At 44.6% G+C, this 57671-nt stretch carries 51 protein-coding genes (2 of these 51 cut by a window edge); 22 read left to right on the forward strand and 29 right to left on the reverse strand.

Features of this window, described 5'->3' with window-relative positions:
- A protein-coding gene (locus AC27HD_RS16815; RefSeq protein WP_487107270.1) for a putative bifunctional diguanylate cyclase/phosphodiesterase crosses the window boundary here: on the reverse strand, positions 1-526 show its beginning. 2459 nt of this gene lie to the left of the window's left edge; the window shows 526 of its 2985 coding nt (coding positions 1-526); its start codon is at positions 524-526; its stop codon lies beyond the left edge, outside the window.
- Between the two features lie 120 nt (positions 527-646).
- On the opposite strand from AC27HD_RS16815, the gene AC27HD_RS16820 reads away from it, so the two are divergent.
- From AC27HD_RS16820 to AC27HD_RS16835, 4 genes are read left to right on the forward strand one after another with little or no spacing between them, the layout of a single operon-like run.
- The gene (locus AC27HD_RS16820; RefSeq protein WP_487107272.1) at positions 647-1669 is read left to right on the forward strand and encodes a serine/threonine dehydratase; all 1023 of its coding nucleotides are present in this window, start codon (positions 647-649) and stop codon (positions 1667-1669) included.
- Complete coding sequence (locus AC27HD_RS16825) at positions 1666-3354, forward strand: amidohydrolase (protein WP_487107274.1); 1689 nt, start codon at positions 1666-1668, stop codon at positions 3352-3354. The genes AC27HD_RS16820 and AC27HD_RS16825 overlap by 4 nt, the downstream gene beginning before the upstream one ends.
- Positions 3347-4642, forward strand: coding sequence for an APC family permease (locus tag AC27HD_RS16830; RefSeq protein WP_487107276.1), 1296 nt, complete (start codon positions 3347-3349; stop codon positions 4640-4642). Before AC27HD_RS16825 ends, AC27HD_RS16830 begins: the two co-directional genes overlap by 8 nt.
- 26 nt (positions 4643-4668) lie before the next feature.
- Positions 4669-5310: an MBL fold metallo-hydrolase gene (locus tag AC27HD_RS16835; RefSeq protein WP_487107278.1), complete on the forward strand. Its 642-nt coding sequence runs from the start codon at positions 4669-4671 to the stop codon at positions 5308-5310.
- 127 nt (positions 5311-5437) lie between these two features.
- Here AC27HD_RS16835 and AC27HD_RS16840 read toward each other — a convergent pair whose 3' ends face one another.
- The gene (locus AC27HD_RS16840; protein WP_032095540.1) at positions 5438-5953 is read right to left on the reverse strand and encodes a lactoylglutathione lyase family protein; all 516 of its coding nucleotides are present in this window, start codon (positions 5951-5953) and stop codon (positions 5438-5440) included.
- Positions 5954-6115: 162 nt separating this feature from the next.
- On the opposite strand from AC27HD_RS16840, the gene AC27HD_RS16845 reads away from it, so the two are divergent.
- Positions 6116-7063, forward strand: coding sequence for a LysR family transcriptional regulator (locus tag AC27HD_RS16845; RefSeq protein ID WP_032095539.1), 948 nt, complete (start codon positions 6116-6118; stop codon positions 7061-7063).
- 21 nt (positions 7064-7084) lie between these two features.
- Here the strand turns inward: AC27HD_RS16845 and AC27HD_RS16850 are convergent, their stop codons facing one another.
- The 4 genes from AC27HD_RS16850 to AC27HD_RS16865 all read right to left on the reverse strand — a co-directional run bounded on the left by AC27HD_RS16850 (position 7085) and on the right by AC27HD_RS16865 (position 9887).
- On the reverse strand, positions 7085-7945 hold the full coding sequence (locus AC27HD_RS16850; RefSeq protein WP_032095538.1) for a class II glutamine amidotransferase: 861 nt from the start codon (positions 7943-7945) through the stop codon (positions 7085-7087).
- Between the two features lie 218 nt (positions 7946-8163).
- Positions 8164-8655, reverse strand: coding sequence for an inner membrane protein YiaA (gene yiaA, locus AC27HD_RS16855; protein ID WP_032095537.1), 492 nt, complete (start codon positions 8653-8655; stop codon positions 8164-8166).
- Positions 8656-8665: 10 nt separating this feature from the next.
- Positions 8666-9475 (reverse strand): DUF2145 domain-containing protein, encoded by an 810-nt coding sequence (locus AC27HD_RS16860; protein WP_487107280.1) that lies wholly within the window; start codon positions 9473-9475, stop codon positions 8666-8668.
- A 7-nt stretch (positions 9476-9482) separates the two neighbouring features.
- The gene (locus tag AC27HD_RS16865) at positions 9483-9887 is read right to left on the reverse strand and encodes a hypothetical protein (protein ID WP_487107282.1); all 405 of its coding nucleotides are present in this window, start codon (positions 9885-9887) and stop codon (positions 9483-9485) included.
- 131 nt (positions 9888-10018) lie between these two features.
- On the opposite strand from AC27HD_RS16865, the gene AC27HD_RS16870 reads away from it, so the two are divergent.
- The 6 genes from AC27HD_RS16870 to AC27HD_RS16895 all read left to right on the forward strand — a co-directional run bounded on the left by AC27HD_RS16870 (position 10019) and on the right by AC27HD_RS16895 (position 15693).
- A complete protein-coding gene (locus AC27HD_RS16870) occupies positions 10019-10753 on the forward strand; it encodes a helix-turn-helix domain-containing protein (RefSeq protein WP_487107284.1) in 735 nt (244 codons plus the stop codon).
- Between the two features lie 189 nt (positions 10754-10942).
- Positions 10943-11161 carry a VF530 family protein gene (locus AC27HD_RS16875; RefSeq protein ID WP_487107286.1) on the forward strand — a complete coding sequence of 73 codons (219 nt, stop codon included), beginning with the start codon at positions 10943-10945 and terminating at the stop codon, positions 11159-11161.
- A gap of 168 nt (positions 11162-11329) precedes the next feature.
- Positions 11330-12064 carry a methylamine utilization protein gene (locus AC27HD_RS16880; RefSeq protein WP_487107288.1) on the forward strand — a complete coding sequence of 245 codons (735 nt, stop codon included), beginning with the start codon at positions 11330-11332 and terminating at the stop codon, positions 12062-12064.
- Between the two features lie 8 nt (positions 12065-12072).
- Positions 12073-14397 (forward strand): EAL domain-containing protein, encoded by a 2325-nt coding sequence (locus AC27HD_RS16885; RefSeq protein WP_487107290.1) that lies wholly within the window; start codon positions 12073-12075, stop codon positions 14395-14397.
- Between the two features lie 17 nt (positions 14398-14414).
- Positions 14415-15242, forward strand: coding sequence for a DUF3034 family protein (locus tag AC27HD_RS16890; protein ID WP_052010119.1), 828 nt, complete (start codon positions 14415-14417; stop codon positions 15240-15242).
- Between the two features lie 4 nt (positions 15243-15246).
- Entirely contained in the window at positions 15247-15693 is a 447-nt protein-coding gene (locus AC27HD_RS16895; RefSeq protein ID WP_200883135.1) for a group I truncated hemoglobin, read from the forward strand.
- A gap of 194 nt (positions 15694-15887) precedes the next feature.
- Here the strand turns inward: AC27HD_RS16895 and AC27HD_RS16900 are convergent, their stop codons facing one another.
- From AC27HD_RS16900 to bamJ, 14 genes are all read right to left on the reverse strand, one after another.
- Positions 15888-16787 carry an MBL fold metallo-hydrolase gene (locus AC27HD_RS16900; RefSeq protein WP_487107292.1) on the reverse strand — a complete coding sequence of 300 codons (900 nt, stop codon included), beginning with the start codon at positions 16785-16787 and terminating at the stop codon, positions 15888-15890.
- A 247-nt stretch (positions 16788-17034) separates the two neighbouring features.
- Positions 17035-17283 carry a DUF1653 domain-containing protein gene (locus AC27HD_RS16905; RefSeq protein WP_487107294.1) on the reverse strand — a complete coding sequence of 83 codons (249 nt, stop codon included), beginning with the start codon at positions 17281-17283 and terminating at the stop codon, positions 17035-17037.
- Between the two features lie 102 nt (positions 17284-17385).
- The gene (dinB, locus tag AC27HD_RS16910) at positions 17386-18456 is read right to left on the reverse strand and encodes a DNA polymerase IV (RefSeq protein WP_487107296.1); all 1071 of its coding nucleotides are present in this window, start codon (positions 18454-18456) and stop codon (positions 17386-17388) included.
- Positions 18457-18591: 135 nt separating this feature from the next.
- Positions 18592-19062: a type II secretion system protein gene (locus tag AC27HD_RS16915; RefSeq protein WP_487107298.1), complete on the reverse strand. Its 471-nt coding sequence runs from the start codon at positions 19060-19062 to the stop codon at positions 18592-18594.
- A 161-nt stretch (positions 19063-19223) separates the two neighbouring features.
- Positions 19224-19457, reverse strand: a complete 234-nt coding sequence (gene nqrM, locus AC27HD_RS16920; RefSeq protein ID WP_487107300.1) for a (Na+)-NQR maturation NqrM — start codon at positions 19455-19457, stop codon at positions 19224-19226.
- A gap of 21 nt (positions 19458-19478) precedes the next feature.
- Positions 19479-20507 (reverse strand): FAD:protein FMN transferase, encoded by a 1029-nt coding sequence (locus AC27HD_RS16925; protein WP_487107302.1) that lies wholly within the window; start codon positions 20505-20507, stop codon positions 19479-19481.
- A gap of 75 nt (positions 20508-20582) precedes the next feature.
- Positions 20583-21815 carry an NADH:ubiquinone reductase (Na(+)-transporting) subunit F gene (gene nqrF, locus AC27HD_RS16930; protein WP_032095526.1) on the reverse strand — a complete coding sequence of 411 codons (1233 nt, stop codon included), beginning with the start codon at positions 21813-21815 and terminating at the stop codon, positions 20583-20585.
- Positions 21816-21835: 20 nt separating this feature from the next.
- Positions 21836-22444 (reverse strand): NADH:ubiquinone reductase (Na(+)-transporting) subunit E, encoded by a 609-nt coding sequence (gene nqrE, locus AC27HD_RS16935; RefSeq protein WP_032095525.1) that lies wholly within the window; start codon positions 22442-22444, stop codon positions 21836-21838.
- A 3-nt stretch (positions 22445-22447) separates the two neighbouring features.
- A complete protein-coding gene (locus AC27HD_RS16940; RefSeq protein ID WP_032095524.1) occupies positions 22448-23080 on the reverse strand; it encodes an NADH:ubiquinone reductase (Na(+)-transporting) subunit D in 633 nt (210 codons plus the stop codon).
- A 10-nt stretch (positions 23081-23090) separates the two neighbouring features.
- Positions 23091-23855, reverse strand: coding sequence for a Na(+)-translocating NADH-quinone reductase subunit C (locus tag AC27HD_RS16945; protein WP_032095523.1), 765 nt, complete (start codon positions 23853-23855; stop codon positions 23091-23093).
- Positions 23845-25047 carry an NADH:ubiquinone reductase (Na(+)-transporting) subunit B gene (locus tag AC27HD_RS16950; RefSeq protein WP_032095522.1) on the reverse strand — a complete coding sequence of 401 codons (1203 nt, stop codon included), beginning with the start codon at positions 25045-25047 and terminating at the stop codon, positions 23845-23847. Before AC27HD_RS16950 ends, AC27HD_RS16945 begins: the two co-directional genes overlap by 11 nt.
- 3 nt (positions 25048-25050) lie before the next feature.
- Positions 25051-26391, reverse strand: a complete 1341-nt coding sequence (locus tag AC27HD_RS16955) for a Na(+)-translocating NADH-quinone reductase subunit A (protein WP_487107305.1) — start codon at positions 26389-26391, stop codon at positions 25051-25053.
- Positions 26392-26876: 485 nt separating this feature from the next.
- Entirely contained in the window at positions 26877-28055 is a 1179-nt protein-coding gene (gene fabV / locus AC27HD_RS16960; RefSeq protein ID WP_163107323.1) for an enoyl-ACP reductase FabV, read from the reverse strand.
- A gap of 462 nt (positions 28056-28517) precedes the next feature.
- Entirely contained in the window at positions 28518-29138 is a 621-nt protein-coding gene (gene bamJ, locus AC27HD_RS16965; protein ID WP_032095520.1) for a BamJ family beta-barrel-assembly machinery protein, read from the reverse strand.
- A 233-nt stretch (positions 29139-29371) separates the two neighbouring features.
- On the opposite strand from bamJ, the gene ppc reads away from it, so the two are divergent.
- The gene (gene ppc / locus AC27HD_RS16970) at positions 29372-31993 is read left to right on the forward strand and encodes a phosphoenolpyruvate carboxylase (RefSeq protein ID WP_487107308.1); all 2622 of its coding nucleotides are present in this window, start codon (positions 29372-29374) and stop codon (positions 31991-31993) included.
- Positions 31994-33107: 1114 nt separating this feature from the next.
- Here the strand turns inward: ppc and mdh are convergent.
- Positions 33108-34046 carry a malate dehydrogenase gene (mdh, locus tag AC27HD_RS16975; RefSeq protein WP_032095517.1) on the reverse strand — a complete coding sequence of 313 codons (939 nt, stop codon included), beginning with the start codon at positions 34044-34046 and terminating at the stop codon, positions 33108-33110.
- Positions 34047-34307: 261 nt separating this feature from the next.
- Between mdh and argR the strand changes: the two genes are divergently transcribed.
- Entirely contained in the window at positions 34308-34772 is a 465-nt protein-coding gene (gene argR / locus AC27HD_RS16980) for a transcriptional regulator ArgR (RefSeq protein WP_032095516.1), read from the forward strand.
- Between the two features lie 210 nt (positions 34773-34982).
- Here argR and AC27HD_RS16985 read toward each other — a convergent pair whose 3' ends face one another.
- Both AC27HD_RS16985 and AC27HD_RS16990 read right to left on the reverse strand, forming a co-directional pair.
- Positions 34983-35666: a type 1 glutamine amidotransferase domain-containing protein gene (locus AC27HD_RS16985; protein ID WP_487107311.1), complete on the reverse strand. Its 684-nt coding sequence runs from the start codon at positions 35664-35666 to the stop codon at positions 34983-34985.
- 134 nt (positions 35667-35800) lie between these two features.
- Positions 35801-39010, reverse strand: a complete 3210-nt coding sequence (locus AC27HD_RS16990) for a TonB-dependent receptor (RefSeq protein WP_032095514.1) — start codon at positions 39008-39010, stop codon at positions 35801-35803.
- Between the two features lie 381 nt (positions 39011-39391).
- Between AC27HD_RS16990 and AC27HD_RS16995 the strand changes: the two genes are divergently transcribed.
- The 5 genes from AC27HD_RS16995 to AC27HD_RS17015 all read left to right on the forward strand — a co-directional run bounded on the left by AC27HD_RS16995 (position 39392) and on the right by AC27HD_RS17015 (position 44343).
- Entirely contained in the window at positions 39392-40279 is an 888-nt protein-coding gene (locus AC27HD_RS16995; protein ID WP_032095513.1) for a PhnD/SsuA/transferrin family substrate-binding protein, read from the forward strand.
- Positions 40276-41244, forward strand: a complete 969-nt coding sequence (locus tag AC27HD_RS17000) for a hypothetical protein (protein ID WP_032095512.1) — start codon at positions 40276-40278, stop codon at positions 41242-41244. The genes AC27HD_RS16995 and AC27HD_RS17000 overlap by 4 nt, the downstream gene beginning before the upstream one ends.
- A 243-nt stretch (positions 41245-41487) precedes the next feature.
- A complete protein-coding gene (gene udk / locus AC27HD_RS17005) occupies positions 41488-42111 on the forward strand; it encodes a uridine kinase (RefSeq protein WP_032095511.1) in 624 nt (207 codons plus the stop codon).
- 12 nt (positions 42112-42123) lie between these two features.
- Complete coding sequence (locus AC27HD_RS17010; protein ID WP_487107314.1) at positions 42124-43335, forward strand: NupC/NupG family nucleoside CNT transporter; 1212 nt, start codon at positions 42124-42126, stop codon at positions 43333-43335.
- Positions 43336-43503: 168 nt separating this feature from the next.
- Entirely contained in the window at positions 43504-44343 is an 840-nt protein-coding gene (locus tag AC27HD_RS17015) for an isopenicillin N synthase family dioxygenase (protein ID WP_487107316.1), read from the forward strand.
- Positions 44344-44422: 79 nt separating this feature from the next.
- Here the strand turns inward: AC27HD_RS17015 and AC27HD_RS17020 are convergent, their stop codons facing one another.
- A complete protein-coding gene (locus AC27HD_RS17020) occupies positions 44423-45589 on the reverse strand; it encodes a tetratricopeptide repeat protein (protein ID WP_487107318.1) in 1167 nt (388 codons plus the stop codon).
- Positions 45590-45968: 379 nt separating this feature from the next.
- Here AC27HD_RS17020 and AC27HD_RS17025 point away from each other — a divergent pair, with 379 nt between their 5' ends.
- Both AC27HD_RS17025 and AC27HD_RS17030 read left to right on the forward strand, forming a co-directional pair.
- A complete protein-coding gene (locus AC27HD_RS17025; protein WP_487107320.1) occupies positions 45969-46475 on the forward strand; it encodes a fasciclin domain-containing protein in 507 nt (168 codons plus the stop codon).
- Between the two features lie 198 nt (positions 46476-46673).
- Complete coding sequence (locus tag AC27HD_RS17030; RefSeq protein WP_487107322.1) at positions 46674-47657, forward strand: GGDEF domain-containing response regulator; 984 nt, start codon at positions 46674-46676, stop codon at positions 47655-47657.
- A gap of 59 nt (positions 47658-47716) precedes the next feature.
- Here the strand turns inward: AC27HD_RS17030 and AC27HD_RS17035 are convergent, their stop codons facing one another.
- The 4 genes from AC27HD_RS17035 to AC27HD_RS17050 all read right to left on the reverse strand — a co-directional run bounded on the left by AC27HD_RS17035 (position 47717) and on the right by AC27HD_RS17050 (position 52649).
- Positions 47717-48409: a 3'-5' exonuclease gene (locus AC27HD_RS17035; RefSeq protein WP_052010112.1), complete on the reverse strand. Its 693-nt coding sequence runs from the start codon at positions 48407-48409 to the stop codon at positions 47717-47719.
- 118 nt (positions 48410-48527) lie between these two features.
- Complete coding sequence (locus tag AC27HD_RS17040; RefSeq protein ID WP_487107325.1) at positions 48528-50357, reverse strand: putative nucleotidyltransferase substrate binding domain-containing protein; 1830 nt, start codon at positions 50355-50357, stop codon at positions 48528-48530.
- Between the two features lie 314 nt (positions 50358-50671).
- On the reverse strand, positions 50672-52378 hold the full coding sequence (locus tag AC27HD_RS17045; RefSeq protein WP_032095504.1) for a sodium:solute symporter family protein: 1707 nt from the start codon (positions 52376-52378) through the stop codon (positions 50672-50674).
- Positions 52379-52382: 4 nt separating this feature from the next.
- Positions 52383-52649 (reverse strand): DUF4212 domain-containing protein, encoded by a 267-nt coding sequence (locus tag AC27HD_RS17050; RefSeq protein WP_032095503.1) that lies wholly within the window; start codon positions 52647-52649, stop codon positions 52383-52385.
- A 257-nt stretch (positions 52650-52906) separates the two neighbouring features.
- Here AC27HD_RS17050 and AC27HD_RS17055 point away from each other — a divergent pair, with 257 nt between their 5' ends.
- On the forward strand, positions 52907-56359 hold the full coding sequence (locus tag AC27HD_RS17055; RefSeq protein ID WP_487107327.1) for a PAS domain-containing hybrid sensor histidine kinase/response regulator: 3453 nt from the start codon (positions 52907-52909) through the stop codon (positions 56357-56359).
- 18 nt (positions 56360-56377) lie between these two features.
- Here the strand turns inward: AC27HD_RS17055 and AC27HD_RS17060 are convergent, their stop codons facing one another.
- Positions 56378-56998, reverse strand: coding sequence for a mechanosensitive ion channel domain-containing protein (locus tag AC27HD_RS17060; RefSeq protein WP_487107352.1), 621 nt, complete (start codon positions 56996-56998; stop codon positions 56378-56380).
- 274 nt (positions 56999-57272) lie between these two features.
- Here AC27HD_RS17060 and rimK point away from each other — a divergent pair, with 274 nt between their 5' ends.
- Positions 57273-57671, forward strand: the 5' portion of a protein-coding gene (rimK, locus tag AC27HD_RS17065) for a 30S ribosomal protein S6--L-glutamate ligase (RefSeq protein ID WP_032095501.1). 507 nt of this gene lie beyond the right edge of the window; only the first 399 of its 906 coding nucleotides appear in the window; its start codon is at positions 57273-57275; its stop codon lies off the right edge, out of view.

Consider the following 57671-nt stretch of genomic DNA (forward strand, 5'->3'; position numbering starts at 1 on the left):
AACCATGCTCAGGCTCTTGAGGGCTGATTGCTCGTCCTAACAGAATGTGATGGTGTTGTGTGGAGGGAGAATAGAGTATCGCACTATTAAGTGACTCTGATAGCGTTGGAATAGCAAGTCCAAGCGCGTCCATAGGCTCGCCAATAAGGCTATTGTCGATACGAGTTTTAGTACCTGCTTTTGGGGTAGCAATCCACTGAATTGTGCCGGTTTTGTCAACATACGCCAGAGAACTATAGCCTCGCTGCATTCCCATTAACGATAAAGATTGAGTATTAAACCAGTCAACTGGATTTGGCTCAAAGGTTGGCCAATTCTGCATCAGGTTGTAAATTGCTTTTACGCGTTCAGTGGAAAATACTTCTAAGCTGATTTTTACTTGCTCGGCCACCGACTGCGCTTTTGATACCCTTGCGCTTTGTTCATCCTTTTGAATATAAATACCGGTGGACACGAACAATATAGAAAGTAATAAGAACAACACCGTGGGTAATGCATAAACACGATGGTTTATTCTATCGAACATGACTAAATCTCCGGAAACATAGCTCTCAAGCTTAATAAAGATTTATGAAGCAAATATGAATTGTCTTCGGTAGTATTCAATTTAGTGATTTAACTTTTTTATTATTAATGAGTGGTAGTTATGGGCAAAACGCCAGACTTTGACAGTGTTAAAAAAGCAAGCGCGCGTATCAATGACGTAGTAAAACGCACGCCTATTGTTGAATCGACGCTGTTAAACTCGTGGATGGGTCATAGAATTCTTTTTAAAGCTGAGTGCTTACAAACCATCGGCGCTTTCAAAATTCGTGGCGCAATGAACTTTCTAGCCAAATTAAAGCAAGAAGGTCGACTGCCATCACAGGTTGTCGCCAACAGCTCTGGAAATCATGCGCAGGCGGTAGCCTATGCAGCGGCTCACTTTGGTATAAAAGCCACTATTTTCGCCAGTGAAAATATATCCCCAATAAAAGCGGCGGCTACAAAGAGCTACGGCGCAGAATTGAAGCTGTTTGCTACTCGCCCTGAGGCAGACATTGCGGTTAAAGAAGCGGCCAATAGCCCTGATACCGTGTGGATACCGCCTTTCAACCATGAAGATATTATTGCTGGACAAGGCACTGCAGCCTTAGAGGCACTTGAAGACGCAGGAAACGTAGACGCAGTCTTTGCGCCCTGCGGCGGTGGCGGCCTCTTAGCGGGTACGCTACTAGCGACACGAGCATTGCAACCCAACGCACTGGTGATTGGCGCAGAGCCCGCCGAAGCGAATGACGCTTCTCTGTCGCTGCAAGCAGGTGAAATTGTGGCCCTTGAGCACACGCCAGCTACTTTAGCAGACGGTGCAGCCACCCCCAGCGTGGGTGATGTAACGTTTGAGTTACTACAACAACTCGATGATTTTTATGAAGTTGACGAGCTGCAGATTGCATATTGGACCCAATGGCTACACCATCTATTGAAGTTGCATATAGAACCCACCTGCGCAATGACAATGGCGGCAGTGGCATCGTGGGCGGCTAATACCCCTCCGGGCAAAACGGCTTTAGTTATGCTCTCTGGTGGTAATATTAGCCAAGCGTCAATGGCAGCAATTTGGGAGCAAGACTTTTTACTTCAACCCCCTATTATAGATTTCGACGACGGAACAGAAGAAGAATTATGAAAACAAAACCAATGAAAAAGCTAATAACCGGCCTCACGCTCGCGGCATCCTGTATTGCACTTAACTCTGTTATTTCTATTAACTATGCAAACGCGGCAACACTGGTTAAAAACGTAAAAGGCTACACCCTAAACGACAGTGGCACACTTGTTCAATTCACTAATATGGTGATGGACGAAGGCAAAGTACTCGCCCTTGATGCAAAGTCAGAAAACTTTGACATTAGCACAACTATTGATGGCGAAGGAAAAGTCATGCTTCCTGGTCTTATCGATGCTCATGGCCATCTGTTAGGGTTGGGCGCCAACCTGTTGGAAGTGAACTTACGAGAAAGCACGAGTGCAAGCAATGCGGCAAAAATGGTGTCAGATTATGCGTTCGCAAATAAAACGCAAAGCTGGATTACTGGTCGCGGCTGGAACCAAGAATTGTGGAGCGACCGTGCTTTTCCAAGCGCAGGCGACCTAGACAAAGTAGTGTCAGACCGTCCGGTAGTGCTGACGCGGGTTGATGGACATGCTGCGTGGGTAAATACCAAGGCTATGGAAATCGCCGGTATCACCAAAGACACCAAATCTCCCGTTGGTGGCGAAATAATTAAAGATGCCAACGGTAACCCTACTGGCGTATTTATTGATAACGCATCAATGCTTATTGAAAAACACTTACCTTCTGCAAGTAACGCTATTTATCAGCAACAATTAGATGCAGCTGGCGAGCACTTGCTAGCCAATGGAGTCACTTCAATGCACGACGCTGGCATAAGCCGCGATGTGTATGACTTCTATTTAAAAGAGTCGGTAGAAAGTGACTTACCCATTCGTATTTATGCCATGGTGAGTGCTACCGATCCTGAGTTATCCACCATGCTGGGTAACGGGACTATTCGCGATAACGACGACTTTTTGTATATACGCTCTGTAAAAGCCTATGGCGATGGCGCACTCGGCAGTCGTGGCGCGGCGTTGTTAGAGCCGTATTCAGATGCACCTCATCAACACGGCTTATTACTGACTCAGCCAGAAGATATGAGTGAGCTATTCACTACCGTAATAGGCGCAGGATTCCAGCTGAACTACCACGCTATTGGCGACAAAGCGAATCACGTAGCGCTTAATGAGTTTGAAAGTACATTTAAGCAGATAGGCGGAAGCGAACTGCGCAATCGTATTGAGCACGCGCAAGTTATTGCACCAGATGATCTAGCACGCTTTTCTGGCTTGAAAGTGCTTCCATCCATGCAGCCTACCCATGCCACCAGCGATAAAAATATGGCAGAAGATCGCATCGGTAAAGATCGAATGAAAGGCGCCTACGCGTGGAAAACGCTGCTAGATTCAGGCATTGCACTGCCACTTGGCTCCGACTTTCCGGTGGAATTAGCCAACCCGTTTTATGGCCTACACGCTGCGGTGACCCGTCAAGACAGAGACAACCAGCCGGTTAAAGGGTGGTATGCCCACGAAGCTTTGTCTGTTGAGCAAGCTTTCAAAGGCTTTACTCTTGATGCCGCCTATGCAGGACATATGGAAGATACGTTAGGCACACTTACTCCAGGTAAATGGGCTGACTTTATTTTAGTCGACCAAGACATCTTCAGTATTGAGCCTCAGCACATTTGGAAAACTAAAGTCCTTTCGACCTATGTTGCCGGTGAACACGTTTTTAGCCTAAGCAATGACTAGAAACAGCCTGCTCACTAAGGGTATTGGCGGCATTGGTGCCGCCTTACTTGTGCTAAACGGCCTTATCGGCGCAGGTATTTTTGCCTTGCCTGCCAAAATGGCTGCAGAGTTAGGTGCGTTTAGCCCTTATATATTTCTTATTTTTGGCGCCCTTATGCTCACCATTGTGTGGTGTTTTGGGCAGCTTGCTGTTTTTTATCAAGAAACTGGCGGCCCTGTCATTTACGCCCGTAAAGGGTTCGGTAATGCAGCAGCCTTTCAAACGGGGTTTGTGTATTACCTTGCCAGAGCGACTGCCATTGCGGCGAATATGCACGTTCTGCTGCTATACGCCGGCTATTTGTGGCCAGAAATCAACTCAGGAATGGGAAAATCTCTGGCAATAGTAGCGCTCACTAGCCTACTCATATTTGTCAATATTGTGGGACTAAAAGCTGCAATGCGCTCCCTCGATACTATCTCTATTTTGAAGCTATTGCCTTTTGTCGCACTTATTGGCGTAGGATATTGGCAACTTGATTTCTCTTCTGCTTCGCCCGTTGTCACCCCAACATTAGACACAATATCCGCAGGCGCACTTATTACACTGTACGCATTCATTGGTTTTGAAACGGTTGTGGTTACCAGCGGCGAAACCAACTCTCCAAAGAAAACCATCCCAAAAGCACTCATGCTGACGGTGTCTGGCATAGCGTTATTCTATTTCTGCGTTCAGTGGCTTTATTGGCATACGCTTGGCGCTGCAACACCCGATAGTGCCCCGTTAATCGCCCTTGCGAATATTATTTTTGGTGAAACTGGTGCGCTGATAATGACGTTAACCGCCGTTGTGTCAGTAGCTGGAAACCTACTTGCCAATATGATTTCAACATCTCGCCTTACATACTCGATGGCCCGTCAGTCTCTTATTCCGAAAAACCTTGGTAAACATTGGCTTGGTAAAGTACATAGCGAGTTTGCCACACCGTATATTTCGGTACTGGTGCTAGGCATTTTTGCAGGCGTTATGGCGCTTAGCGGCAGTTTTGTGTGGCTTGCTATTTCAAGTGTGTTGGCAAGGCTTGTAGTTTACGCGGTGTGCGTTGTGGTGCTCATGAAAGCGCAACATCAGCTTACCTACACACCCAACATCGTCAAACGTGCAATACCCTTTATAGCCTTGGCTGTGTGTATTTGGTCTATCAGTCAGTCGGCAACCAATGCCTGGTTGTTCCTAGTTGGCGAACTGGTGATAGGCGCAGCACTTTACTGGCTGTTCACGAAAAACGCGAAAGACCAAAAGCGTTAATTTGCAAAGAAGATAAGAGAAATATTGTGGAAATTGTTGTTATACCCGTTACCCCATTCGCTCAAAACTGCTCTCTAATTTGGGATCCAGACTCTATGAAGGGCGCCTTTGTCGACCCCGGTGGCAACGTAGACCAATTGATCAAAGCGGCAAACGATAACCACGTTGATATTGATAAAATAATACTTACCCATGGTCACCTCGACCATGTTGGCGGTACCGTAGAAATAGCGTCACACTTTAATGTGCCCATTATTGGTCCACATAAAGGTGATAAGTTTTGGTTAGATGGCCTCATGCAGCAAAGTCAGATGTTTGGCTTCCCACCTGCTTCGCCCTTTGAGCCTACCCAATGGCTTAATGATAACGACACCATTGCTGTTGGCGGTTTAACGTTAAATGTACTGCATTGCCCTGGGCATACTCCCGGACATGTCGCGCTGGTTGAACGCATTAGTAATAAGGTGATTGTTGGGGATATTATTTTTGCAGGGTCGATTGGACGTACTGACTTCCCACAGGGCGATCAGCAGCAGTTGATAAGCTCAATTAAGCAAAAGATCCTCACGCTTCCAGATTTGATGACCATTTATCCAGGGCATGGACCTACCACCACCATTGCCACAGAGAAGGCAACTAACCCCTATGTGTCTGGCCCGTATGGTTAATTGAATTGGGGTTAATTGCAGTCGGGTTAGTTACACGAGATGCCGCACTCGCTTTCGCCTTATAGCAGTAGTCGTACTTAAAGCGGAAGCGGCGGCGTCAGTTTTAACTTAGGTAGTCAATCAACGTTTACTCGTAAGCGCCGCTAGCATAATGAAGTTCATAGCTGTGGCTGTAAATTTCTAAAATATTGCCGAACGGGTCTTCCATGTAAATCATGCGATATGGCTTTTCACCAGGATAGTAGTAACGCGGCGCCTTCATGCGCTTTTTACCACCAGCCGCGACAATTTTGTCTGCAAGGCCTTCAACATCTGGGTCTTGAACACAGAAGTGAAAGATGCCCGTTTTCCAGTACTCAAAGTTATCTTCTGGGTTTTGCTGATCTTTAAATTCGAATATTTCCACCCCTACTCTGTCTCCAGTGGATAAGTGAGCTATGCGAAATTTTTCCCAGCCAGCACCGAAAACATCGGTACACATCTCACCAATTGCAGAATCATCTTCAAGAATTTCTGTTGGCTTCATGATCAGGTACCAACCTAGTACTTCGGTGTAAAATTTTACGGCCGCGTCTAAATCGGGAACCGATAGCCCAATATGAGAGAACGTACGTGGATACGGTGTTTTTACTGCTTCAGTCATCACTTGCTCCTCTTAACGCATTCTTGCGTTAAACAAATAGTAGAAAGAAACTCAAGCCACCCAATGGAATGCCTGTGAGTCAACGTGAAGTGATGATAGCTAGACAAAAGCAAAACTTGAAATTATCATTAATTCTTACTTTGATAATTTAAAATTATAGCCATGCTTAATCCTATTTGGTTAGACACCTTTATCACGCTGGTAGAAACAGGCCACTTTACCCGCACTGCTGAACAGCGTTTTATGACACAGCCCGGCGTAAGCCAGCACCTAAAAAAGCTTGAAGAAACGTGTGGCTGCGAATTAGTTATTCGCCTAGGTAAAGGCATTCAGCTTACCGAACAGGGGCGGCGGGTGTTCGAATATGCCAAAGCTCAGCAGCAGCAGGAACAAAACTTCATTGCCAGTTTAAAGTTTGATGAGCCTTACGAGGGTAAATGTATCGTCGCTTGCTCAGGTGCTATTGCTCAGCGCATCTACCCTGCTCTTGTCGCATTGCAGGCGCAGCACACAGCACTTAACATCCATCTTGAAGTTGCGCCTAGAAGAACCATTCTTTCCGGTATCACTAACGGGACGTTTGAACTTGGCATAGTGACTAATATGCCCAACACAGAAGACGTGTCCTGTACCTATCTAGGTGAAGAGCCGCTAGGGCTCATTTTGCCTAGCTCGTACCTTACCCAAAAAGGAGAGCGCCAAGGAAAGCGCCAAAGTAAACACAGCGCAAACAATATCGTCGACACGCTCAATGCACTAGGGCTTATTAATCATCCTGATGCCGTACACTATCTTCAGCGCTATATTAAAGATAGCGGCGAGGCAGACTTAGCACTTATTAATCCGAATAAACTTAAGTACTCAGGTTATGTAAACCAACTCTCTCAAATTCTTATTCCGGTGAGTAAAGGGCTTGGTTTTACTGTGTTACCAAGCAGCACACTAGAGTTTGTTAACGTGGCAAATGAGCTTGTGATGTATACACCTAAAAATGATGTGGCCGAACCTCTTTACTGCGTTCAGGCAGCACATGCCGCGCTGCCCGCTCGCTACAATATAGTTAAGAATGTAGTAAAGGACGTGATAAAGGACATGGTAAAAAAGGGATAACGAAGGGACTAAAAGAGAACGTTAGCCTTGGTTCTCATCAGCTGACGGTTCTCTTTCAATATCTGGGTCGGGAGATACCATTTCCGATTCTTTTTTATGTTCGGGCACATCTACTTTGCCAGCAGCAATCACTTCTCCCTCTTGCCACAGTTTCCATTCCCCTCGTTCGTAAACATCCCACTGCTCATCATTGGTAAGGGGCTCTGTGGCAATAATACTCACTACGTCTTTCGGTGTGGTCTCAGCTGCAAAATCGATGGCTACTTCCACATCTTTTAAACACGCTGGCCCAAACGGTGCTCTACGGGTAATACTGGCAAGCTTGGTACTGCAAAACGTAAATAGCCAATCGCCGTTACCCAATAAACAATTAAAGACACCTTGCTTGGCATAAGCTTGAGCTAATGAAACAAGGCAATCGACCAATTGTAGGGGCGATGTATCTCGCGGTAAATGTTGTCGTACGTGGTTCATAATGTCGCAAAACATTTCTTCGCTGTCGGTATCGCCCACAGGCTCATACATACCTTTTGCAGCAGAGAAGCTGGGTATTTGGCCGTTGTGCGCAAACACCCAATATTCCCCCCAGAGTTCACGTGCAAAGGGGTGAGTATTCGCCAACGTGATGTTACCCACATTCGCCTGTCTAATATGGCAGATGGCGGTTTTACTTTTGATGGGTAACGTAGAAACAAAATCTGCAATGGGTGATGTAGCGCTCGGCTCAGGGTCGTGAAACATCCTTACGCCTTTACCTTCGTAAAATGCCACTCCCCACCCATCTTTATGCGGGCCAGTCTCACCGCCACGGCGGGTAAGCCCGGTAAAGCTGAAACATAAATCTGTTGGGGTATTGGCACTCATGCCTAAAAGTTCACACACTGCTTGGCTTTCCCTTTGCTACTAATTCTTCAGCACTGAGAATACGCAAGCAGCGACAATCAATCAATTCAACATTATATTTAATGGGGTCAGAGTCAATTAAAGTTAATGGGGTCAGTAAAAAACGCACACTGACCCCATTTTTTCTTGAATTTAATGGGGTCAGAGTAGGTTATTCTTATATTTAATAACATAAGACACTCTGCCCCCATTTATTTTTATACCGCTTTTGCTTTTGGTGAGTCCTCAGCCTCTAAAGCGCTGTACTCTTGTTCATTATCGGTCTTGCGAGGCTCGATACTTGCCTTACGTGATTCGCCGATAGCATGGCTATCCCGTACGTTTTTCTGCACTGTGATAGCGGCAAACAGGCTTAGGGTGAACGCCATGCCGAAGAAACCTTTTTCACTCAATAAGAGTTCAGCATTTAATAGACCTACAACTAATAATACGATGGCTGATACGGTTGCTACTGCTGATGCTAAAAAGTACGCTTTGGTAGTCGGCACGCCTTCCATTTTATCACGTACCGTCTTTTGCAAACTTACCACTGAAAATAAGCCAAACAACATGATTGTAAGATAGTATCCTTTTTCGTTCAGGGCCATAGGCGCGTTATATAAACCTATGAAATACGCGCCTACTCCTACAACGAGTGCTGCTAGTGACGCAATACGAAAAGCTTTAGTTGGTTTATTAAGGTTTTGCATAGTAAAACTCCTAAATATTCTTTATTTGACCCGTATGGGTAAACGTAACTGCCTTGTTCGTTAAATCGTACTTTTGCATGTAGCGGGCCAGGCTACCAAAGGTGGTGGTCTCTACCTTGCGGCCGTGGTCTGACAGCGTTACGCCATCGCTAAACATACTTGCCAAACCAAGTTTAGCCCGGCTCATATTTACTTTTTGCGGCGTAAAATGCGCTTTCGCATTTACCTTTAGCTGCGCAATATCTGTCGTTGAGTACATTGCCGCGTTCAATACATCAAGGGTGTATTCAGTGCAGTTTTGACGTTCGCTATTAAACGGATTTGCCACCACCGAATACCGAGAATTGTGAAGTAACTTAGCGTTGTCATCTCGGTATAGATTTATCAAAGCCTGTTGCACCTCTACTGAAGGAATAATTATTCCTGCTTCCAGCGCATAGGCACTCCAGAAAAAATCTACTGGATAGTCGGTAATTAAGTGACTTTTTCCCAGCTCTTCAGCGTCTTGATATAAATTGTGCATGGCATAACCTTTAGCTGTATTGCCATCGCTCAGCTGAATACTTGAGTAAATAGCAATTGCGGTATGGGTAAAGCGAATGCCTTTTGGCATATCTTCAATAGGTCTGCCACGCCTTGCGATAATAAACGCCCGCGCGCCTTCACTTGCCGCATACTTTTCCACATCTTTTGAAAAGGTCGCAATCGCTTCTGGCGTAAAGCTGGGCTTACCATGCTGCTGGCTTCCCGCGTGTACGTTTTGAAGGCTAGACATCAAGAGTACAACGGCAAACCCGATTGAAGTTAAGAAGGTTTTCATGCCTAACCTACCGCTTAGTATTAGTTGTCGTGGTAGTTACTTTAGTTTTAGTGGTAACCACTTGGTTTGGGGCGGGGTCGGCAGTAATAATTGTCTCGGTAATAACCAAAGGCTGGTTATGAGCCACAGAAGATTGATGGCTAGCTTGATGAAGGTTGCGAGCACTTTCATTCACGGCGCTTTCTGCCACCGCGCTTCCCGCCACAACAACACTCCCAGTCAGTACCACAGGTACTGCCACTACCGCACTGGCTACTGAGGCCGTTGTCGCTAAACCTTCAGATGCGGCTAGCGCACTGTGCTTACTGGCTTTACCACTATGGTGAATAGAATCATCTGCCAATGTAGAATGGGTAAGAAGCGCACTACTTAGTAATGCAGTTAACATCAATGTTGAACGTGTATATGTCATATCACTTGCTCCTAGTGTGTTAAGACAAGGTTTGCCTGAACACGTTCTACACTAGAGACAAGAATAAATTTCGTAAACCAAAATGATTAATGTAGTATTAAATTACACCACAAGTATAAAATATTAATACCATGAGCCAAATCAGTCTTGTCTACGACACATTAAAACAATGCTTACGCGAACGGCGATTCACTTATAAGCAGCTTGCAGAAACGCTTAGCGTGAGCGAGGCAAGCGTGAAGCGCAATTTTTCGCTACAAGCGTTTAGCCTGGATAAATTAGAGCAGATTTGCGAATGCTTAAATTTGTCACTAAGCGATTTATTTAGTCTTTCACAAAAACAGCAAGAGAAGATTTCACAGCTATCTGAACAACAAGAAATGGAGCTGCTAGCCAACCCGAAATTACTTCTTGCCGCAGTGTGTGTAAGAGACGGTTGGCGCTTTTCAGAACTTATCGAATATTACGATATTGATGAAGTGGAAGGCATTAAGCTAATGACAACCCTCGATAGACTTAAGCTTATCGAACTATTGCCGAACAACCATTACAAACTGCTTATTGCTCAAGATTTTCGCTGGATCCCCGGCGGACCGCTAGAGAAATTCATGGAAAAAGAAGTCATGGTGAAGTTTATGGATCCGAAGAAAAACGAGCCGTGGATGTTTCGCTTTTACTTGCGAGGTCGCTATTCACAATCATCTATCTCTATTATTCAACGACGCTTAGAACAACTTAGGCAAGAGGCGGCCAAACTAAGCAGCGAAGACAACGACTTGCCAATTGAAGAGCGTAAGCATGTGGGGTTACTCATGGCAATGCGGCCTTGGGAGCCTTCGCTCTTTGAGAACATGAAACGAAAATAGACTGATGAGAGTATATTTGGGGTCAGGGTAGAATAATACTTTGACGTTTGGCTTAAGTCTTAACACGCCCAAACTAATCGTTTAGTACATTCAGACACGTGCTGACGAACCATTGATATGATCGTGACGCCTTCTACGATGGCTAATTGAGTTATGTTACTATATTAAAAAAACACGCTTGGCTACCACATGACCGAACAACCAAAAAACCCCCTTCACGGACTCACGCTCGAGAAAGTCGTCACTCAACTGCACGAACGTTACGGATGGGAAGGATTGTACTATCGCATTAGAATTAACTGCTTTAATAACGATCCCTCGATTAAATCGTCGCTTAAATTTTTACGCAAAACTCAGTGGGCGAGAGACAAGGTAGAGCAGCTTTACATACAGACATTTACAAAGTAGCACCGATTTTACATAAAGAACGTGCTGCTACGTGTTTCGTCTGTTTTATTTGATTTAAATTAATAACTAGCGTTCAATCAACGTCGTAATATTGTTTAGTTTTTAATGTACGTAGAAGTACAAATACTGCTATGTTTAGTAAAACAAAAACAACGGAAGGAATAAGCCATGGTTAAGCAAGTTGTTGAATTTCGAACGTTGTTAAATTATGCGTTACTTTTTACGTTGAGCTTTTCACTGTCCTGCACTGCAGCTACCCGCAAGGTGACCGTTGTCGACCAAGACAATAAGCCTGTCAGCAATGCTGTGGTCGCATTTCTCCCTATTTCCAACGCGCTAAATACGTCCACCAGCGTCACTGCCACCACTCATCAGGAAACTGCAAAGCACGCTGCTACGGGCAGTATTCAAAGCGATGGTGAGCAGGTGGCCATTATGGACCAAGTAGATAAGCAGTTTTTGCCTCGCGTTATCGCCATTCAAAAAGGCCAAAGGGTCAAATTTCCCAACAGCGATGATATACGTCATCACGTTTATAGTTTCTCCCCCACTAAACCGTTCGAAATAAAGCTGTATAAAGGCTCAAATGTCGATCCTGTTCTGTTTGATAAGGCAGGTATTGGTACTCTTGGCTGTAACATACATGACGATATGGTGGGGCATATCTACGTGTCCGACGGAGAAATAACCAGCGTGTCTGATAGCAACGGCATAGCGAGCTTCGACCAGTCAGTGCCAGACACTGTGATAGTGTGGCACGAAGACTTATCGATAGATGGCAGCCTTAAAGTGAAAGTAATGCTAAAAGATAGCGACGGTACCTCCATAGCGGGCGTTAAATTAGTCCGCCGCGCTCCGCCACCTAAAAAGCGTACTTTCGGTGCTAGCCGATTTGGCGGTTGAGACAACCATTGAAGTCATATTCTCTCAATCAACATGTATTTAGACTGTCTGCAGGGCTAGTCTTACTGTCAACATTAGCAATACTGTTGAGCGTGTGGTCGTCGACCACTGAACATGCCAAGCGTGAATTAGCAGAGAGTCTTGAAGTTGCACGCTACGTGGTAGCTGAGGTTTTTAGTAACCGTGAAGAACAGCTATTTACTAATGCGAGAGTACTTACTGATGATTTTGGTTTCAAAAGCGCAGTAGCTTCACAAGATAACGCCACCATAACAAGCACTTTAGAAAACCACGGTAACCGAGTTGGCGCAGACCTGGTGGCATTGCTATCGTTGTCAGGCAGTATTACCAGCAGCACCTCTAAAGGATTACAATCGGGACAGCAATTCCCCCACCCTCAGCTAGTGCAAAATGCGCTGCGACAAGGTGGAGAAAATGCATTTATTGTAGTGAATAATGAGCTTTATCAAGTGTTACTTTTACTTGTCGAAGCGCCAAACCCCATCGCTATCGCTGCTATTGGCTTTAAAATTGATGAACCCGTTTTAGCTCGTTTGAAATCAATTACGCTGTCTGATGTCGCTATTGTGGCAGAAGAAAAAGGCAGCATCATTTTTAAGCAAAGTACGCTGAGTGACGCTCAAGAAAATTATAAACGTGTAAACGGCGTAGACGAGTTGTCTTGGTTATCTTTTATCCCCTCAAACCAAGCACAGCTAATTACCCAATACATAACGTTGTTTAGCGATAGTGATACAAAAATAACGCTAGAGCTTTCAGAGAGCGCTCAAACGCTATTAACCGAATTTGCCAAACTGCAAAAGCAAATTAGCATCATTGCCGCCCTGCTTCTTGCGATCTCGCTTATTATTGCTGCATTGTTCGCAAAACGGATATCACGGCCCCTTCGCCGTTTATCTACAATATCGCAAGAGATAGCGGCGGGTGTGTATAACCACAAAACGTTTGTTACTTCCCACACCACAGAAATCGCGGCGCTTTCCGACTCTTTTCAGTCAATGCAAAGCAATATTCAAATGCGTGAGGAACAAATTCAATTTCAAGCTAGCCACGACCTGCTCACTGGCCTCGTTAACCGCTATCACATTGCCGATGTCATCAATAAAAAGTTGTTTAACAAAGAGTCTTTTGACGTCATTGGGATAAACATTCTTAGCTTTAGAAATGTGAATGATGTGTTTGGTTACAGCAACGGCGACTTGTGCTTACATACGCTAGCGGGGCGCTTAGATGAGCTTGGCGGTATGGCAGCAAGACTAAACGGTGGTGAGTTTTTATGGATGCCTGAATCTAGGCTTAGCAGTAACGACTTAGCCGCTATTCAGACTGAGCTTGAGGCACCTATTTACGCAGAAGGCGTTGTGATTACATTGAAGCTGTCCTTTGGTGAATTACACTGCCCTGAAGACGCCGATGACCCATCCACTCTGTTAAAACGCCTCGCGATTACATTAGACCATGCACGCCATTTACCAGAGCACCGCATTCGCTACAGCCCAGATTTCGACGCTGAATACACTCGACGTATTAGCATTATTACCGAATTAAAGCAGGCTCTGCACCGAGATAGCCCTGAACTTTCCTTGGTGTATCAGCCCAAGTTGTGTTTAGACAGTAGCTCGATAAGTCATGCGGAAACGCTTATGCGCTGGACCAGCAAAACTCTCGGCTTCGTGGGCCCTGATGAATTTATATTAGTTGCCGAACAGGCAGGGCTGATAGGAGCGGTTACCGATTGGGTAATTAAACGCGCCATTAACGATACTAAAACATTGGTGGATAACGATGTAGAGGTGTGCGTTGCCATTAATCTATCTGCCAAAGACATATTGAATAAGTCACTACTACCACAAATAAAATCCCGTATTGCAGAAGCCGGGCTATCCCCCACTCAACTTTCTTTCGAAATAACCGAAAATGATTTAGTCAGTGATGCCCAGGGTGTATACAGTGAACTTGGTTTGTATCGAGAGGCGGGATTTACTCTGGCAATCGATGATTTTGGTACCGGTTATTCATCACTATCGTATTTAAAAAGCTTACCGGTTAATGAACTTAAAATAGATAAAAGCTTTGTACTGAATTTAGATAAAAACCAAAGTGACCAACAGATAGTAAAAACCATTATCGACTTAGCGCATAACTTTGACTTAAAAGTGATTGCTGAGGGCGTTGAAACCCTACCTAGTCTGTCGTTGCTTAATCAATGGGGGTGTAATTATGCCCAAGGTTACCTCATTTCTCGCCCAGTACCGGTAGAGCAGTTTATGCAATGGTACAAAGAAAACGAACACACTGACTGGTTATCATGATGAAACACTGTACTGCGATGTTATGCGCCCTTTTACTGATTGTTTATAACAATGAAGCTCTCGCTGGCGACGGTAAATTACTTGGCACTGCAGGGCTTATCCAAGTTGAAGGCTCTGGTGGTGGCGGCATAGTTCCGTGGGCAACGTTGGCTGGCTACGATACCCAAGACCAAGTCTCTGTTAATGCTGTGATGACACAGGTTGACCTTGACGACTATCGTCTGAATGTTATGGGTGTGTCTGCTTCTTTTTACGACCGTATCGAAATTAGTGCAGCCCACCAGCGCTTTGACCTTAAACAGCTTGGCGGCGACATAAGGCAAAATATATTTGGGGTGAAATACCGCCTTTACGGAGATGCGGTTTACTCTCGCTTGCCTCAAGTTAGCATTGGTCTTCAACACAAACGACTTGAAGATGGTGCAATTGCAGAGCTACTTGGCGCTGACTCATCATCAAACGGTACCGACTATTACATTGCTGCTACTAAGATTCATCTAGGTGCTGTAGCAGGTTTCAATGCGGTGTGGAATGTGACGGCGCGAGCTACTAAAGCCAACCAGCTTGGTTTGCTGGGGTTTGGCGGTGCTGAAAACAACGATTATGAAGTTATGCTTGAAGCCTCAGCAGGCATATTGCTTTCGCGCAGCGTTGCCATTGGCGCAGAATATCGTCAGAAACCTGATAACTTAGGTTTAGGTGAAGATGATTGGGTGGACTACTTTGTTAGCTACATCCCTAACAAACACGTTGCACTTACCCTTGCTTGGGCTGAACTTGGCAGTATTGCAGGCGCACAAGATCAAAACGGCCTGTATCTCTCAATAAATGGCCAGTTATGGTGACATCATGTTGATAACGCGTATTCTCCCCCTCATCAGTTTTGTAGCAATTGTCGGCTTAAGTGGCTGCTCTACCACCGTTGGTGACCAAAACCCATCATCAAGCGTATACGCAGAGCTGGGCGGCAGTAAAAAAGTAGAAGAGATAGTGGAAAACTTTGTTGTTGAGATTGAGCGCGACCCCGTTATTCTCGCCTATTTCGATGGCGCAGATATTAATCGCTTTATCGATAAATTAAGTGAACAAATATGCCATCGCACCGGCGGCCCCTGCGAGTATTCAGGCGATACCATGGAGCAAGTGCACGGTGGTATGAATATTACTGAAGCCGACTTCAACCGTACCGTCGACTTACTGATTAATGCAATGAACAAGGCAGACGTGCCCCACCCGCTGCAAAACAAAGTGCTAAGAGTGCTTGCTCCCACTCGCGACGAAATGCTTTATTTGTAAGAAGCGACTTGTTTCAAGGAGCTGCTTTTTTTAGGGCTCCCCTGCCAGACCTTCCCGAAGGGCGAGTTTAAAATCTCCGTACTCTTTGATGTGTCACCTTGACGCAGAGCCACTGCACCTGCGGTAACACGCCGCGATTACGAATACTTTAAGCCTCGCTGAGTGGTAATTACCTATGCGGACTAATATTAATGCTAGGCATCGTTATAAAGCGTGCTGATCCATTTTTCTTCGTTAATGAAGTTCCAACTCCATTTAGCCCACTTATCTTCAAGCCCCATAGCTTTTACCTCATCAAGGCTCTTACCCTCTTGCTTAAGAGCTTTTACATAATCAAATGTCTCACTGATCATGTTAAGGAACGTCGTATATTCCGCCTTAGTGCCTACACCACCGTGACCGGGAATAATCATGGTGCTATCGTCTATTTTTGTCAGTAAATGCTGCACAGACTCCATATACCCTACTACATTGCCGCCTGCACCTTGGTCTATATAGGGAAACATGCCATTGAAAAATAAGTCGCCTGTATGCATAACGTTAGGCTGTTCGAACCATACAACACTGTCACCATCAGTATGGCCCACAGGAAGGTGCATCACGTGTACTGTCTCGTTGTTAAAATATATTTTGATACCGTCTTCGTAGGTTATCGTTGGCAAAGCGTCAGGCTCGACGTTCTCGTCTCCGGCTAAACGTACCCGCACGTTTTCGTGAGCAAATATGGTGGCGCCTTTGTGGCTGTGGAAAAAGGCATTCGAGCCTGTATGGTCACCGTGATAATGGGTGTTTATCACATACTTAGGTTTGTCGCTGCCAAGCTCGCCAAGTTGTGCGGCAATTTTTTCCGCAAGCGGAGCAAACTGATCATCAATAATAAGTACGCCATCTTCACCTGCAGAAACACCGATATTACCGCCCATTCCCGTTAGCATATGCACGGCACCTTTAATGGGTGTCGCTTTTACTTCCACGTTTGCAAACCTATCTTGTGCAAATGATACAGAGGTTGGTAACGCTACTGTCGATAGCGCAACTATCGCCGCCGCTATTACCGACAGTGAATGTGTGGATGATTTCTTTATTGTTTTCATTCTTATTTCCTTGGGTGGGTAGCCTGTACTTGCAATGCTGAAATTCAAATACTCTGGCGTTTAAAGCAATTACTTTAACGCTAACAATTTAACAGTCATTTTATCGAATACTAAAATGTAGCAGCTTGATTGGCATTGCTAATTAGATGCTAACGATTTTGCAGACTATTAACCTTAACTAGCATTAACTAATGGCTGATATTAAGCATAAAATTTACTATGCATTCACTATGGCTAAATCGACGTATTAGATCATTTTTTCACCGTCAGGAATATCGCCCATATAAGCAAAGCGCAAGACTTCTTTTCCGTCACGCTCTACTGTTTCTGTAAACATATCGAGAGGGCGAACCCACAGCGCACGTTCGCCGTAACAGGGCCTGTATACCACCAGTTTCGATTCATCTTCTGAGTGTGTGGCAATCTCATACACATCGTACATATTGCCTTTGTAATGCTTGTAGCGGCCTGGAGTAATTAGCTGTTCTGTTTCCATTGTGAGTCCTTATTCTTAGCTAGCTTTATCATGTGATTGCGTTTGTTAGATGGCTTAGCGCTATTTGCTTGGCTCTCTTTGCTTAGCTTGGCTGGCTCGGCGTTAATCGTCAAAGGGTAGGATCAATTGCTGTGTTGATTGATGGGCAGCTAAACCTATGTGTATCCCCACCAGACGAATTCCCCGTCCGTTGGCCCGCTCGAACGCCTCTTCCATCAGCGTTGCAAAATAATGCTCTTCAAGCATGGCATGTCGATGCTCAACGGTAGTAAGCTGAAAATCATTAAACTTGAGCTTAACGCCCTGTGTTCTTAAACGCACAGGCTTTCCGGTTCTTTTCTTGTGATTTTCCATGCGCTCGTGGAGCTTTTCGAGTAAATGGGGAAGGAATGCCTTGCACTGTTCAATCGTCTGAATGTCGTCACTAAGAGTGCGCTCTACACCAATTGATTTTCGCTCGCGAGACACCGACAATTCGCGCTCATCAATACCATGAGCCCTTTCCCACAATACACTGCCAAACTTTCCAAGCTCTTTTTGTATTCGCTCAAAAGGATACTGGCGCACATCGTTACAGGTATTTAGCCCCATGCGAGACAACTTTTGCATTGTCACTTTTCCCACACCAGGTATCTTTTTTAGCGGCATGTTACGAACAAACTCATCAAGATTATCCGGCGTAATCACACAAATGCCATCGGGTTTGTTTTCATCACTCGCTACCTTTGCGACGAACTTACATGGGGCAACACCAGCTGATGCGGTTAAACCCAATTCGCTTTCAATTCTTGCGCGGATTTCCTCCGCTATTAATGTGGCGCTACCGCCGCAAAACTGACTGTTAGTCACATCAAGATATGCTTCATCTAATGATAATGGCTCTACTAAGTCTGTGTAGTCAGAAAATATGTTACGAATTTTTTGAGACTCGCTGGCGTAAGCGTCCATGCGGCCTTTTACTAACGTAAGATTTGGGCACAGCTTCATGGCATAAGCGGTAGCCATCGCGCTACGTACGCCATATTTTCTTGCCGGGTAGTTACACGTTGAAATCACGCCTCTGCGATCGGAGCTTCCCCCTATCGCGATGGGAATATTCTTAAGCGCAGGATTATCCCGCATTTCCACAGCGGCATAAAAACAATCCATATCAACGTGGATGATTTTTCGCATTTAAACTCGCATTGCGGTACTAGGATGCTTATAAGTGTATGCTAATACCAAACTGTACATATAGACAGTATAGTAGCGACTAGCGAAGACTTATTCCAGTAAGACGTGCTCTTTGAAGATTAAATGATAAAGTTTCTAACAGCCGCTTGTTGTTAGACTAATGATAGGTTTTGAATCAGCTGAACGAGCAGCTGCATATCTCACCTTGCAATTTGAAGGGTCCGGAGCATCATCTAATATAAGGTTGATATTTCCCAACCTACCTGAACAATTTCCTCCGCCCCAAGTTAATCCTTCGCTTACATCCATCGCCCTTTCAATACCGCTCGGATGAGGGCAAGGGAAGCCACAGCGTAGGGTAATAGTTTGTCCGGCAAGTTCTACAGTGGGATCTAAGTTGCAATCGGTTTTATTTTCGAGCCTAGCCTTATAGTTGACAAGATCCGACGCCGTTTTCATTGATCCCTCTGCAGCTTCTAGGGTGGCAATTCGACCATCACGTCCTAGGTCTACTAATCGAGGCACTGCGGTCACCGCGAGGATCCCTAAAACAACGATTACAACAATCAACTCGATAAGAGTAAACCCTTCTTCACCTAACTTCATAAATACTCTTCTTTAGTATCGACATATTCATAAGGTAATATTTATTAAGAGATAGTATATGAACTTAAAAGTAACATGAAATAAAACCGATACAAAAAAGCCGCTAGTGGGTAGCTAGCGGCTTTATTCATTTTGGAAAAGTTGTACGGTCGCGTTTCAACTTACAAAATTTGGTTTTGCTTCCATTCATTCAGTTTTTTCTGACGTGCTTCTTCTTTTTCCATACGCGACTTTTTACGATCGCAAGGCTCTGGGCAGTCACACGCTTTTTCTATACCGATTGCGCCTAATCCGCCACAACTTCCCAAAATAGTTTTTCGCTGCACCAAGTAACCAATAGCCATGGCTGCAACCATGGTCAAAAAGAAACCGAATGCGAGAATAAATGTAGACATACCTACCCCTTGGTTATCCCCTTAATTATGTACTGTAACCAGTTTATCAAATTCTGGCGACGCATACTCCTCGAAACTATCATCTGTGCGACGAATGAGGAATACCGCAAGATTTTCCTGCTCTGCCACTTCAATAGCCTGTTCCCACCCCATCACGTTAAATGCAGTGGCAAGGCCATCTGCGGTCATTGATGACGGATGGATAACCGTTACCGACACCAAGCTGTGGGATATTGGGTATCCTGTAGTTGGGTCAATAAGATGAGAATAGCGCATACCATCTTCTTCGTAATAATTGCGATAGTCACCCGATGTTGCCACTGCATTTGTTCCAATTGACACCACTTTTTGAATTGCGCGTTCTGTCGTCACTGGCTTTTCAATGGCAATTAACCACTCGCTACCATCGCCACGTAATCCCTTAACACGCATCTCACCACCAATCTCAACGAGGTAGTTTTCGATGTTGTACTGCTCTAATATTTCAGCCACTTCATCAACACCAAAGCCTTTAGCTATGGTCGATAGGTCGACATAGAGCATAGGATGCTGTTTCTTCAGTCCCGTCTGAGTAGTACCTAATTTTTGATAACCTACGTAATCGCGAATATCGTCGATATCTTCGCGAGATGGTACTTTTTCAGGTCGCTTAGTGGGGCCAAACCCCCATAGGTTTACCAATGGGCCTACGGTAACGTCTAATACACCGCCACTTAATTTGGCCAGCCGCAATGCCTCATTAACCACAAGCAAAGTATCATCAGACACAGCAAAATTATCGGTATAACGATACTGATTAAAGCGCGACAACTCAGACGTGGGGTCGTAAGTTGACATCATTTTGTTAACGTTAACCAAACGCGCATCAATCTCAGCCTGAAGACCTTCTACCGCCTTGCCTTTATCAGCCAAGTACTTAACGTTATACGTTGTGCCCATAGTTTGTCCCTGCAGATGCACAACAGGACGACTTTTGTCACTGCAGCTTGCAAGCATTACCATGGCTATGGCTATTACAGCCAATAGAATTCGAACAAAAAATCGAATCACAATAGGTTCCTTACTCTATCCTTCACACAAACAAAAAAGGGGCTTACGCCCCTTTTATAAAGTTATTTGCGTAGATTAACCACCGAAGTCATCTAGCATGATGTTCTCGTCTTCAACACCTAAATCTTTAAGCATGTTGATAACGGCAGCGTTCATCATAGGTGGCCCACACATGTAGAACTCACAGTCTTCCGGTGCAGGGTGATCCTTCAGATATCTTTCTAGCAATACTTGGTGAATAAACCCAGTTTCGCCTTCCCAGTTATCTTCAGGCTGCGGATCAGAAAGCGCAACGTGCCACTGAAAGTTTTCGTTCTCTGCAGCAAGCTCGTCGAAATCTTCTGTGTAGAACATTTCACGAAGTGAACGGGCACCGTACCAAAAACTCATCTTACGGTTTGATTTCAAACGACGAAGCTGATCGAAAATGTGTGAACGCATTGGGGCCATACCTGCACCACCACCTACGAATACCATCTCGTTTTCAGTGTCTTTCGCGAAGAACTCACCGAATGGACCAGAAATAGTGGCTTTGTCACCCTCTTTAAGGCTCCAAATGTACGATGACATTTTACCAGCAGGTAGGCTCAAGTTATTAGGCGGCGGCGTAGCAATACGCACGTTCAACATAATAATGCCTTCTTCCTCTGGGTAGTTCGCCATTGAGTATGCACGAATAGTCTCTTCGTCTACTTTAGACTCAATGTCAAAGAAGCCAAAGCGTTCCCAGTCACCACGGTACTCATTAGGAATTTCAAACTCTTTATACTTAACATGGTGAGCAGGTGCTTCAATTTGAATGTAACCACCGGCACGGAAAGGTACACTTTCACCGTTAGGAATTTTAAGTTTCAGCTCTTTGATGAAGGTTGCTTTATTATCGTTAGAGATAACTTCGCAATCCCATTTCTTAACACCAAACACCGACTCTTCAAGTTCGATTTCCATGTCTTGTTTAATCGCAACCTGACACGACAAACGACAGCCTTCGCGTGCTTCACCTTTTGTAATGTGATCAAGCTCAGTAGGTAAAATCTCACCACCACCTGAATGCACATCTACGCGACACTGACCACAAGAGCCACCGCCGCCGCACGCTGAAGATACAAAGTAACCAGCATCTGCAAGTGCACCTAGCAACTTGCCACCCGGCTCAGTTTTAATAGCTTTGTCCGGATCGCCATTAATGGTAATAGTCACGTCACCACTTGGTACCAATTTAGACTTGGCAAACATGATGATGAATACTAGTGCCAATACAATGGCAATGAACATGCCGACGCCTAGATAAATTTCTACGTTATTCATTTAAATGCTCCCGAGCTCGATTAAAGCTGAATACCAGTGAATGACTGGAAGCCTAACGCCATAAGACCCGCAATCATGAATACTGATCCAAGACCACGAATACCGTCAGGCATGTCAGCGTATTTCAGCTTTTCACGTACAGCGGCCAATAGCACAATGGCAATTGCCCAACCGATACCACTTCCTACGCCGTAAACGACACTTTCGGTCAAGTTATATTCACGTTGAACTGCAAATGCTACACCACCAAAAATTGCACAGTTAACTGTGATTAGTGGTAGGAAGATACCAAGTGCGTTGTATAGCGCTGGAAAGAACTTATCCAAACTCATTTCTAATATCTGTACCAACGCAGCAATAACGCCGATGAAGGTAAGAAAGTTAAGAAAACTTAAGTCTGCTTCTGGGAAGCCTGCCCATGCAAGTGCACCTGGAGCAAGGATATTAACGTAAATAATCTGGTTAACAGGTACTGATATACCAAGTACAACAATTACTGCTACACCAAGGCCCATTGCAGTTTTAACTTTCTTAGATACCGCCAAGAAGGTACACATACCTAAGAAAAGTGATAACGCCATGTTCTCAACAAATATTGAGCGAACAAATAACGACAAATAATGTTCCACGACTTACTCCTTAGGCTCTACTTGCTCTGGACGGATAGTACGGATAAACCATATTAAGCCGCCGATTAAGAAGAATGAACTGAATGGCAGTATTAACAGCCCGTTACCCTGATACCAACCACCGTTCTGAACAAGTGGAAGGATCTCAAAACCAAGAATAGTACCAAAGCCAAATAGCTCTTTGATGGTACCAATAACGACTAGTACAAAAGAGTATCCTAGGCCGTTACCTATCCCGTCAAGGAAGCTCATAAGAGGTGGACTCTTCATCGCATAGGCTTCTGCACGACCCATTACGATACAGTTAGTAATTATCAATCCGACGAACACCGACAGCTGTTTCGAAATTTCATACGAATACGCTTTCAATATTTGGTCAACAACAATTACCAATGAGGCAATGATTGTCATTTGAATAATAATTCGAACACTAGAAGGTATCTGGTTGCGAATAAGTGAGATAAACAAGTTTGAGAATGCTACAACGCTTGTTAGTGCTAATGACATTACCAACGCTGTTTCCAGCTTTGTGGTAATTGCCAGTGCTGAACATACCCCTAGTACCTGAAGGGCGATCGGGTTGTTGTCCAAGATTGGCCCAAAGAGGGCCTTTTTCATTTCTTTAGTATCTGCCATGAGACTTCCCTTATGAACGCCATGCTTGGTTCTTCAGGAACTGGCCGAAGCCTTGCTCGCCTACCCAGTAACGAATTGTGTTTTCTACACCGTTACTTGTTAGGGTCGCACCTGAAAGCGCATCAATTGTGTGAGGATTGCTTGGGTTAGCATTCTTTACTACACGAATGGCTACATCGCCGTTTTCGTATATTTCTTTGCCATCCCATTTGTCCTGCCACGCTGGATTTTGAACCTCACCGCCTAGTCCTGGCGTTTCTTTTTGCTGATAGTAGATAAGCTCACGAACAGTTTGTCCGTCTGCATCTAGCGCTAAGAAACCGTACATAAGATCCCATAGTCCACTGCCGTGCACTGGAAGAATGATGCGCGAAACATCACCTTGTGCGTCACGCACCAAGTAAACACTTGCTACGTCAGGGCGGCGTTGGAAACCAACATTACTGTTTGTTACTTGCGTGCTGTATTCAGTTTGTTTAGCAGCCTTATACATATCGTAATCTGCAGTTGGCGCTTCAACGAATTGACCGCTATCCAGATTTACGAAGCGCGGTTCAACACGCTCGTCATAGGTGCTTTCGATAACACTGTTGCTCATGCCCATTTCATAAAGGCCTGCAGCGTTAAGGATATTACTCTTCTTATCAAGAGCAGCGTTTGTCTGCTGTAGCGAGCGCAGGCCAACAGCCGCGCCAGATACAACAATTGAACATACTAAACATACGGCAACAACAATGCCTACCGTTTTGCCTAAAGATTCTTTCTTAGCCGACACGTGCTACCCTCCGCTTGATATTGCTCTGCGCGACGAAATAGTCGAACAATGGTGCCCACAAGTTAGCAAATAGAATCGCTAGCATCACACCTTCAGGGAAGGCTGGGTTCAATACGCGTATTAATACCGTCATGAATCCGATGAAGAAACCGTAAGCCCATTTACCTTGGTTTGTGAATGCAGCCGATACTGGGTCTGTTGCCATAAAGAACATACCAAAGGCAAGTCCACCGACTACAAAGTGCCAGTATGCAGGCATTGCAAACATCGCGTTAGTATCACTACCGATTACATTGAGCAATGTTGCAAAGAACGCTACGCCAAGACCAACACCGGCAACGATGCGCCAGCTTGCAATACGCATATACATGATGAATAAACCACCAAGAATAATCGCAAGGGTCGATACTTCACCAGCAGAACCTGAGATAGTACCCAAGAAGCTGTTCATCCAGTGATCCATGTTTGCGTAGTCAAGTTCACCAGAAGCCGCTTGGCTTAGTGACGTTGCACCCGAGTAACCGTCTGCCGCTACCCATACTTGGTCACCTGAAATTTGTGCAGGATAAGCAAAATATAAGAACGCACGACCAGACAATGCTGGGTTTAAGAAGTTACGGCCTGTTCCGCCAAATACTTCTTTCGCGATAACAACACCGAAAGTGATGCCTAAAGCAACTTGCCACAAAGGAATTGTTGCAGGTAACGTTAGAGCGAAAAGTACTGAGGTTACGAAGAAACCTTCGTTAACTTCATGCTTACGCACTGAAGCGAAAAGGACTTCCCAGAAACCACCTACAATGAAGGTAGTGGCATAAATAGGTAACCAGAAACACGCTCCGTAGAAGAACATGCCTAGTACGCCGGCATTTGATAAGTCTCCGCCTAGAGCAGAGAACAAACCCGCTTGCCACGTGTCTGGCAACGTACCCGCACCGGCAGCAATCGCGTCTTGCGCTTGGAAACCAATGTTGTACATGCCGAAGAACATTGCTGGGAATGTTGCCATCCATACAAAAATCATAATGCGCTTAAGATCGATGCTATCGCGCACGTGAGTGTTTGCTTTGTTTACTTTGCCTGGCGTGTAAAAGATGGTCGCCGCAGCTTCGTAAAGCGCATACCACTTTTCATGCTTACCACCTGGCTCGAAGTTCGGTTCGATTTTTTCTAAATACGCTTTTAAACCCATGACTTAACCCTCTTTCTCTATCGTGGCCAAACAGTCGCGTAAAATAGGAGCATAGTTATATTTGCCAGGGCATACATACGTACACAACGCCAAATCTTCTTCGTCCAACTCTAAGCAACCCAATGTCTGAGCACCGTCAGTATCACCAGAAATCAGATCTCTAAGCAGAAGCGTAGGAATGATATCTAGGGGCATAACGCGTTCATAATTACCAATTGGAACCATAGAACGTTCTGAACCATTGGTAGTTGTTGTCATATCAAATTTCTTGCTACCACCTAAATGGCCTAGGTAAGCACGTGTCACTGAGTGTTTGTCCGAGCCTGGAGTAATCCAACCAAAGAACTTTTTCTCGTGACCTTCTTTTAATGCTGATACTTGTGTGTGGAAACGACCTAAGAAGCCGTGAACACCCTGTGCTGTTGTACCGTTAAGTACAGAGCCAGACACAACGCGTACGTCACCGTCTACAAGTTCATTTTTTGTTAATTCTGCTAAATCAGCTCCCACCGTTGTGCGAACAAGGCGTGGATTTTTAGCTGCAGGACCGGCTAATGAAACTACACGTCTGCTGTCTAATTCACCTGTTGTCAGTAATGCGCCAATGGCGATCACGTCTTGGTAATTAACATGCCAAACGGTTTTGTTCATGCCAGCAGAATCCAAATAATGGATGTGCGTACCTGGAAGACCAGCTGGGTGTGGACCACCGAACTCTTCTACGTCTACCGCGGCATCACCGGTTGCTACCGATGTACCTGGCGCCTTACAGACGTAAGTCTTTCCACCGCTCAATTGCGTTAACGCTTTCAGACCATTTGCAAAGTCTTCTTGGCGCTCAGCAATAATCACAGCCGGATCGGCTGCAAGTGGATTAGTATCCATTGCTGTAACGAAAATTGAGTTTGGTACAGAATCTAACGCAGGCGATTTGCTAAATGGACGCGTACGAATCGCTGTCCACATGCCAGATTCCACTAGGATTGATTGAAGCTGCTCTCGTGAAGCACTTGAGATTTGTCCAGCAGATAGCGTATCAAATTTAACAGCATCGCTGCCGTTTGCTTTGATAACTACAGACTGAAGCACTCGTTTTGCACCACGATTAACCTCTACCACCTCACCCGCAACTGGTGCAGTGAATTTAACGCCAGGGTTCTTTTTGTCTTCAAAAAGAACCTGACCTTTCTTCACTACATCGCCAGCTTGGACGTGCATGGTAGGGCGCATACCCACATATTCTTCTCCCAGAATGGCAACGCGCGTTGCAGCAGATGCATCAGCAATCTCCTGCTTTGGCGCTCCCTCAATTGGGAGGTCGAGACCTTTCTTGATTTTTATCATATGTAATTGCACTACTCTAATATAAATACCCTTTTGCATAACCGCAGTTATCCTGCCTGTCAGCATGCAAAAGCGTACTAGTAACAGGTGCTAAACACCTTTTTTGTTTTGATTGGCGGAACTTACCGATAAAGTCGCGGTTTGCTTGCTACTTTGCCGCAACGGCTTATTCCTAACGCGGGCTTCTCGCCCTGTTTTTATTGGACAGCAGTAATTGAACTATTTGTTGCGATAACTCTGATATCAAATTCGTTACTGTTGTATAAGCGAAACACTGTCAAAAGCTTCTCACTTAATATCGGGATTTTAGCATTAACCAATGCCTTTGTGCCACGCAAATCACAGATAAAGACAAAATTTTCGACAATTTAATGTAAACCTATGGTCTATATCGGCTAATTTTTACATTTAACGCATTAAATAGGTTTTAAAAAAGCCGCCTTTAGAGGCGGCTTTCAACATGTTTTAGAGTCGCTATTCAGCGCTTACCAACTTACCTGAGGATCCATATCCTGCTCGTAATCTACCGACTCAATATCAAACCCGAACAGCTTAAGAAATTCGTGATGATAGCCAGCGTAATCACTTAATTCATGGAAGTTTTCTTGTGTGACTTGATCCCACAACACCTTAATTTTTGCCTGCGTTGCGTCGTTGGTTTCTTTTGCATCCATACGATAGCGATTAGCTTCATCAAGAGTGGGGTTATCGCCAAAGAGGCACTGAGTGAATAATCCGTGTATTTGCTCAATACAGCCCTCGTGGGTTCCCTCTTCTTTCATCACTTTGTAAATGAGTGAGATATAAAGGGGCATTACTGGGATTGCTGAACTTGCTTGGGTAACGAGTGCTTTAAGCGAGCTGACGTTAGCTTCAACAAAGAGGTCGCTATTTTTACCAATAATGGCTGCTGCCGCACGGTCTAAGTCTTCTTTCGCTTTACCGATTGTCGCTTGCCCATAAATAGGCCAAGTTAATTCTTTACCAATATAGGTGTAGGCAGTTGTTTTACACCCTTCTGCCAACACATCGGCATCGCGAAGAAAGTCCATCCAGCGTTCCCAATCTTCTCCACCCATTACTTTGATGGTATTGAGAATTTCTTCATCATTCGCAGGCTCTAGTGATACATCGTGTACTTTGTCTTTATCAGTATCGTAAGTCTTGGTTGTATAGGCTTGGCCCACAGGCTTTAGAGTAGACTTATAGGTTACGCCCGTCTCTGGGTCTGTTCTACGCGGTGAAGCGAGACTGTAGATAACAAGGTCTACTTTTCCAATGTTTTGCTTAATCTTTTCGATAGTTTCTGCTTTTATCTCATCAGAAAATGCATCGCCGTTTACAGTGTCTGCGTATAAACCTTTGGCGTTAGCTTCTTTATGAAAAGCAGCGGTGTTATACCAACCAGCGGTACCTGTTTTTCTCTCCGTTGGGGCTTTTTCAAAGCATACACCCAAGGTTTTAGCGCCATATCCAAAGGCTGAAGTAATTCGAGATGCAAGGCCATAGCCTGTTGAGCTGCCAATAACGAGTACGTTTTTAGGTCCATCACCTAGGTCGCCCTGACCTTGTACATATGCGATCTGTTCTTTAACTGATGCTGTACAGCCCGCTGGATGCGCGTTTGTACATATGAAGCCTCTCACTTTAGGCTTGATAATCATAATAATTTTCCTTATTTAAGCGTGGCGCTATTGTAATGCCGTCATTGCGTTTAACAACTCGGAGCAGATCGAAAATCGTTTATACCAGTCCGCATAGATAATTGCCCACTCAGAAGGGCGAGTTTAAAATGTCCGTACTCTTTGTTGTGTCACCTCGATGTAGAACCACTACATCTGCGGTAACACGCCGCGATTACGCACATTTTAAGTCTCGCTGAGTGGGTAGTTATCCATACGGACTGGTATGACACAGCATAACGCAAAGGAAGGGGTATTGAATATGGCCTTGGTAAAAGCCAATTAACTGAGGATGTTTTTTACAGAAGGTGCTTTTAATAGGGAGTGTTTTTAACAAAAGAAGATTTTTATTGATGGTGCCTTACTACACCAGATAATTTTCAGACCAGATGATTTTTGCGTGGAGATTGGGGCGCAGCAAAATACTGCGCCCCAATAGGCTGATTAACCTAGAATGTCGAGAAGCTCAACATCAAAAATCAGTGTGCTATAAGGTGCAATTGCTGCGCCAGCACCTTGCTCACCATAGGCAAGATCGTGAGGCACATATAAACGCCATTTTGCGCCAACCTTCATGCTTTGAAGTGCTTCAGTCCAACCTTTGATGACGCCACCAACCGGGAACTCTGCAGGCTGACCACGCTCGTAAGAGCTGTCAAATGTGGTACCGTCAGTTAAGGTACCGTGGTAGTGAACACGAACCGTGCTTTCAGCTACTGGTGAGTCGCCTTCACCTTCAGCGATCACTTCGTACTGAAGACCAGACTCTGTTACGTTAACTTCTTCACGCTTGGCGTTATCTTCCAGGAATTTAGTTCCTGCTTCGATCACAGCTTTGCTTGCTTCTTCTTTAGCAGCTTGCATACGGTTGTGGATTTCACCAAACGCATCGCGAAGCGTGTCGTTATCAACTTGAGGTGCAGAAGCCGCAAACGCATCTTTTAAACCAGCTACAACTGCATCAATCGCTAAGCCGTCGAACGGGTTAGATTGTAGTTGCTGGCCCATTTGGTAACCAATGCCGTAACTTGCTTGGGTTTCTACTGTATTGAAAGTATCAGTCACAATAACTCCTGAAATTAAATTACAAATGCAGTGCATATTTTAAACAATTCGCACGCTGCGAGAATTTTTCTGCATTTTCCGGTGCGAGAGTGTATCACACCACAATTTATCTTGCTTTCAGCATTGTTAATAAGTCTATTAAAGTATCAAAATGTTGTAAATTATAACCGAAAGAGGTTAGACAAGTTGCAAAGGACACAGTATGGTTATGACCATATATTTAGGAGGATAGCATGCAAACTCATCACGATGCTGAACTAAAAGATACCGTTCGATATCTTGGAAAGACACTTGGCGAAACGATTAAAAATCAGTTGGGTCAAGATTGGCTTGATCGTATTGAAAAAATACGAATCGACGGCAGAGCCTCGTATCAGGGCGACGGAAAATGTAGCGAAGAACTGAAAGAAACTTTCAAAACCATGTCTGACGATGATTTACTCACCGTTGGTCGTGCATTCGCGCAGTTTTTGAATTTAGGCAATATTGCTGAGCAAGAGTACAACGCAGCGATGAATGTTGATGCGTCGATGGATGCATTATTTGAGCACCTTGATAAAGCCGAACTTACCACTGAGAAAGTACAAGAAGCTGTAGGCAAGCTCAATATCGACCTTGTTTTAACTGCCCACCCTACTGAAGTTACTCGTCGAACGCTAATACACAAGCATAAAGAATTAGCCGACTGCTTGCAGGCCGTTCACCAAGAATCACTCAACGATGTGGACCGCGGCAAAGTGGAAACCCGTATCGCCGACTTGATTGCACAGGCATGGCATACTGAAGAAATTCGTTCGGTACGACCAACACCAGTAGACGAAGCGCGCTGGGGCTTCTCAGTTATCGAGAACTCACTATGGGAAGCGGTGCCAGACTTCCTTCGCGAGTTAAGCGATCGTCTTACTAAAGACTACAATGTTGCGTTGCCACTTGACGCTTCGCCAGTTCAGTTCAGTTCTTGGATGGGCGGCGATCGCGATGGCAACCCATTCGTTACTTCAAAGGTAACTGAGCAAGTATTGTTATTGGCAAGAAAGCGAGCTGCGAAATTATTCGCTATCGACTTAGATCGCCTGCAGGTTGAGCTTTCAATGTACGACTGCAACGACGATATTCGCGCTAAAGTTGGCGATGCAAATGAACCGTACCGCGCGCTGTTGCGTCCATTGGTAAACCGCTTCATTAAAACTCGTGACGGGATTGACGACTATCTTGCAGGGAAAAACCCTGATTCATCGGATTGGATTGAAAGCGACGACGAGCTTATTGATGCACTTATGCTTTGCCATCAATCATTGATTGACTGTGGCATGCAGGTCGTAGCCAATGGCTTATTGCTAGACACTATTCGCCGCGCTCGCGTATTTGGTATTCACCTGCTCCGTCTTGATGTTCGTCAAGATTCAGAGCGTCACTCAGATGTATTCAGTGAACTAACGCGTTATCTTGGTCTTGGTGATTACGCACAATGGAGCGAAGCAGACAAGCAGGCGTTCTTATTGCGCGAGCTTGGCTCAAAGCGTCCTTTATTCCCGGCTAAATGGGATGCATCAGATGACGTAAAAGAAGTACTCGATACCTGTAAAGTTGTGGCTAAACACAGTAAACACGGTTTTGGTATTTATATTATTTCAATGGCGAGTGAGCCCTCTGACGTGCTTGCCGTGCAGCTATTGTTACAAGAAAGAGGCGTAAGCTGGCCAATGCCTGTTGCACCATTGTTTGAAACATTAGATGACTTAAATAACTCACCTGATGTAATGCGCAAGCTGCTGTCGATTGACTGGTATCGCGGATACGTGAAAGGCCGTCAGTTTGTGATGATAGGTTATTCTGATTCAGCAAAAGACGCCGGAGCACTCGCCGCTGGTTGGGCACAATATCAGTCTCAAGAAGCACTCGTTGCCATTGCTGAAGAGTTTGATGTGTCGCTGACGTTGTTCCACGGTCGTGGCGGTACTATCGGTCGTGGTGGCCTACCTGCTCACGCCGCTATTTATTCGCAGCCTCCAGGGTCTCTCGAAGGCGGCTTCCGTGTAACTGAACAAGGTGAAACCATTCGCTATAAGTTCGGTATGCCAACACTTGCTAAACGTAGCTTAGGTATTTATGCCAGCGCTATTATTGAAGCAATGTTGTTTCCGCCTCCGGCACCAAAAGAAGAATGGCGAGAGCTTATTACTACTATGGCAGGCCAGGGCCGCGACAACTATCGCGCCACTGTACGCCACGATGAAGAGTTTGTTCCTTACTTCCGCGTTGCAACCCCTGAGCAAGAGCTTGGCAAGTTGCCGCTAGGTAGTAGACCTGCGAAGCGTAAACCTCAGGGCGGTATTGAAAGTCTACGCGCTATTCCATGGATATTTGCATGGGCACAAACGCGCTTAGTACTGCCTAGCTGGCTTGGCGTTATGCGTGCAATCGATAGCGTGAAAACGCCTGAAAACGAGAAAGTGGTCAACGAAATGTTCAGCGAATGGCCATTTTACCGTTCACGCCTATCAATGTTAGATATGGTGTTTCACAAAGCCGACCCTCGCATCAGTGAAGCGTATGACGAACGCTTGGTACCAAAAGAGCTTAAGCACTTTGGTGAAGCACTGCGTAGTGAGTTAAAAGAGAGTATTTCTTCTCTGCTTGCGATAACTGGCGAACAGGACATTATGGCAAATGATCCTCAAGGCAAAGAGTCGATGGAAATTCGCGCGGCGTATTTGCAGCCTCTGCACTATCTGCAAATTGAATTGCTTGACCGCATCCGTAAAGCAGGTGATGAGTCGCAAAATACCAGCTTAGAACGCGCTATGATGGTGACGATTGCAGGTATTGCCATTGGTATGCGTAATACTGGTTAGTAAGTTATTTTAAGAAAGCACATCAAAACCCGCGTTTAACGCGGGTTTTTTTATACCTCATTTTTCCCATTTGCTCTAAATCTCCTACCCTTCTATTAAATTGATAAGCGTTAAGTCTTATTTTTTATTCGCAGTATTGCTAATTCACGCACTCGGGACAGTTACCTTCTAGTATCACTCACTATATTGTTAGGCTTGTATTTGCAGTAACAATACAAAAAGTCTTGAGCAGAAAGCCTCTTACGTAAGCCGCTATTGGAATTATCGCAATTATGAATTATTTAAAAATAAGCAGCTCAATATATGCAGTTCTTATTATCTCCGCCTTCATTTTAATACAAGTGAAAGGAGATAATAGCGGTTACTTTGACTTCTTCGTTGTATTGACGCTTGGCTACATAGCAATTTTGCAGCATATTGTTTTAAAAGAAATGACCAAAAGCAATGAACGGCACAACGATTGAAATCAAGCCTGCGCTACGACATATCAAGGCTCTACACTGGAAGGACACTAATAGCAGGCTTTTACTCTTTCAAGAGCACGCGCATGGGTGCGGCGGCGAAGCCTAAAGGATTCAACAAAAAGGCTGGAGACGTAAGGTCGTAATAGACTGCATGTACTTATTTTAAAACGCAGTGAATCGATGCTATGCGGGGGAATGCCTAAACTGGAAGGCTTGTAATGAGCAGGCTTTTACTCTTTCAATAGCCCGCGCATGGGTGTGGCTGCGAAGCCTACAGGATGTAACAAAAAGGCTGGATACGTAAGGTCGTAACAGACTTCATTTACTTATTTTAAAACGAAGTGAATCGATGCTATGCGGGGAATGCTTAAACTGGAAGGCTTGTAATGAGCAGGCTTTTACTCTTTCAATAGCCCGCGCATGGGTGTGGCTGCGAAGCCTACAGGATGCAACAAAAAGGCTGGATACGTAAGGTCGTAACAGACTTCATTTACTTATTTTAAAACGAAGTGAATCGATGCTATGCGGGGAATGCTTAAACTGGAAGGCTTGTAATGAGCAGGCTCTCCACCGCATGGATGCGGTGGCGAAGCCTACAAGGATGTATTCACGGCGGGCCTGCGTTTACAAGCCTGCCAGTGATTTCACCCCTAGCCGTTTACAAAGTCTACGCCTAGCTTGATATCGCCACGTAGGCCTTCAAGCATGTCGTTTTTCGCTTTTTCTTCAAATGCGCTTAGCTCGCCGTATGGCAAGATTTCTTCAACACCGTTTGCACTAAGGCGAACTGGGTGTGCAAAGAATGCTGCGTCATCGCTGTCATCAGTTTGAACGTAAGTGTATTCAACCACATTCTCGCCTTGCATTGCTGCTACAAGAGATAGGCAGAATCGCGCTGCTGCTTGACCCATAGAAAGGGTTGCAGAACCGCCGCCTGCTTTTGCTTCAACAACTTCAGTACCCGCATTTTGGATACGAGTCGTCAGGCTAGCCACTTCTTCGTCGGTAAACTCAACACCTTCAACTTGTGAAAGAAGAGGTAGAATAGTTGTACCAGAGTGACCACCAATTACTGGTACGTGCACAGAAGCAACATCTACACCTTTAAGCTCGGCAACGAAGGTTTCAGCACGAATAACGTCAAGCGTAGTTACACCGAAAAGTTTGTTTTTGTTGTAAACGCCTTTTGCTTTAAGCGTTTCAGCTGCGATAGCAACTGTAGTATTAACTGGGTTGGTGATGATTCCAACACACGCATCTGGACAGTTATCAGCAACACCTTCAATAAGGTTTTTAACGATTCCAGCGTTGATGTTGAATAGATCAGAACGATCCATACCCGGCTTACGTGGCATACCAGCTGGAATAAGAACAACGTCTGATCCAGTTAGTGCACCAGCTAGGTCATCTTTACCGTGACCGGTTACTTTAACCGCAGTGGGGATGTGGCTTAAATCAACTGCAACACCAGGTACAACTGGCGCAACATCATAAAGCGCTAAATCTGAACCAGCTGGCAATTGTGTTTTTAACAACAACGACAGCGCTTGACCGATACCACCTGCAGCACCTAACACGGCTACTTTCATACCATTTCTCCTATGGGATTACTCACGTATTTAAACGGAACGTCACACTAATGCAACGCGGGGGAAAACTCAATCACCTGATCGTCTTATTGACGTCATAAGCAGCGATATTTTGTCAATATTCATTATCATGGATGATTATGCAAACAAATTGCCTAAAGTCCACCTGTGGGGCACAATATGCGAATAAAAACCAGATTCTCACGTTTTTGTCACGCCCTACCGACGAAAACGATAAACGACATGAAAAAAGAGCGCTGAATGGCTAATACAAAACAAGAACAACTGATTAAAGCTTTCAAAGAGATACTTAAAGCAGAGAGCTACGGTTCACAAGGTGAAATTGTAGATGCCTTAAAGGCCCAAGATTTTGACAACATCAGTCAGTCGAAGATATCAAGAATGCTCAGTAAGTTTGGTGCAGTACGTACTCGTAACGCCCGTGGGGACATGGTGTACTGCCTTCCCCCTGAGTTGGGTATGCCTACCGCTAAAAGCCCCTTGAAACAGCTTGTGCTTGATGTAGTACACAATAATGTCATGGTTATCATTAGAACTAGCCCCGGCGCCGCACAGCTCATTGCACGCTTGCTGGACTCATTGAGTAAGAAAGATGGTGTATTGGGCACCATTGCCGGTGACGATACAATCTTTATCGCCCCTGCGGATGTTCAGAAGATTGAAGAACTGCGAATTCGTGTGGAAGAGTTGTTCGATAATGTTTGATAAAGACAGTGTTTAATAGAGACAGGGTTTATCAAAGGCAGTCTTTAACTAAGACAATCTCTAACTAAGTAGCGCCGAGTAATAAACATCACAGCCTATAGAAAAGCCGTCGACGGACATTCACTATGAAGTGAGGTCATCGGCGGCTTTTTACGTTTTAGTTCGCGTTATCGCGTTATTTGAACCATCGTTTTAGTGCTCCTAAGCACTCTAAGACAGCAACTTAATTAAAGCATCTGCTGCAGGTCGTGATGACGGTGGATTTTGCCCCGTTACCAGTAACCCATCAGTACATACCTTCACAGCAAAATCTTCTGCAGCTTCGAATTTACCGCCTTTATTTCGCAACTCGTCTTCCACTAAATAAGGCACCACATCGGTTAACTGCATTGCAGCTTCTTCGCTGTTTGTGAAACCTGTTACTGCTTTACCAGCAACAAGAAAACTACCGTCAGGCGCTTTCACATCTTTAAGTACGATTGGCGCATGGCACACCGCACCAACAGGCTTATTCGCAGCAATAGTATCTTCAATTAATTTAATTGAATGAGCGTTGTCCGACAAATCCCATAATGGACCATGTCCGCCTGGGTAAAATACCGCATCGAATTCTTCTGCTCTCACATCTTCTAACGGAATTGTAGATGCGATTGCACTTCGAGCAATATCGTCTTTTGTGTAGCGAATAGCATCGTCGGTCATCGCGTCGTCGGAGAGGCTATTGGGGTCGATAGGTACCTGACCACCCATAGTCGATGCGAGTGTAATGGAGTAGCCTTGGTCTTTGAATGCATAGTAGGGAGAGGCAAACTCTTCCAACCACATACCGGTCTTGTTACCCGTATCGCCCATGATTTCGTGTGATGTCATTACCATAAGAATAGACTTTGACATTTGACCTCCTTGCGTTGATTTCCAGAATATAGAGTCTTCTTCTTTCGTCCAAGGTGAATGATTAGATCAAAAAAAATGCCACTGCCCATAAAGGGGAGTGGCATTTTACACTACAAAGATTTTATATCATTTGATTAGAAGTCGTATTTAATACCGAACTGTAGCTGCCATACAGACTGAGAAAGAATCTCAAGGTTCTGAATGCGGTCTTCGCCGTTAAGGTCGAAGTACTCATATTGGCCATCTACGATGTTAGCTGATACAACTGCGCGCTCATACTCGTAACGAGTACGCTCAATGCGGCCCCAATCGTCATTTAACAAGTTACCGAAGTTCTCAATATCAAAGAATACCGTTAGTTTGTGCTCTGGGTAGAACGCAGGTAGTTCTTGTTGGATACGAACATCGATGATTGTTGACCAGCGAGAGTTGTCACCGTTACGAGCGGCAATGCCACCTTTATACTGTGCTAACTCAGAGCTATTGATGTAATCAAAAAACGCTTGTTGTGCCGCTGGATCACCGTCGAAAGATGATGAAGCGAACAACGGATCATCCATACCAGATGGAACGTATAGTAAGTGACCTGCATCATCGTTACGGCTTTCACGAGCACAACGACCGCCACCAACATCTAGCACACACGCGTTGTTTTCGTCGAACGTGTAGCTGTAAGGTTGACCAGAACGACGTTCTGCGAATACTGACACTTTAGTTTGGTAGCCATCGATAAACTCTTGGCTCCAGTTAAAGCGCATTTTCCATAAATGCTCAGTTTGGAAACTAGAAGTTCCTGCACGAGGCTGCTGACGATCGTAGGCAGCAAAGTCTGAATAGTTAGACGTTGCGGTTGACGAAGTACCGTAACCGATGTCTTCTACGTCAGCATATGTATAGCTGGTGAAGAAATCGAAAGAACCGTACGCAGTTTCCCATGCATTTGTTGCTGACAATGCGTAAAGCATTGAGTCGCCTTCATCCACAGATCCTGTTGCGATTGCTTCTGGTCCTTCACTACAGTCGTAAACACCACGACCATCTGGTGCAGTACCAACAGGCTCTTCACAACGTTGGTCGTACCAATAAGTCGCGTTTTCTAGCTTGTTATAAAGAACGTCAGCAGAGAATACCCAACCTTCAAGCATTTCCATTTCTGGCTCGTGGGCAACACCTAAGCTCACTTTCCACGTTGTTGGTATATCAAAGTCTGAGCGAAGCGCATTTACTGCTCCATCAGGATCAGTATTCGCAAGCTGATCTAGGATATTCTGAGGAATATACTGACCTGTTACTGGGTCTGGCGTAGTCGGTACTTGGTAAGTTTGACCAGAACCGAAATCTTCGTAGTTATCAGAGATTACACCGTCGTTAGAGTAACTGTTTGATACCCAAACACTTGGTGCACCACCAGAGAAGCGACCGATACCACCACGAACTGTCGTGTAATCAGATGCATACCACTGGAATGAAACACGTGGTAGAAGTAGGTCTAAGCCATCGATGTCATTTGCATTTGAGTAACCGTAGCGGTCAACAAAGTTTTGGTTTTCGCGAATAGAACCTTCTGATTCGTACCAGTCATAACGAAGACCAGCGTCGATAGTAAGTTCTGACGTAGCGGCCCATGAATCTTGGATATATAACGAGTTGTAGTTATAACCCCAGATAGCGCGCAAATCGTCTTCGTTGTTACTTACCGCATTATCGTATAAAAGTGCTGACGCTTGAGCGTTGCGCAAATCATCGATACTGTCGAATAAGTAAGAACCTTCAGAGTTCTGAGCAAATAAGTTGTCTACATCAACTTCTTCACGTTCAAAACCAGCCTTAATAATGTGATCGCCAGTGGTATAAATTGCCACCGCTTTCATTTGTAGGAAGTCTTGGTCTAACGAGTTTCCGTGACGGAAGCGGTCTGGACCAATTGTAAGGTAGTTTTCATCACCATCTACTTCGCGAAGGAAAACAGCAAAGTTAGGGAATTCAGACCCGTTTAACGAATCTTGACCTGTTGCTTGTGTTGTACTTGCAATTTTGAACTGAGTAGAGAAGTTCGTTGTCCAGTCTGAGAACACGTGAGCAATAAAGCTTTCTACTTCTTCTGAGCGGTCGTACCACGTCGACGATGCACCTAGTACTTCATCGTTAGTAAGGAAGTTGTTACCGTTTTGCTCATTGATTGAGTTACCTTCAGTTCTCATGTAAGTGAACTTGGCGCGGTGGTCTTTTGCGATGTTCCAATCGATGTTTGCTAATACTTTTTCATCTTGTACAGCGTCTTTTTGGAAATTACCAACATCGAAGCCCCATACGTCTGAAACAACCTGAGATACTTCAGCAAGGTCATCAAGAGTAATGTTTTCTTGTTCGTTAACCGCACCAGAGCCTAAAGGGCCGTTGTTAAGCGGAGCAACTGCTTCAAACTTGTCGTAGGCAACAAAGAAGAAAAGCTTATCTTTAATAAGCGGACCGCCAAGCGTAGCAACAAAAGTTTCTTCTTCGAAATCGAAGTTGAAGTCTTCGTCACCATTGTTTTCGCCAATCATGCCGTCGTCAGTGTAGTAGTAACCTACTGAGCCATGAAATTCGTTTGTACCTGACTTAGTTACCGCGTTGATAGTACCGCCAGTAAAGCCATTGTATTCAACGTCAAACGGTGCTGTTTGAATTGATAGAGACTCAATTGCATCGTAAGAAATAGGAGAACGCTGTGTAGGATAGCCGTTCGCGTTAAGACCAAAACGGTCATTTAACGCAACACCATCTACAGTAAGTGAGTTAAAGCGGTTGTTTGCACCAGCAATGCTCAACTCTTTTGAACCACCGCTTTGGACGTTTACAGACGCGAATGGGTCAAGTTGTGCAGCATCAGTAATGTCACGGTCGATTGAAGCAACTTCGCTAAGTGCTTTAAGGCCTAAACTCGTGCTTAGCCCTTCGTTGCTGTAACCAGCTGTAGCTCGAGTACCTGTAACAGTAATAACTTCGGCTGCATTAGCCGACTGAACGGTAACTGGAAGCGCCAACGCTTGATCTAGTGATAAGTAAACATCCTCTACCTTCGTTGGTACGAAACCATCACCAGAGATAGTAACTGTGTAGGGACCACCGACACGAAGACCACGTGAAGAGAAAGTACCGTTTTCGTTGGTTGTTGCTGTCGAAATAGTACCTGTTGGTTCGTGCTTGATAGTTACGGTGGCGCCGGCAAGATTTGCCCCTGCTTCGCTAACAACATTGCCTCGGATTGCAGACGTTGTTGTTTGAGCCATAACTGTACCAGCTAGGCCAGCAGAAACAGCAACTGCGATTGCAACGCGGCTGAGTTTTGCTTTGAAGTTCATGTGTGTGTTTCCCTTTTGTTTAGAATTTTTTTCTAATTAGATGTTACAGACAACTTTTGCTCGCCCTGCTTGTGAGCAAGATTTGGCTAAATTGTCTTCGAGCTTCGTGTCATTTTTATTACAAAATTGCATTTTTGTTTACGCAGAGTTCAGATATCGTAAACAGCTACGCTTATTTAAGCTGACCAGGTGGTCAAGTTAAATTACCTATTGTTATTATTGTTTCCAACTCGCAATTTACATCGCTATTCTTGCCACACCCGCGACTAATAAACAGCGTTTAACAAAAATCAGATTAACCCAGACAAAATTCATTAAAATCAGTACAGTAGACCATTCAAATAAATTTACCTATTGCAATAAATAATCTTAGCTGTTGAAATGTCACTTTCAATTATTAACTTTATTGGTCGTTTTTTGACAACTCTTCGAATTGTTTCTTCATTAAAATGGTGGTTGTTACTATTCGCAGCGGTTTGCTGCGTCTCAGTCAATTATTTTTCAAATTTACGGAACTTTTCTGACATACCACCACAAACAGGTCAGTATTTAACCTGCAATGGCGAATTTTCAGCCAACGCCGACCGATTTTCAGTATATGTTACAGACAGCAGAATTGCACAGCTTGCTAGCGAAAAAATCTGTAACAATAGTGTCATAAAACGGCAATATGGAGAGGTAAAGGTAATAATTGGTCAGAGCGACTATGACACCTTTCGGTATATCAACCACGGCGTGGTTGATTTAGCATTAGTGAAGAGAAACGTAGTAGACGCCTTTGCAGCCAACGATATCTACGGCTTAACGCCTATCGCATCTCACCCAGATTACGGGGCATTTTTTATCTCGTTACGAGAAAAGCCAAAATTGGAAAAAGAATATTTATTGGGCAAGCGAATTGGCTTGCTCGACTACCCTAGCAGCCGCTCGGGGCACATAGTACCTAAAACAGTATTGAAGCGGCTTGGGTTAAGTGACACTAATGTGAACATTGTGTATTACAGCTCACATCAAGAACTAAGGCGTGCCCTGCTCGCTGGTGAGGTTGATATCATTTCTTCTTATTGGGCAAAAGACGATGAAGAAATTCTGTCAAAAAATTATACCGCACCATTATTACAGCAGGTAAGCGGAATGCGTTGGTATTTAAAGATGCAAACTCAAAACACCGACCTATTTTGCGCAATGCAGTCAGTCATCCATGATATCGCTATGGCACATCCTCGTCCCTATTATAAGAATATTGTTCTTGAGGAAGGCTGCCGATGAACATTTCAAATAAACTGACATTTAAATCTAAGCGACGAATTGTTATTAATGGATTGATGCTGCTCTTTTTATTGCAGTGCATAGCTGTTGCAGGACAGTTTGTTTCTTATCAAAGCACGCTTCATAGCGCTATTGATAAGGTTGAACGAAGAATTAGTTTAGACAGCGCTTTTTTAGATGTGGGTAATCAAACCCTGCAAACGCCGGTAAATAGCTACGCAATATGGCAATACACTACAACGTTGAATGCGGAGCTCTCTACCCAAGGCTACCCTGTTTTAGTGAAGTCGATTCAAGGTGTGGAATTTAAAAGCGAGAAAATCACAAAAGCGAACTTTCCTAAAAGCTATACAACGGTGTTAAGAAATGCAGAACAACGCATAGATATAGAGATAGTAAGCAAACCTATATCTAACGCACTTGGTTTTAGTTGGACCGCGTTGATCGCATCACTTCTTATAATGCCAATGTTTGCGATTAACACCAGAACCACTGCAAAACAGAGAGCGCAGCGAGCAGAGGCATTATTGCCCCCAGCCCCAAAACTTATTATCAACTTGCAAGATAAAACCATATCTAACGGCGTCACCGATAATGCAGTGACGTTACAGAACAAACCACTGTGTTTTTACACTGCGTTAGTGAAGTTCTGCATCGAGAATCCTGGAGTGCCATTGCCTCCGCACAAAGACGTACCTAATGAGTTAGTCGCACTGGCGAATAAAAGTTTTGGCCGTCTTATTGAATTAGGTCATACCAAACGGAAAAGGCCAGACTTTAACGCCAATTTAGATAAAACCCTCAGCGAGATTCGAGCGTCACTTGATGAAGTGTTTGCCGACTTTAATGCTGAAAAAGAAACCTACTATCCGCCAAGAGCACAAGGTGAAGGTTCTCGCTCAAAACAACATTCTTATGCTTTACCCAAAATCGCTTTAGCTGACATAGAAATAATTGGTAACTAGGGGAGTTGATCTAGACAACTTGCTTTAAATTTGAACAACAACGCTTTGTATGTGAATAATATTGACCAATTGGATAACTTCTTCATGTTTTAGTGAAGGGCCTGCAATACCTTGAAATATCGGTGAACTTCAAGAAAAGACCTAGCAAAGACCAGACCAAAGACTAACGAAACATGAATATAACATTGATTCGTGAGGGCTAAGCGCGTATCTTTGCACCAACAAAACCAGCTTTAAAGTACTATGCAATCGCCATTAATTATTGCCATTTCTGGAGCGTCAGGCTCTGGGAAGTCTCTTTTTACGAAAAATTTATTTAACGGATTCAGCGCACAAGGCCGTCCTGTACAGGTTTTGCGCGAGGATCATTACTACCGTGCGCAAGACCATTTGCCCATGGAGCAGCGCGAGCAAAATAACTACGACCATCCAAACGCATTTGAGCACGAGTTGCTTAAAGCGCATTTGCAGGCGTTGAGAGAGGGGCAGCCAATTGACTATCCTCACTATTGCTATAAAACACATACTCGCTTGCCTGAAACTGAGCGCTTAAATCCAGCACCAGTTATCATTCTTGAAGGTATTATGTTGCTTGCTCGTACGGATCTCCTTCCTTTATATGATGTGAAAATCTTTATCGACACGCCATTGGATATTTGTTTGATGCGCAGAATGATGCGCGACCTAAAAGAACGCGGTCGCTCTATAGAGTCTGTGGCCAAGCAATATGAAGAAACAGTAAAACCAATGTACCACCAATTCATTGAGCCAAGCCGCTTTACTGCCGACGTAGTAGTAACGCAGGGTGGAAAAAATCAAATTGCATTAGATGTGATCAAATCACACATTCAGCAAGCGCTTCTTTAAGGGAATAACATTATGGTAGGTTTACTGGGCGTTGCGCTCCTAATAGGTATTGCATTAGCGATGTCGTCGGCGAGGCGCAGCATCAACTGGCGCACTGTTGGTGGTGCATTCGCTATTCAAGCCACAGTGGGTGCGTTTGTCCTGTATTCCGAACCCGGCAAAGAGTTCCTCCTCAAAGCAACAGAATTTGTTGGCAATATCATTGGTTACAGCCAAGACGGAATAAGCTTTTTATTCGGCCCCCTCAGCAACAATTCTCTTGGCTTTATATTTGCGGTTAATGTACTTCCCGTTATTGTTTTCTTCTCCGCACTTATTGCGGTGCTTTATCACCTTAAGGTGATGGGCGTTGTTATAAAAATTATCGGTGGTCTTCTGCAAAAGCTGTTAGGCACCAGTCAACCTGAGTCAATGTCTTCAGCGGCAAATATCTTTGTCGGTCAAACCGAAGCGCCTCTGGTAGTTCGCCCCTTTATCCCACACATGACTCGTTCTGAGCTGTTTGCCATTATGGTAGGTGGTTTGGCATCAATCGCAGGCTCCGTTATGGCCGGATATGCGGGTATGGGCGTAGAACTTAAATACTTACTAGCCGCGAGCTTTATGGCGGCACCTGGTGGATTGTTGATGGCGAAGATTATCTTGCCTGAAACGACTAAACCAAATGAAGATTTACACGACGTAGATGCAGACAGCGCAGGCTACGCCAACGTATTTGATGCTGCTGCTAGTGGTGCAGCATCAGGCATGCAGCTAGCGTTAAACGTAGGTGCAATGCTACTCGCTTTCATAGCACTTATTGCCATGTTCAACGGCCTCATTGGCTGGACCGCGGGGCTATTTGGCTATGAAAACGTGACTTTTGAAGGGATCCTGGGGTTTGTTCTTCAGCCACTAGCATGGGCAATCGGCGTACCATGGGAAGAAGCACAACTTGCTGGTAGCTTTATTGGACAAAAGATGGTGGTTAACGAGTTTGTCGCTTACCTCAGCTTTTTAGAAAACCAAGATCAGCTGTCTCAAGCCTCTCAGGCCATTATCACCTTTGCATTATGTGGTTTTGCAAACTTCTCTTCTATCGCTATTTTGATGGGCGGAATTGGTGCTATGGCGCCAACACGCAGAAAAGAAATTGCGCGACTGGGATTAAAGGCAGTTATTGCTGCAACCTTATCTAACTTAATGAGTGCGGCATTGGCTGGCATTTTCCTTTCTCTCGGTTAAAATTTTTTTAGACAGACTATTTGGTCAACTTTTTACTAGACTAAACGGTCAGGTTTATGTAAATTACGCACATTCTTCGCAGGCGTTGATCTGAATCAACGCCTGCGTCTTTTTTCTGTAGCCCGTCTACCTTTATAATGCCGCAATCAAAATATACGGGATAACGTTATGCAATTAGTTGCTGTTGATTACCAAGCTGAAAACGCACAAGAAGAATTTGTTAAATCACTTCGGGAAACTGGATTTGGTGTTCTTAAGAACCACCCTATTCAGCAGTCTTTGGTTCAAGGTATTTATGACAATTGGCAGGGTTTCTTCAATAGTGAACAGAAGAACGATTACCTTTATAACAAGGGTAAGCAAGACGGATTTTTCCCTCAGAGTGTTTCTGAGGTAGCTAAGGGTTTCACGAAAAAAGACATAAAAGAGTATTATCACTACTACCCTTGGGGCCAGTGTCCAGAGGAGCTACGTCCTCAGGTATCTCAATACTACAAAGAAGCCAATACGCTTGCTTCAGAGTTACTGAGCTGGATTGAGTCTCACTCGCCAAGTGAAGTAAGTGATAAGTATAGTCAGCCGTTAGGGGATATGATTAAAGATTCAGATCAAACCCTTTTGCGTATTCTTCACTATCCGCCACTAAGCGGTGATGAAGAGATAGACGCAATTCGCGCTGCTGCTCATGAAGATATTAACTTAATTACTATTTTACCAGCTGCAAATGAGCCGGGCCTTCAGGTTCAAGCGAAAGACGGCAGCTGGCTAGATGTTCCTTGTGATTTTGGTAGTTTGATTGTGAATATTGGTGACATGCTGCAAGAAGCATCTGGCCACTACTTCCCATCAACCACTCACAGGGTAGTGAATCCTGATGGCGCAGACATGACAAAGGCTCGTATTTCACTGCCTTTGTTTTTGCACCCTCGACCAGATGTTGTTCTTTCAGAACGTCATACCGCAGGGTCATACCTGCAAGAGCGCCTTCGTGAGCTGGGCGTGATTTAAGTTAAGTTCCTTTTGTAGTGTTACCTTTCTGCCACGGCTTGTCCGTGGCTTTTTTCTATCTGCTTATTTTCATCTCTATTCAGCGTCGAGCCAATACAGCAAGCTTTGATGAATAGCGCTCAGCGCTATAATCATCTGGTGCGTAAGTCTCAGCGCTTTTAAGGTAACGCACGGCATTGTTGGTATCGCCCAATTCGAAATAGGTCTTAGCCATACCAAATAGCACTTCGTGATTCTTTCTGTCTAGTCGTACAGCACGTTGATAGTGACTCAGCGCTTTCTCAAACTTACCATCCTCAAATGATTGCTCGCCAAGGATAAAATGATAAAAAGGGTTAGTCTTTCTTTTTGTTTCTATTTTGCTAAACAGTTCAGCCGCTTCCTCCCGCCTATTTTGATATCGATACAAAATAGCGAGGTTCTCCCATACGGTTAAGTTTTCAGGATCGAGAGATAAAGCGTGTTCGTAAGTCCGTTGAGCTTGTTCAAAATCTCCTTGCATACGATAAAGCACGCCTAAATTTGTCCAGGTTTGCTGTAATGTTGGCGCAACTTTGGCTGCGGCTCTGAAATAGCTGTATGCACGGGTATAGCTATTTGCTACAAATGCATCTGCCCCCTTGTTGTTATAAAACATGGCTAACACACTTTTTTGCGATACGGGAATGCGAGGGAAGTGACTTCGAATGACCTGTGGATCAAAGTCCACGTCGGCGTAGGTTGTTCCTATGGTAATTGCCATTGAGGTTTCTGGGGCGCTTACTCTTAAATTGATATGCCCATTGAGCAAACTAAAGCCATCTCTGCGGGTCCAGTATTCGGGAATGTCTACCTCGTAAAATGTAGTATTTAATCCAAGGTGTTGGGCTAAGGCGAAGGTCATTATTGACAATGATAGGCAATTAGCCGCTCGGTTATTAAAAGTGGTATTTGCCACCGTATTGGCGTTGTTGCGATACACCATGCCATTGTCTGAGTAGTCTAAAATAGCGTTGACAAAGCCTCTAACATTCTTTGCATTTAATGCGTTGTCGTAGGCAGAACGTTCTGCAAAGCGTTTTGCTTCTTCACCGAGATAAAATACATCTTCCTCTGACTCAACACGAAAAAGTGGGTAACTAGGGAATAACTCATCTTTTAATAAGGGCTTGATATCTGCAGTTGCACGATCATCTTGCTGTGTACTTTGGCAAGCAGCTAAACACACCGTTATTATTACTAGTGTTAATAATGATTGGACAGGCATGACATACACTCCTCATGCGCTTTCATAGGCATTTAATGAAGCCGCTGAGTAAAAGCGCGCTTCGAGCCGCTATAAAGCGTCATTCGATACTATAAGTATAGACTGCCCTGATAAACTTGCTTTTCTCTGTATCTGATTTGAGTTATTCGCCTTCAATTTGCTTTAGTTCTTTTTCTATTTACTGCACCGGACAAAATAAATAAATGCACATTTTATCGCCTCGCGCCCTTCCACAGATGCATTTTAACGCTAAGGGCTCTCTTGTTACATAAAGTTAATCATCACTTTTTGAGAAACCACCGTAATCATAAGCGAAATCAAACTTGTTAAAAGATAGTAAAGTTTTATAACCCGTTGGATAAACTCAAAAGGAAATATTATGCGTAAGTTTTTAAGTGCTTTAGTTATTTTAGTAGTGAGCTCATCTGCATTCGCTGGACACCATAAAATGGGTGACCACAAAGATATCGTTGACACAGCGGCGAGCAACCCAATGTTTTCTACCTTGGTAGCTGCGGTAAAAGCAGGCGGTTTAGTAGACACATTAAAAGGTGACGGACCGTTTACCGTTTTTGCACCTACTAATGATGCCTTTGCAGCGCTTCCTGCAGGTACATTGGAAATGTTGTTAAAGCCAGAGAATAAAGACACCTTAGTGCAAATTCTTACATACCACGTTGTTGCAGGTAAAGTAGCGGCGAAAGACGTTGTATCACTTGCATCTGCGACCACAGTGGAAGGCAGTGATGTAAAAGTTAATGCCGCTATGGGTAAAGTGAAAATTAACAATGCGAACGTTGTGAAAGCTGATGTAATGGCTGAAAACGGCGTGATTCACGTCATTGACGCAGTATTGCTACCTGCTGATGTAGCATCAGCGTTATAGTCTAGAAAACGAGAAAACGTTGTAAACCACCGCTCTGCGCGGTGGTTTTTTGTATTTGATGCACAGAGATTATAAATCAGTTATGCCAACATATTAGATTTCTATAATTTAAACTTATGTTGAATAACTTTTTTTCTCGCGTAGGTGTAGAGTTAATAGATATACTGCCTCAGAGTAGTACCCTAACGAGGAATTGCTGTGTACATCGAACAAGTTGACAACAGAGCACTCTCTGATTGTAACGTTCTTATTGTAGATGACGATGCGAGTAGCAGACTCATACTAGAAACCTTGCTGACAGATATGGTTTCGTGCGTTTCAGTTGACTCTGGCAAAGCGGCCATCGAGCATTGCCGGTTCAAAAAGCCTGACCTAATTTTGATGGACGTGTCCATGCCAGAATTAGACGGTCACGCCACCACGGTATTATTGCGTAAAAAACCTCAGTGTGAATCCATACCCATTATTTTTGTAACTTCATCCTCAACGGAGGAAGAAGAATCAAAATGCTGGAACTCTGGATGTGTGGATTTCGTCGTAAAGCCAGTTAACGCCTGCACACTGCTAAATCGCGTAAAGTCTCACCTAAAAAATAAAATGCGCAATGACTTGCTCGAGAAGCTCATTTATATCGATAAACTCACTGGCGCATACAACCGCCATTACCTAGATGACTATCTTCCCAGACTTGTTCGCGATGGACTTCGTAATGTGACGCCACTGTCCCTTGTCATATTAGATATCGACCACTTCAAGCTTTTCAACGACATGTACGGTCATTTAGACGGCGACAGCTGTCTGTGGAAAGTCAGTCAATGTATCAACGACACGTTAAAACGGCCTATGGATAAGTTGGTTCGTATCGGTGGCGAAGAGTTTTTAGTTATTTTGCCGAATACGGATACAAGAGGAGCCGCTGCAGTCACAAAGAGGCTGCTAGAAACCGTATATGAATTGAATATCAAACATGATGCCTCTGAATTTGATCGAGTCACATTAAGCGCAGGGCTCTCGACTAAAAAAGCGGACGATGAAAAAACCATAGACTACGTCATGCTAGAGGCTGATAAAAACCTCTATCTCGCTAAAACCGATGGTCGAAATCGCGTAAGAGTAGAAGGGCTTGATGAAGCCGAATTTGACACCCCGGTACGAGAAACCAAAAGACGAGTACTTGTGTAGGCTTAGCGGTTCGTTAGCTAGCTTTTTTCCTAATCTGTGTTTTTATTTACCCTGTGTTTTTACCTATTCTGTGTTTCTCCCAATCGATATTTCCCAACCGCCTTAGTGTGCAGCAGTTGCGTTAACGGACTGGTTTGGTCTAACCCAAATTGCTCAAATTGAGCAAATAACAGCTGAATTGTGGCAAGTGCATCATCAAGGGCATTGTGTTCAGGACAGCTTGGAAGGTCTAATCGCTGTCGACACACGGTAAGTGTTGCACTATTGGTAGGAAGCACTTGATGCTGCTTGTTCAACTGATAAACCGCAAGCTTAAGCGTATCAATATAGATAACATCCATAGCGGGTAAAGACAGCTTTATAAACGCTTTATTAAGCGCCGCTAAATCAAGACTCGCATTGTGAAACACCAGCACTGACGATTGAAGCCGTGGCATCAACTTATCTAAGCTAACGGCTAACGGCTTCCCTTGAGCCAAAATATCATGGGTTAACCCGTGAATGACCGGGCTTTGGCCTAACGCAGCCGATGTTTTTATAACAAAATACTCGCAAGAGCCCAGCGACAACTGCCCGCCCTTACCTGCCACCCATCCTATAGATGTAATATCAGTGACTTTGGCATCAAGGGAAGTCAACTCAACATCAATTGCCAGTAAATCCGTGTTATTGATATACCTACCGCTAAGTTGCTTTGTTAGCGACGAGCCTGCAGTTAATGCAAGCTGCCTTTTAAGCCATTGCAATATCATCTATCGTTTTACCCTACCCGTTGATTTACCTTACGCTTTAGATCACCTTGCGGCTTTCCCACCCCAGCCTTGCTTACCTTTGTATCATTAATCCTTATCACCAGTGACAGAAGGCGCGCTAACCAACCCCGCCGGAAAACTTCATTACCATGGCTTCGTTAGCCCGCTCTATAGCTTTAAAGCCCGCTTTAAGTTGGTGCTTTTGAATCGACGACAGCATGCTCACCGAAACGAGGTTATCGGTTACTTTGTTCTCTAGCTGATGACGCCAGCGCAGCCTATTTAAAAACACCCAAATATCTTTTAAGTTAGCCGCATCTTTAGAAGAAAGCTCTGACTTGTCAGACAAACTCTCAAGACGGGCAACGGTATTGGGTAACGTAATACCATCAGCTAACGCATAAATACGCGCAATGTTGTTAATCAGTGCGACGGCACGGGTTTTTAAGTCGATGGTGTCTTTTTGTTTACGTCCTTTTTCATAGCTAAATTTTTGAAACATAGATAGGGGGACAGACACATCATTGCTATTGCGTGCCAAGGCGGCTAAGAACATCTTCTGCTGTAATAATGGTGCTCGCCTTTTCTGCAACTGTTTGAACAGGCTTGCATCACCTGCTGCACAGCGTACATCCAAAAAAATATTAAAGTGCATAATGGCCTTGCTTGTGGGTGCTGCGACCCACCGCTCAGCTTCTTTTACCGCTTCATCAACTGACAACCGCAGCTCAGGATTACTGGCCATAATGTTGCCATCACACAGCTTAATCCCGCATTTTGCTAATCCTTTGCACACGTAATCTGTCATATCAGCAAAATAGGCGGCCTGCTTTTCGTTAGGCGTAGACGCTAATAATAACCCGCTGTCTTGGTCAGAGCCCGTGGTTTGATCTTCCCTCGCCTGCGAGCCATACACTAGCCAGGCAAACATCATAGGGGCTTTACCGTTATCTTGCTGGAAAAACCCAATAAGCTTTCGCGTCATTACGTCGGTTGCCTGAGACAAGATTTTGCCCGCAATATCGTAATCTCCGGCACGCTTGGCGTGCGCAGCAAAATAATGCGGTAATTGCCAAGACAGCCTTGTGAGCTCATACAGATTATTCGCTTTTGTGAGCTCACCAATAATAAAAAGTACGTTGCCCCTTTGGTGCCTAATAATATCGCTGGCCGTCACCATGCCTATAGGCGACTGGGATAGATGGTCGATAACCGGCAGGTGATGAATATTTTTTTCTGTCATCAACGCCATGGCATCGAACAACGTTCGGTTGTTGCCAATTTGGGTAGGGTTAATCGTCATTATTTCTTTTACTGCCAAAGCCGTATCAAGGGCTTGAGCGACTACGCGAGAGCGCAAATCTCTATCTGTGACTATGCCAATGAGCTTGTCGTTATCGGTTACCAATAAGGACGATACTTTTTCTTGAGTCATTAACATTGCCGCATCTGCTATCGACATATTGCTGTGAGCGGCCACCGGTGCTTTATCGATAACATCGGTCAGCGACTTGTATAGCCACATGGAATTAGAGTCGGCGATAGCGTGATTTTGCAGCGCATTATTGCGCAAGCCCGTAAAAAAGCTATTAACCTCTACAAGCTCAAGTAACGCACATACGTCTTCAGCGGCAAAACTGTAAACAAGGCCAGGGCTGTCTACGTGTATGGACAATGGATAGGTACGCTTATCTAAAATTGCGGCATAATTAAAATAATCTCCCTCGCTTAAATGCCTAGCCGCGCCTTCCCCATCTTCCACGGAAAACTGACCGCTTTGAATAAGATAAAGTCGGGGCTCGCCCGTTTTAAAATGCTCGGTATTATCTTTTGTCACATAGAGTAAATCAGCATGTCGAATAAGGTCATTGCGTTGAGACTCGTTTAACATATCAAAGGGTGCTGATGTAGAAAGAAAGTCTTCAACCTGCTTTGCTATTGCTGTCATTTGTTCATCCTTATTCTCGTTCTATTGGCCTTTCAGTTGCGCTGCGCCTTTCTTTAAATCTGGTCTTTAAATCTGGTCTTTACCTCTGATTTTTACATCAAGGGTTTACCTCTGACTTTTGCATCTGGCTTTTACCTCCGGAGCTGTCGATACTTCTGCCGCCGTTTCTGCCTATGCCTCTTTCTTTAGTGAATTGATTAATTCATTAAAGAAAGGGGCATTTGCACAAAAGAAAAAAACCAACCCACTAAACACTGTTAGAAGGCTGGTTTTCCATTGTACTAATGCATCTTCTTACGAATGTTTTTCATTCATTAGTGTGCAGAGGCCTCGCCTGCTCCTTTAGGATAGCGAATACTTTCAACCAACTCTTGGATTTCCTCTGGTGCTTCATCTGTCACTTTGAAGACAAGGAATGCCACCACAAAGTTAACTATCATACCCAGTGTACCGATACCTTCTGGTGAGATACCAAACAACCAGTTGTCGGGTATATTCGCCTCAGGACTCACAAACTTGAAGTAGATAATGTACGTCGCGGTGAAGGCAATACCAGATAGCATACCCGCAACTGCACCTTTGTCATTCATACGCTTGCTAAAGATACCCATAATAATCGCAGGGAAGAAACTGGACGCTGCTAAGCCGAAGGCAAAAGCGACCACCTGCGCAACGAATCCGGGCGGGTTAATACCAAAGTAACCGGCAATGACAATGGCGACACCTGCGGCCAATCGTGCATAAAATAGCTCTGCCTTATCCGTAATATCTGGCGCGAAGTTTCGTTTCAGTAAGTCGTGAGATACCGACGTGGAGATTACGAGTAATAAGCCAGCAGAGGTAGAAAGCGCAGCGGCAACACCACCAGCGGCCACCAAGGCAATAACCCAAGCCGGTAAATTCGCAATTTCAGGGTTCGCCAGTACCATGATGTCACGGTCGACGGTCATTTCGTTGCGCTCATCACCAGAGTAGAACATGACGCCATCGCCATTCTTATCGTTAAATTCGATAAGTCCGGTTTGCTCCCAGTTCTTAATCCACGATGGTGCTTCTTCATAGCTTGTACCTGTAAGCTCAGGGCCGTTTATGGTTTCAATCATATTAACGCGAGCGAAAGCAGCAAGAGACGGTGCAGTGGTGTAAACAATGGCGATAAACGCTAGTGCATAACCCGCTGATTTACGTGCATCGTGTACTTTAGGAACAGTGAAGAAGCGAACAATAACGTGTGGCAAACCTGCCGTACCTACCATAAGTGCAAAGGTAATGAAGAACACATCAATCGTACTTTTCGTGCCTGTGGTGTATTCATGGAACCCGAGATCGGTGGATAAATTATCCAGTTTTTGCAGCAGATGCATACCCGACCCATCGGCCAGTGTGGCGCCAAACCCAGTTTGAGGAAGGATATGACCGGTTACCATTATAGAAATAAATACCGCAGGAACTACATAGGCAAATACCATCACACAAAACTGTGCAACTTGCGTGTAAGTAATACCTTTCATACCACCTAGTACGGTGTAGAAAAAGACGATAACCATACCAAGCACAACGCCGGTAACAATATCAACTTCTAAGAATCGACTGAATACAACGCCGACCCCTCGCATCTGCCCGGCCACATAGGTAAAGCAGACGAAAATGGCACAAAATACCGCAACGGTTCGCGCTGTTTGTGAGTAGTAGCGGTCTCCAATAAAATCGGGTACAGTGAATTTTCCGAATTTGCGAAGATAAGGTGCTAAGCAAAGCGCGAGTAGAACATAACCACCTGTCCAACCCATAAGATAAACGGCACCGTCGTATCCCATAAAAGAGATAAGACCGGCCATGGAAATAAACGATGCAGCTGACATCCAGTCTGCGGCAGTTGCCATGCCGTTTAGTACAGGTGGAACACCGCCGCCAGCGACGTAGAAATCGTTTGTCGATCCGGCTCTGGCCCAAATCGCAATGGCAATGTACAGCGCAAAAGTAGCGCCTACAATGATAAAGGTGAGTGTTTGAACATCCATCGTATTATTCCTCTTCTACGCCGTAACGTTTGTCCATTGCGCTCATTTTCGCCATATACACAAAAATAAGAGCAACAAAAACTAAAATGGAACCTTGTTGTGCAAACCAGAAGCCCAGTTTGAAACCAAAGAATTGGATGTTGTTTAATGCATCGGCAAACAAAATGCCGGCACCAAAGGATACAGCGAACCAAACGACTAAAAGTTTAAAAAGGAGAGCTAGGTTCTCCTTCCAATATGCTTTTTGGTCATCATTATTTCTAAAAGACATTGTTCCGTCCCCACGTCAGGTTAATCGGTTGTTGTTTTTTTACATTTTCCTAACGCTTAACTTTTTTACATTGTCGCTACTGATTTCACGTTGCAAGCAACATTCACCAAAAGCAGCGAAGCCAAGCCTATAGGAGGTTGGATATCACTTTAGACCTGCATGAAATATTTAAAAATGAGACCATGGTCGTAGGTAGACGATGGTCTCAATAGGTATAATACGCATCGAGTTGTAAATTTTTAGTTAATGGGAAGGCTATGGTTTTTGGTTGGGTTACACTAGCGGTACTGTATCTATTTTTACTTTTTTCTCTAGCAAGCTGGGGCGAAAAGAACTCGCCAACGGCGCGGGCGCTTACCTCACACCCAGCGATATACTCTCTTGCATTGGCTATTTACTGCACTGCGTGGACGTTCTTCGGCATGGTGGGACAGGCAAGCAGAGATACCTGGATTTATCTGCCTATTATGCTCGGCCCCATTTTGGTATATGTGGTGGGTTATAAGTTTATTTATAAGCTGACTTTGGTAAGTAAAAAGCAGCACATCACAACTATTTCTGACTTTATTGCTTCTCGTTATGGTAAGCGACAAACAGTGGCCTTGGTAGTCACACTCATCGCGTTACTTGCCACCATTCCCTATATCGCGCTGCAACTCAAAGCAGTTGGCAATACGTTTCAGCTACTGACCCAGCAACCTAAAAACGACATTATTATTATTGCGGCAACGGCTTTTATTGCAGTTTTCGCCATCTATTTTGGTACCCGCCAAACGGATGTCACTGAATATAGAAGAGGGTTAATGCTAGCTATCGCCTTCGAGTCGTCGGTGAAATTGCTCGCACTGGTTTTGGTGGCGTTTGTTGGCTATAGCGCCTGGAAAACCACACAAAGCGGGCCCTTTTTTGAAAGCTTTTTAAACGAAGCAGCCTTGTCTACTTTTAGCTCATTTACATTTATTGCTCAAACCATAATGGCAGCCGCCGCCATCGTGTGTTTGCCACGGCAGTTTCACGTAGCGATTATCGACAATTTAAGCTTGTCCCATTTACGCACCGCCCGCTGGCTGTTTCCGCTCTATCTCATTATTATTTCAGCGGTTATTCCGGTTATCGCCATTGCCGGTAAAGCCATATTTGCAGGTACCGGCATCGAGCCCGATTCGTACGTGTTATCACTGGCCATGTTTTCAGAGTCTGCCCTACTACAAGTCATTGTTTTTGTTGGCGGTTTGTCTGCTGCCACTGCGATGATTATTGTAGCAACGCTTACGCTCAGCACTATGCTAACAAACGACGTAATACTACCGCGCATACTTGCACTGACCGAAGACACAGACAAAAAACGAGATATTTCACGCCGCATTAGACTAATTCGGCGGGTGGTTATCGCCTTTATTTTGCTAATGGCCTTTTTATACCACCAGCAAATGACCAGCAGCCGCTCCCTGCACTCTATAGGTCTAATTGCTTTTTCATTGGTTATTCAACTACTACCGGCCATTGTAGGCGGCTTATATTGGAAACGAGCCCATGCTCACGGTGTGTATGCGGGGTTAATGATTGGCTTGGTTATTTGGGTTTTGTGGCTAGTGCTGCCTATTGTGAGCGACCAAGTATCAAGGCTTGAACAAAATGAACTGATTAGCCAAGGAGCAATGATAAGTTTAGCCGCCAATGCGTTTATGTACGTGCTTTTTTCTTGGTTTGCGCCTCAGAGACTTATCGATCGCATTCAGGCAGAAGCCTTCGTGTCGCCTACTATGTCTGCCAGCAACACCATAAAAACCCAGGTAGCAAACGTGAGAGTGTCAGACTTAACCACGCTACTGTCCACGTTTATGGGTTCGGGCAGATGCGTACAGCTTGTTGATGAATATCAGACGCTTAATCACTGTCAGCTGAATGAGCAAGATACTCCTGATGAGTCATTCTTATCGTTCTGCGAGCGAGCGCTAGGGGGGGTAATTGGTGCATCAAGCGCAAAAGTGCTTCTTGATAGCGCCTTGCGTGGTAAAAAAATGGACTTCACTGAGATCATCAACTTCTTTGATGACACCACCCAAGCCATGCAGTTTAATATGACCGCCCTACTCACCTCCCTTGAAAATATGGACCAAGGGATAAGTGTTGTCGACAAACATCTTCATTTAGTCGCGTGGAACAAGCGCTATTCAAACCTGTATCCCTACCCTGACGACTTACTTGCTGTTGGCGTGCCCATTGAACGTCTTATTCGCTATAACGCGGCTCAGGGTGAGTTTGGCACTTTCAATGTTGAAGCCGAAGTAGAAAAGCGCTTAGAGCACTTGCGCTCGGGCATGCCCCATAAATTCACCCGCCAGCGAAAAGATGGCCGAGTGATAGAAATGGTGGGTAACCCGCTACCTGGTGGTGGCTTTGTAACCAGCTTCAATGATATTACCGGTCACGTAGAAATTCAGCAGGCCCTTGAAGAGTCTAATATCGATCTTGAAGCCAGAATTAAAAAGCGTACCGAAGAGGTACATTCCATTAATGCCGAGCTTCGCCTTGAAATTGAAAAACGCGCCGGCGCCGAAAAAGAGTTAATTCGAGCAAGAAAGGCTGCAGAAGATGCCAACGCAAGTAAGACGCGATTTTTAGCCCTTGCCAGCCATGATGTATTACAGCCACTCAATGCGGCCAAGCTATACGTAAGCGCTTTGGAAGAACAAGACTTGTCGGAGCAAACACATACGATCATTCAAAAGCTCAGCCATAGTGTGTCGTCCAGCGAAGCGCTTATTGGTACGTTGCTAGATATTGCGCGCCTTGATCAGGGCGAGATGAAGCCAGATTTCGAGTCGGTTGACGTTAGCAATCTGCTTTCACCTCTTGTGGATGAGATGTCTATGCGAGCGAAAGAGAAAGGGCTGGAGCTTAAAGCAATAATTCGCCCATGCTGGGTGCGAGCCGATAAAACCTACTTATACCGGATTTTGCAAAATTTACTGTCTAACGCGGTGAAGTATACCGAGAAAGGCAGAGTGTTATTTATTGTTAAACCTGTGGGCAATTCCGTGACGTTTAATATCATGGATACCGGCATTGGTATTTCTAGCGACAAATTGGACACGATATTTGGCGACTTTTTCCGTGCTAATGAAAGCAAAGAGCACGGTCTTGGATTAGGGCTTGGTGTCGTACGGCGACTCAGTTTCCAGCTTAACAGCGAAATTAAAGTCACTTCTCGCCTGGGCAGAGGCAGTAGCTTTCGATTTACACTGGAAAAAGTAGCGGCAAAACGTCCTTCTGCCCAAGTCGCGAAACCAAGAAATACCACATTTAGCGGAATGAAAGTGCTATGTGTAGACGATCAGCGGGAAAACTTAGATGCGTTGAGTACCTTACTTGAAAAATGGGGCGTTAGCGTAACGCTTGCCAATAATTGGGATGATGCACTATCTCTTGCAGTGTCGGTAAAGCCACAAATTCTCTTAATGGATTATCAGTTGAGTTTTGAGGAAGAGAAAAATGGCTTGGCGCTCATCGAACTTATTCGAACAACGCTGAATGTGGTTGTTCCCGCGGCACTGATTACAGCCACCCCCGATGACAACTTGGTGGTTCAATGCAAGGAGCAGGGAGTCAACTTTTTAGCTAAACCGCTAAAACCAGCGAAGCTGCGGGCCTTACTGCAAAGCATGACCCGCTATATTCGAGAAGCCAAAAATGTAGAGCGCGATTAGATGCGTTGAGAGAATCTGCTATCGCTCTTCATTGGCTTGGTTTGAATCGTCTACTTGCTTAGGAGTAGGCGTGTCGGTCTTGGCCACCACTTTTCCTATGCTATTCCACTTTACCTTCGGGTTTAGCATAACAGGGCGAGTAAGAATAAGGTTGTTTGGGTACATAATGGTTTCGCGCTCCGTTGTCACCAACCTAGTACTAAACGGACCAATATCAGCTATAAAGCCTTCAACAAAATTATCGCCATCGATAATGCGTAGGTAGTTGCCTCTGCGATAAGACACATTGGTGAGCAAAATAAAGTAGGCGGTAATATTACTTATAAGCGACCAACTCGCGAATAAGGCAACACCGGTTACCGTAATAATGGACGTGGAAAGTACAAGTAGCCCTGAAAAGTCGATACCCCAAGCAAGTAATAGTAAACACAAAGAAACAGTGGCTACCAGCACACGGGCAGCAAACAGCCCCTTTAATGCGCTATGAGATTTTAACTTTGACTTGGCAATATCATTTTCAATTTTTGGCAGCAGCTTTCTAGACATCACCAGATAAACCAGCAAAACCAAACTGCTAAACACGATATTCGATTGGTACTCAGTTGCCCACCGCAACACCCCATTTAACAGTTCCATCATTAACCCGTCGTTTTCCACAAAAACCCTCATATCAGTGTCAATATTCGTTACTAAGTTTACGGCAAATATATCGCCATTTTCGACATGCTACCGTTATTGGGCTACTCTTTCATAAAATAAAAACAATCGCCACCATAAGAAAAAATCGTAAGACAGTCGTTACAGACTCAATTAGTATGCGCGCCTAAATAGCTTGCGCATTTACTTTTCACATGTAACCGTGTGGTTAATTCGTAAGCAAACTCACTTCTTCGTTATCAAGGCTGATATATCAATGCGTATTGCAATACTCTCGAGAAATCCAAAACTCTACTCTACTTCACGCCTTGTTGAGGCCGGCAAGGCTAAAGGTCATGAAGTTGATGTTATTGATACTATGCATTGCTATATGGATATTACGAGTGCCCGCCCTTCGGTAAGATACAAGGGAAGAAAGCTTCCCTATTACGATGCGGTAATTCCGCGAATAGGCGCGTCGGTGAGTTTTTACGGCACATCAGTCGTTCGTCAATTTGAAATGATGGGCACATACAGTGTTAATGAATCTGTCGCTATTAGCCGCTCTCGAGACAAACTTCGCTCCTTACAGCTGCTCTCTCGTAAAGGCATTGGCATGCCAAGAACAGGCTTTGCTCATCACCCGGATAAAATAGACGACGTGATAAAAACCGTT

The organism is Alteromonas sp. 4NS20-0143 (assembly GCF_057542855.1).

Excerpts from the sequence above, each read along its gene's own strand:
- AC27HD_RS16820 (WP_487107272.1), top strand. The coding sequence starts at position 647 with ATGGGCAAAACGCCAGACTTTGACAGTGTTAAAAAAGCAAGCGCGCGT.
- AC27HD_RS16825 (WP_487107274.1), top strand. The coding sequence starts at position 1,666 with ATGAAAACAAAACCAATGAAAAAGCTAATAACCGGCCTCACGCTCGCG.
- AC27HD_RS16830 (WP_487107276.1), top strand. The coding sequence starts at position 3,347 with ATGACTAGAAACAGCCTGCTCACTAAGGGTATTGGCGGCATTGGTGCC.
- AC27HD_RS16840 (WP_032095540.1), bottom strand. The coding sequence starts at position 5,953 with ATGACTGAAGCAGTAAAAACACCGTATCCACGTACGTTCTCTCATATT.
- AC27HD_RS16845 (WP_032095539.1), top strand. The coding sequence starts at position 6,116 with ATGCTTAATCCTATTTGGTTAGACACCTTTATCACGCTGGTAGAAACA.
- yiaA (WP_032095537.1), bottom strand. The coding sequence starts at position 8,655 with ATGCAAAACCTTAATAAACCAACTAAAGCTTTTCGTATTGCGTCACTA.
- AC27HD_RS16860 (WP_487107280.1), bottom strand. The coding sequence starts at position 9,475 with ATGAAAACCTTCTTAACTTCAATCGGGTTTGCCGTTGTACTCTTGATG.
- AC27HD_RS16865 (WP_487107282.1), bottom strand. The coding sequence starts at position 9,887 with ATGACATATACACGTTCAACATTGATGTTAACTGCATTACTAAGTAGT.
- AC27HD_RS16870 (WP_487107284.1), top strand. The coding sequence starts at position 10,019 with ATGAGCCAAATCAGTCTTGTCTACGACACATTAAAACAATGCTTACGC.
- AC27HD_RS16875 (WP_487107286.1), top strand. The coding sequence starts at position 10,943 with ATGACCGAACAACCAAAAAACCCCCTTCACGGACTCACGCTCGAGAAA.
- AC27HD_RS16880 (WP_487107288.1), top strand. The coding sequence starts at position 11,330 with ATGGTTAAGCAAGTTGTTGAATTTCGAACGTTGTTAAATTATGCGTTA.
- AC27HD_RS16890 (WP_052010119.1), top strand. The coding sequence starts at position 14,415 with ATGTTATGCGCCCTTTTACTGATTGTTTATAACAATGAAGCTCTCGCT.
- AC27HD_RS16895 (WP_200883135.1), top strand. The coding sequence starts at position 15,247 with ATGTTGATAACGCGTATTCTCCCCCTCATCAGTTTTGTAGCAATTGTC.
- AC27HD_RS16900 (WP_487107292.1), bottom strand. The coding sequence starts at position 16,787 with ATGAAAACAATAAAGAAATCATCCACACATTCACTGTCGGTAATAGCG.
- AC27HD_RS16905 (WP_487107294.1), bottom strand. The coding sequence starts at position 17,283 with ATGGAAACAGAACAGCTAATTACTCCAGGCCGCTACAAGCATTACAAA.
- dinB (WP_487107296.1), bottom strand. The coding sequence starts at position 18,456 with ATGCGAAAAATCATCCACGTTGATATGGATTGTTTTTATGCCGCTGTG.
- AC27HD_RS16915 (WP_487107298.1), bottom strand. The coding sequence starts at position 19,062 with ATGAAGTTAGGTGAAGAAGGGTTTACTCTTATCGAGTTGATTGTTGTA.
- nqrM (WP_487107300.1), bottom strand. The coding sequence starts at position 19,457 with ATGTCTACATTTATTCTCGCATTCGGTTTCTTTTTGACCATGGTTGCA.
- nqrF (WP_032095526.1), bottom strand. The coding sequence starts at position 21,815 with ATGAATAACGTAGAAATTTATCTAGGCGTCGGCATGTTCATTGCCATT.
- AC27HD_RS16940 (WP_032095524.1), bottom strand. The coding sequence starts at position 23,080 with ATGGCAGATACTAAAGAAATGAAAAAGGCCCTCTTTGGGCCAATCTTG.
- AC27HD_RS16950 (WP_032095522.1), bottom strand. The coding sequence starts at position 25,047 with ATGGGTTTAAAAGCGTATTTAGAAAAAATCGAACCGAACTTCGAGCCA.
- AC27HD_RS16955 (WP_487107305.1), bottom strand. The coding sequence starts at position 26,391 with ATGATAAAAATCAAGAAAGGTCTCGACCTCCCAATTGAGGGAGCGCCA.
- fabV (WP_163107323.1), bottom strand. The coding sequence starts at position 28,055 with ATGATTATCAAGCCTAAAGTGAGAGGCTTCATATGTACAAACGCGCAT.
- ppc (WP_487107308.1), top strand. The coding sequence starts at position 29,372 with ATGCAAACTCATCACGATGCTGAACTAAAAGATACCGTTCGATATCTT.
- mdh (WP_032095517.1), bottom strand. The coding sequence starts at position 34,046 with ATGAAAGTAGCCGTGTTAGGTGCTGCAGGTGGTATCGGTCAAGCGCTG.
- argR (WP_032095516.1), top strand. The coding sequence starts at position 34,308 with ATGGCTAATACAAAACAAGAACAACTGATTAAAGCTTTCAAAGAGATA.
- AC27HD_RS16985 (WP_487107311.1), bottom strand. The coding sequence starts at position 35,666 with ATGTCAAAGTCTATTCTTATGGTAATGACATCACACGAAATCATGGGC.
- AC27HD_RS16990 (WP_032095514.1), bottom strand. The coding sequence starts at position 39,010 with ATGAACTTCAAAGCAAAACTCAGCCGCGTTGCAATCGCAGTTGCTGTT.
- AC27HD_RS16995 (WP_032095513.1), top strand. The coding sequence starts at position 39,392 with ATGTCACTTTCAATTATTAACTTTATTGGTCGTTTTTTGACAACTCTT.
- AC27HD_RS17000 (WP_032095512.1), top strand. The coding sequence starts at position 40,276 with ATGAACATTTCAAATAAACTGACATTTAAATCTAAGCGACGAATTGTT.
- udk (WP_032095511.1), top strand. The coding sequence starts at position 41,488 with ATGCAATCGCCATTAATTATTGCCATTTCTGGAGCGTCAGGCTCTGGG.
- AC27HD_RS17010 (WP_487107314.1), top strand. The coding sequence starts at position 42,124 with ATGGTAGGTTTACTGGGCGTTGCGCTCCTAATAGGTATTGCATTAGCG.
- AC27HD_RS17015 (WP_487107316.1), top strand. The coding sequence starts at position 43,504 with ATGCAATTAGTTGCTGTTGATTACCAAGCTGAAAACGCACAAGAAGAA.
- AC27HD_RS17020 (WP_487107318.1), bottom strand. The coding sequence starts at position 45,589 with ATGCCTGTCCAATCATTATTAACACTAGTAATAATAACGGTGTGTTTA.
- AC27HD_RS17025 (WP_487107320.1), top strand. The coding sequence starts at position 45,969 with ATGCGTAAGTTTTTAAGTGCTTTAGTTATTTTAGTAGTGAGCTCATCT.
- AC27HD_RS17035 (WP_052010112.1), bottom strand. The coding sequence starts at position 48,409 with ATGATATTGCAATGGCTTAAAAGGCAGCTTGCATTAACTGCAGGCTCG.
- AC27HD_RS17040 (WP_487107325.1), bottom strand. The coding sequence starts at position 50,357 with ATGACAGCAATAGCAAAGCAGGTTGAAGACTTTCTTTCTACATCAGCA.
- AC27HD_RS17045 (WP_032095504.1), bottom strand. The coding sequence starts at position 52,378 with ATGGATGTTCAAACACTCACCTTTATCATTGTAGGCGCTACTTTTGCG.
- AC27HD_RS17050 (WP_032095503.1), bottom strand. The coding sequence starts at position 52,649 with ATGTCTTTTAGAAATAATGATGACCAAAAAGCATATTGGAAGGAGAAC.
- AC27HD_RS17055 (WP_487107327.1), top strand. The coding sequence starts at position 52,907 with ATGGTTTTTGGTTGGGTTACACTAGCGGTACTGTATCTATTTTTACTT.
- AC27HD_RS17060 (WP_487107352.1), bottom strand. The coding sequence starts at position 56,998 with ATGATGGAACTGTTAAATGGGGTGTTGCGGTGGGCAACTGAGTACCAA.